Source organism: Vibrio rotiferianus CAIM 577 = LMG 21460 (assembly GCF_002741985.1).
In the GTDB taxonomy this organism is placed as follows: Bacteria; Pseudomonadota; Gammaproteobacteria; order Enterobacterales; family Vibrionaceae; genus Vibrio; species Vibrio rotiferianus.
Genome location: NZ_APHW01000110.1, coordinates 1 through 57671, shown reverse-complemented (window position 1 = coordinate 57671; position 57671 = coordinate 1). Strand labels below are relative to the sequence as shown.

Genomic DNA, 57671 nt, shown 5'->3' with positions numbered 1-57671 from the left:
TTTTATTAGATAACCAGACGTATCAGAGCGAAGTGGGTTACCTTGCGTTTCAAATCGTGTCGATGTCTCATGATCCTGCGACTCTGACGTTGCTTGAACTTGGGTTTGTGAAGGGAGAACGCTCCAGAGCCGTGTTACCGAAGGTTGAACATCTGACAGCGCCATATGGCATCACCGGGCGTTTGTATCGTAAATCAACTAATCCGCTAAGTTCAGACCTAATGGCTGAAATGGACGATACGATCAGAGTGCAAAACCTCAACATCAATCAACTTAGCCAACTACTTAACGTTGAGTTAATGCCAACGGTCATTCAACCCGACAATCTAACGCGATGGCCGTATTCATTTCCTTGGAACCCTTTACCTTTAACCAGTGCAAAGCACTTTGGTTATGCTTTTCAATGGTTCGCTATGGCTGGCGTATTTTTGCTTATCACAATCCTGATTTTTATTCGTTGGATTCGACAACCACGCTCACAAGGAGGTGAGAAATGACAAATGCAGTCACGAAAGGACGAATTGTATTGGTGTCTCTGATTTGTCTATTTGCCCTCCCCGCCATTATTGCCAAGGTTGTATTGAGTCAAGGTTGGTACGAAACGGGAGTAACCAATCGAGGTGAATTGGTTGAGCCATATATCACGCTCGAACAATTAGGTCAGCCATCGCCGTTAGACGAAAAAGGTTGGCAATTAGCGTATGTATTGCCCCCAGATTGCCAAAAAAAATGTCAGCAACAAATACACTTGATGCAGCAAAGCCATATTGCATTAGGTAAATATCAGGAGCGTGTTGTGCCTGTTATATGGACCTCGGAAGAGGCAAATGACGTTGACCAGAGCATTGTGGTGATGCAAATGAATGACGCGCTTTCATCGAGAGTGAAAGCAGGTCAGATGTTGATCGTCGATCCGCTCGGGCAGCTTGTGATGTCCTATACGCCTGAAGCCAATGAGGATTTGGTACGGTTAAGTAAGGACGTATTGGCGGACTTACGAAAACTATTGAAGTTGTCACGCGTAGGCTAGGGAGGGGGCAATATGACGTTAAGTGGTTTGGTTAGGTTCAGCCTGTGTCTTACTCTTGTGGTCATCATGTTAGGCGCATATACGCGACTGGCTGATGCAGGTTTGGGGTGTCCAGATTGGCCGGGTTGCTACGGTCAGTTATTCGTTCCTCAAACCGAAGCCGAAGTCACGAAGGCAAATGCGTTGTTTCCGGAGCGCGCAGTGGAGCAAGAGAAAGCATGGTTAGAGATGATTCATCGTTACTTCGCTGGAACTTTAGGCATAGTCATTCTGATGATGGCAATCATGGCGGTGAGATCCGAGCGAGTCGATCCGACGATTCCGGTTTTGCTGTGCATTCTTGTCCTTGGGCAAGCGGTATTGGGAATGTGGACTGTGACGTTAAAGTTGATGCCAGTGATTGTGATGCTGCATCTACTGGGTGGTTTTACGCTACTGGCACTTCAAGCGGTATTCTATTGTCAATTACAATCTCAGCGTAGCCTCTATTTCTCTCCCTCTTCGAAGAGCGTGAGAATCTTCTCATTTATCGCTTTTGGCGTGGTGTTATTGCAGGTACTGCTTGGTGGTTGGACATCATCTAACTACGCCGCCCTTATGTGCACCGCTTTACCGATTTGTGAGGGGAACTGGACCAGTTACTTATCTTGGAAAGAGGCGTTTTCGTTCTGGCAGGCAGGGGTTGATAACTATGAATTTGGTGTATTAGATTATCCAGCTCGAATGACGATCCATGTCAGTCACCGCATTGGTGCGATTGTTACTGCGTTCGTTGTGTTGGCATATTGCATTCTACTACTAAAACAAGATTCACATCATTCTCAACGTCTCGGTATCTGGATTGGCTGTGCTTTGACTTGCCAGATTTTACTGGGTGTCAGTAATGTTGTGTTCCAACTGCCTATCTATGTTGCGGTTGCGCACAATCTCGGTGCAGCCATCATGCTTACACTTATCTGCGTTAGTCAGTTCTATCTATGGCAAGGTAAGGCTCATTGGAGTCATCAAGCGAAAGGAGTTCGCTATGAGTAAAGAAATCGCGTTACCTCTAGCAAGTGGTAAGAAAAAGATTGGTTCAACCTATTTAAAACTGACAAAGCCTAAAGTGGTCGCCCTAATGCTTATCACAGCTGTCGTTGGTATGAGCTTGGCTCCGGTTGTTGACTTCCCATGGCTACAAGCTGCGATAGGTCTCATTGGCATTGGTTTGATGGCGGGGTCGGCGGCAGCGTTTAATCATCTCATCGATCGCCGTATTGATGCGCGTATGGCTCGAACGCACAAACGACCATTGCCTTCGGGTGATACCAATCCTATGTCTGTCGCGATTTTTGCTACTGCTTTGGGTGTGATTGGTTTTGTGTTGCTTTATGCCTTGGTTAATCCACTAACAGCATGGATGACTTTCTTAAGTTTGCTAGGCTATGCGGTGGTTTATACCATGTACCTAAAGCGCGCAACGCCACAAAACATCGTGATTGCGGGAATTGCAGGTGCAATGCCACCACTACTTGGTTGGACGGCGGTAACTGGAGAACTGCACGCCCATGCTTGGTTACTGGTGATGATTATCTTTATTTGGACACCACCACATTTTTGGGCGCTCGCGATTCATCGAGTTGAAGATTATCGCAAAGTGGATATTCCGATGCTCCCCGTGACTCATGGCATTGAATACACCAAAACTTCGATTCTTCTTTACACGATACTACTCACACTTGTTTGTATTCTTCCTGTGTTGGTGGGTATGGTTGGTTCGGTTTATCTTTTCTCTTCGCTGCTTCTCAATGCAGGTTTTATGTATCATGCTTGGAAGCTGAAGTTTTCCCCAGAGCAAAACAGCGCAATGGAAACCTTTAAATTCTCCATTTATCACTTACTCGCTCTGTTTGTAGCCTTGTTAGCTGATCACTATATTAGCTTGTTCTTTGCGCAATAAATGCGCTTTGTCAACGCCATTAAACCGTGCTTAAGAGGCGCGGTTTTTATTTGTATCCCACATTGATTGCCATACTTTATGGAATCCACACCGTTTTGAAACTGCTTACCTAAGCTTATTCGCTAGCTATTGGTAACCTTTGAAGTGTTCTCTGGTTGGCTATGGGAGTATCAGGTTATGCATTGCTGTTTACGAAGAAGAGCTTGAAGCAAGAGTGTGTGAGAGCGAACAACTATATTGTGTTAAGCCATGTGCTAGTTCGGGAGGTTCGAGTGGTAAATACAAATAGGAGGTAAACAAAAAGGGATGCTGAAGCACCCCTTTGACTAGGAATTAGAGCACAAACTCTTATTCTGGTTGTACAAGTTCTTCATATTGGAACTCAGGAACGAGTACTTCAACACGACGGTTCTTCTCTCGACCTTCATGTGTGCTGTTGTCGGCAACAGGGTTTTCTTCGCCCAAACCTTTCACTGTAAAGCGGTCTGCGTCAATACCTGCTGCGATTAGGTAATCAGCAACAGATTGAGCACGACGTTCAGACAGTTCTTGGTTGTAAACAGCTGAACCAGAGCTATCTGTGTAACCAGTGATTTCAACTTGAGCTTGAGGGTACTCATTCAAGAAGTTTACGAAGTTGTCTAGACGCTCAGATACTGAATCGGTTAGCTTAGCACTGTCGAATTCAAACGTACCTGTACCGTACTCTTCTTTGTGCATCTTTGTCATCATAACAGCTTCTTCGACAACAGTTTCTTCTACCACTTCCTCTACGATAATAGGAGCTGCGATAGGAGCTGCTCCGAATTTGTAGTTGAACCCTATACCGAAGAAGTTTGCATCCATATCATCGATGATATCGTCAGACATATCTTGATATCGTTGATATTCAGCCCTTAAGCTGAAGTTATAGTTCAATGTGTACTCAACACCTAATGAGCCAGTTGGTACGAAGTCTTTACCATTGTCATACATCATGTATGCAGCACCTACTTTAGCGAATAGTTGCCAAGAGTCATTGAGAGGCAAGTTAAACTTAGGAGCTAGGGTAAGAGCCCAAAGGTCGTCATCTATCACTCCGCTGTATCCCGCAGGCACTTTAAAATTACTATCAAAGTTGCCTAGGTAATCAGCGCCAAATTCAGCATCAATATAATCATTAAAGCTGTACCCGATGTGTAAACCTGCAGCGAACGATTCTTCGTCACATGGGCTGCTTGCATAACATGAGTCATCTAAGGTACCAAGTCCAATCTTGCCGCCAATATACGGTTCAGCGTTAACTGAGCCGATAAAGGCACCACCACTTGCTACCACTGCTGCTATTGCAATTGCTACTTTATTCATAGTATTTCCTTGTATTGATTGCATATTAACTCTTACTTTCCTGACAAATCAGAGCGATTATTGGTCATAGGATATTAGTTTAATATTTACGCCATTTAACATTGCGCTACATAATCTTATATCCTGATACATCTTTTTTCCTATAAACCGCGACAAACTTCTGATATTTCTTACATTGTAGACGCTTTTTTGTACTTGATTAAAAAGTAGGAACAATCTGATGAGAGTGTGTAAGTAATAATTTACGCCGTGTTTTAAAGTTAACGCTCTTTCATGAATTGCATTTTATATAAAAAAGTGTTTGCAACTATTCTCCTGAGCCGATAAGTTAACTGTATCGATAAGATCAAATGAGCCCACAGCCTTTGTGTTTGCTTACATTCTGAGCAGGTATACCCTGAGCAAAATTGAAAGAAATTGTGGGACAGGGATAGCAACTAGGAAGTAGAAGTAATGTTTCAAACTGATGATGTAAGAATTAATAGAGTAAAAGAGTTATTGCCACCTGTAGCAGTATTAGAGAAGTTTCCGGCAACTGAAACAGCTTCCACAACAACATTTGAATGCCGCAATGCGATTCATAATATCCTTGAAGGAAAAGATGACCGTCTTCTGGTGATTGTTGGTCCGTGTTCAATTCATGATCCAGACGCAGCGGTGGAATACGGAAAAAAACTCAAAATACTTCGTGATGAACTCGGCGAGCAGCTGGAAGTTGTAATGCGTGTTTACTTTGAAAAACCGCGTACCACAGTAGGTTGGAAAGGACTCATTAATGACCCTTATCTAAACGACACTTACAAGCTGAATGACGGTCTTCGAATTGGTCGTAAGCTGTTACTTGATCTAACAGATATGGGGCTTCCTACAGCAAGTGAGTTTTTAGATATGATCACGCCACAGTACGTAGCGGACCTTATTAGCTGGGGTGCTATCGGTGCACGTACGACTGAATCTCAGGTACACCGTGAGCTAGCGTCAGGTTTGTCTTGCCCAGTTGGCTTCAAAAACGGTACAGACGGCAACATCAAGATCGCGAGTGATGCAATTCGCTCTGCAAGCGCATCTCACCACTTCTTATCAGTTACTAAGTACGGTCACTCTGCGATTGTCGAAACGGCAGGTAACCCTGACTGTCATATTATTCTGCGTGGTGGTAAAGAGCCGAACTACAGTGCATCTCATGTAGCGCAAATCAAAGATGAACTAGGCGCTGCAGGTCTACCGAAGAAAGTGATGATCGACTTTAGCCACGCGAACAGCTCTAAGCAGTTCAAGCGTCAAATGCTGGTTTCTGATGACGTATCGGAGCAGATTACTGGTGGTGAAGAGGCAATCTTCGGTGTGATGATTGAATCTCACCTGATTGAAGGTCGCCAAGATTTGGTTGATGGAAAAACTGCAACATACGGTCAATCGATTACTGATGCATGTATCGGCTGGGAAGATACAGAAACAGTTCTACGTCAGCTATCCGATGCAGTAAAAGCGCGTCGCGCCAAGTAAACGTAAGCGTTTCAAATCCTTGAAAAGCCAGCACTCAGCTGGCTTTTTTAGTGCTCGAAATCGTTTTATCCCATTGATAGCCGAAATGACTCGATTATATAGGCCAATCTGTTGCACATATCCGATGTGTTTTAATCTCAAATCCGTTATGGTGTCTGAATAGATTAAAATATACTCAAGGATTGAGATGAATAAAAACGTCTGGCTACTCTCACTTTGCCAAGCTTTATTAATGACTGGGAACATACTTCTTATTTCCGTCATTGCTCTTATCGGCAAACAAATCGCGCCTTCTCCAAGTATGATTACGCTCCCTGTCGCATTTCAGTTTTTAGGATTGATGTCTGCGACTATTCCTGCTTCTTTAATTATGGGCAAACTTGGCCGCCGTTTAGGGTTCAGCTTGGGTAACGTTATTGGCATCCTTGGCGCATCATTGGCAACGTATGCGTTGTCGTTAGAGAACTTCACCTTGTTTTGTACTTCTACTTTTTTATTGGGAGTAGGGATTGGCTTCGGCACACTCTATCGATTTGCAGCGATTGAAGTTTGTGATGAATCTGCGAGGCACCGCGCAATTTCTATTTCAATGGCAGGTGGAGTATTAGCGGCAGTATTAGGGCCAAACCTTGCAGTCTACTCACAAAAGTGGTCAAGTGATGGACTCTATATTAGTGCTTTTGCGGTACTCATAGTTTTGTACATCACGGCATTAGTATTACTGCAAACGATACGATTTCCGCCGGCGCATGCTCAAAATGTCCATGCAAAGCCCGACACTCTCAAAGAAATAATCTATCGCCCTAACTTTATGATTGCAGTGTTAGCAGCGATGGTTGCTTATGCCGTAATGAATATACTAATGACGGCAACACCGCTAGCAATGATTGGTTGTGGCTTTGATTTTACAAGAGCTGCTGGGGTTATTGAATGGCATGTATTGGGGATGTTTGTTCCCGCTTTCTTTACTGGCAGCTTGATCGAGAAGTTTGGTGCAAAGAAGATGATATTGGCTGGCGGTGTACTGTTTATTGCTTGTATTGCGATTAATATGCATGGGCTTTCTATTTGGCATTTCAGTGCGGCGTTGATCTTACTGGGGGTTGGATGGAATTTTATGTTCATTGCAGCAACCAGCTTGTTTAGTCAGAGTTATAAAGCAAAGAATAAGAGTAAAGCACAGGCGTTCAACGAGTTTTTCGTGTTCAGTTGCGTCACCGTTACCGCACTTTTATCTGGTTGGTTGGAGTCGACGGTAGGGTGGCAGAAATTGAACTTGTATGTATTGCCCTTTGTTTTACTGGTGATGGCAATATTCTTAGTGAAGGAAAGAAACACAGCCCAACAAGGGACGATTAACGAATAATGCTACTTGTTGAGTAAGTTATATTTTTGTTATTTGGCTCATATGCTTATCTTTGGCGAAAGATTGTAATAAAAGTCACCAGTTTGGGGCAAAAAGTGTCGTTTGGTTAAGACTTTTTCTCTAATATTTTGTAATAAGTTTGATATTTGTGTATATATCTCGCCACAAAAATAGAAATTTCAAAGAAAATTATATATGTCAGCCACTCTTTCCAATAAAGCTCAAGAAACCCTCGTAGGAGATTCTGACGAACTGGTCTCCACTACGGATCTCAAAGGCGTTATCACTTACTGTAATGACGCGTTTTGCAGAATTGCGGAATACAGTCACGATGAATTGCTCGGACAAAACCACAATATCGTTCGTCACGGAGATATGCCAAAAGCTGCATTTGGTGATATGTGGGCGCGCCTAAAACAAGGAAAAGCGTGGCGAGGAATTGTAAAAAATAGCACCAAATCAGGTGGTTACTACTGGGTCGATGCTTATGTAACGCCCATTTATGAAGGCCACCAAGTAGTGGGCTATCAATCGGTTCGTGTTAAGCCCAAGCGAGAGTGGGTAGATATTGCCTCTAAAGCGTACCAAGGGCTTCTAAAAGCAGAGAAATCTGGTCGAGCGTGGGCGTTGAAGCTAAATGACACCTTGCGCTATGCGATTCTTCTTGGGGCGTTAGCTGCACCCGTAACGAGCTTCGCTCTGTCATTAGAAGGACCACTAGCTTGGCTTGCGACATTGCTTCCTGCTAGCGTTTTGGCTGTACTGTTTCGCCAAGAGCTTATCGATACACCCCAACAGTTTAAAAAGCTGCAAGCTCAATACGATAGTGTTAGCCGCCTCGTGTATTCCGGTAATAATCAATTCTCGATTGCCGACTTTCACATCAAGATGCTTTCAGCTCGCATCCGTACCGTTCTAGGGCGTATGACCGATTCCGCTCTACCATTGCAAAGCTGTGCGGAAGAGCTTAACAGTACCACAGCAGAAGTATCAGCGGCGTTAACTCAGCAGAACAAAGACATAAGGCAAGTTCGAGACGCGACAGAGTCGATGGAAGCTTCTGCAAACTCGGTTTCATCCAGCACGAACGATGCGCATCTATTGATAGATGATACGTTGCAGTCATGCCTGATGGCGAAAGAGACCATCGACCAAACCCATACCAACTTAGCTCAACTTAGCTTACAAGCTGAGAAAGCGACCGAAACGACATACCAATTGAGCGATCAAGCACAAAAGGTAAGTCAATTAATGGAAGAGATTGGGGGGGGATAGCCGATCAAACTAACCTGTTAGCGCTTAATGCTGCAATCGAAGCAGCGCGAGCGGGTGAACAAGGTCGTGGCTTTGCTGTTGTTGCTGATGAAGTAAGAGCGCTTTCTGGGCGTACTTCAAATGCGACTGAGCAAATTAAAGCATCCATCGACACCATGTTGACAACGATTCAGGGCTGGCAGAAAGATATTATTGCCAACAAAGAACAAACTGACACGTGCTCAAATGTCGCTGAGCAAAGCGCATTGCGTTTGTCTGAGGTAGAGCAGATGATGCAAACCATGAGTGGTTTGATGGTTAATGTCGCGGACTCTGCCAATAAACAGTTGCAGTTATCTAGTGACGTGAATCAGCACATTCATTCTATTGCCTCGACAGCGGAGCAGAATCTAGCGGCGACGCATTCTGTAGAGCAAAACAGTAAGCAGTTGAAAGAGCAAGTTCAAGACTTCTATCGACTTGCGAATCAGTTTGAAGAAAAGTGAATCCAATTTGGTTTTGCGAATCATTGTTGAAAATGGATAGATAAAATAAAGCCCCGCCTAAGCGGGGCTTTGCAGTTTTCAATTTCGCAATAGAGAAAACTGATAATACTAAGCGGTTAAGCTAGAACTTCTTTTGCTGTATTCACTACATTTTCTACAGTGAAACCAAACATTTCGAACAATTGGTCTGCTGGCGCAGATTCACCGAATGTTGTCATACCGATGATACGACCGTCGAAGCCAACGTACTTGTACCAGAAGTCTGCAATACCTGCTTCTACAGCAACACGTGCAGTCACGTCTGAAGGCAGTACAGATTCACGGTAAGCCGCGTCTTGCTTGTCGAAAGTATCAGTAGCTGGCATTGAAACCACGCGTACTTTCTTACCTTCAGCGGTTAGTTGTTCTGCCGCTTTCACAGCTAGCTCAACTTCTGAACCAGTCGCGATGAGGATTAGCTCAGGCTTACCATCGCTGTCTTTCAGGATGTAGCCACCTTTTGCGATGTCTGCAACTTGCTCAGCAGTACGCTCTTGTTGTGCTAGGTTTTGACGAGAGAAGATAAGTGCTGATGGACCATCTTTACGTTCAATTGCTAGTTTCCAAGCTACCGCAGACTCAACTTGGTCACATGGACGCCATGTGCTCATGTTTGGAGTCAGGCGTAGAGACGCGATTTGCTCAACTGGTTGGTGAGTTGGACCATCTTCGCCAAGACCGATAGAGTCGTGCGTGTAAACTTGGATGTTCTGAACTTTCATCAGAGCAGCCATACGCATTGCGTTACGTGCGTATTCCATGAACATTAGGAACGTCGCACCGTAAGGAACGAAACCACCGTGTAGTGCGATACCGTTCATGATTGCAGTCATACCGAATTCACGTACACCGTAGTGGATGTAGTTACCAGAGAAGTCGTTCGCTTCTAGAGACTTAGAACCAGACCACATAGTTAGGTTAGAAGGCGCTAGGTCAGCAGAGCCGCCCATGAATTCTGGAAGCATTTGACCAAACGCTTCTAGTGCGTTTTGAGATGCTTTACGTGATGCGATGTTCGCTGGGTTTGCTTGAAGGTCAGCAATGATTTGGTTTGCTTTCTCTTCCCACTGTGCAGGTAGGTCACCGTTTACGCGGCGTTTGAATTCAGCTGCCAGCTCAGGGTGCGCTGCTTCATAAGCTGCAAATTTCTCGTCCCACGCTGCTTCCTTAGCTGCGCCTGCTTCTTTCGCTGACCATTCTGCGTAGACTTCCTGCGGAATTTCAAAAGGACCGTGCTCCCAACCTAGTTCTTTACGTGTTGCTGCAATTTCTTCAGCACCTAGTGGCGCACCGTGACAGTCGTGTGAACCAGATTTGTTTGGAGAACCAAAACCGATGATAGTCTTAGTACAAATAAGAGTAGGGCGTGGATCTGCTTTTGCCGCTTCGATTGCGGCGTTGATTGCTTCTGCATCGTGACCATCTACAGCAGGGATTACGTGCCAACCGTACGATTCAAAACGCTTAGGTGTATCGTCAGAGAACCAACCTTCAACGTGACCGTCGATAGAGATGCCGTTGTCATCCCAGAATGCAATCAGTTTACCAAGACCTAGTGTACCAGCAAGAGAGCATGCCTCGTGCGAGATGCCTTCCATCAGACAGCCGTCACCCATGAACACGTAAGTGAAGTGGTCAACGATGTCGTGGCCTTCTTTGTTGAACTGAGCCGCTAGTGCTTTCTCAGCCATTGCCATACCAACAGCGTTAGTGATGCCTTGACCTAGAGGGCCTGTTGTTGTCTCGATGCCAGGTGCGTAACCGTACTCTGGGTGACCAGGAGTCTTAGAGTGAAGCTGACGGAAGTTCTTCAGATCGTCGATAGATAGCTCGTAGCCTGCAAGGTGCAGTAGAGAGTAGATAAGCATAGAGCCGTGGCCGTTAGACAGTACGAAACGGTCGCGGTCAGCCCACTCTGGGTTTGATGGGTTGTGGTTTAGGTGAGAACGCCAAAGAACTTCAGCGATATCAGCCATACCCATAGGTGCACCTGGGTGGCCAGAGTTAGCTTGTTGAACACCGTCCATGCTTAGTGCACGGATTGCATTAGCTAGATATTTACGATCCATAGTAGTTACTTCTCGATATTTGATTTAAACAGAGGGAACTCGTCGGAACAAGTTCAAATAGAATTTTTTGAATAAAGCGCTGATGCTAAAAGCGAGTAGGCTGACTACTCGCTTTTGGTAAGCAATTAAAGCTTAGCTGCGATCATGTCTTCTAGTTTGCCTTGGTCAACCGCGAAGTTACGGATACCTTCAGCTACTTTCTCAACAGCCATTGCGTCTAGGTTGTGCTCCCATAGGAACTCAGCGTGAGACATTGGAGCTGGACGCTCTTTAGAACCTTTAGAATCAACCAGTTTCTCTACAACTTCGCCTTCAGCAGCTTCTAGCTCAGCAAGAAGAGCAGGAGCGATAGTTAGACGGTCACAGCCAGCAAGTTCTAGGATCTCGCCGATATTACGGAAGCTTGCGCCCATAACAACAGTGTTGTAACCGTAGTCTTTGTAGTAGTTGTAGATGTCTGTTACTGAGATTACACCTGGATCTTCTGAAGCTTCAAAGTCACGACCTTCTTTCGCTTTGTACCAGTCCATGATGCGGCCAACGAATGGCGAGATTAGGAATACGCCTGCTTCAGCACATGCACGAGCTTGCGCGAAAGAGAATAGAAGCGTTAGGTTACAGTTGATGCCTTCTTTCTCTAGGATCTCTGCAGCGCGAATACCTTCCCAAGTAGAAGCCAGTTTGATTAGGATGCGGTCGTTAGTGATGCCTGCGTCGTTGTACATTTTTACAAGCTGGCGAGCTTTCGCTACGCTGCCTTCCATGTCGTAAGATAGACGAGCATCTACTTCAGTAGAGATACGACCTGGGATTGTTTTTAGGATTTCTTTACCGATGTTTACAGCAAGCATGTCACAAGTGTCTTGAACTTGCTGTGCTTTGTCGCTGCTTTGCGCTTTTGCGTATTCGATAGAAGCGTCGATTAGAGGTGCATACTCTTCGATTTGAGCTGCTTTTAGGATAAGAGATGGGTTCGTTGTTGCATCTTCTGGTTGGTATTTTTTGATAGCGTCAATTTCACCAGTGTCTGCTACTACTGTTGTTAGTTTACGAAGTTGCTCTAACTTGTTGCTCATAATCGATCATCCTATATAAATGGGCTTAAGTGTGGTTTTGATAACCACGACTTGTGCATTTGCAAGCGTGTCGGCTAATCGTCTCATCATAATTAACGAGACATCTTCTCAGCCAACTACGGAAAATTTCGGCACCGAACATTTGCTATGAGCATTTGATCGGTAGCTGAGTAAATGATGAGTCCATATTTATCTTATCTAGTGCGAATGTCAATCGTCGAAACTGACTTTAAGTGAACTTCATCAACGTTTTTTTACTGTTCGTTCAGACTGTAATCCAAATAAACGTTTGCCATTATTGCTCAAGGCTTGAGCGCTCACAAAAAACATCAAAACATAGTGTGAGAAATTGTCATTGCGCTGAGCAAATGTAGCAGTTAAATTGAAAAGGAACATATGCTAAGTCAATGAGCGGATGCTCACTAATGCATACAATGTCGATCCTCTAAAAGGGCGAGAAAAACCATGAGCAGTTCAAACCAAGATATTTCTATTGAAAGCACGGACTTATTAACGGAGATTTCCGTTGCCTACTATCAAGACGGTGCTACACAGGAAGAGATATCAAGAAAGTTTTCCATATCACGTGCCAAAGTTGGGCGAATGCTTAAACAAGCTCGTGATGAAGGCATTGTTGAAATTACCGTAAAATATCACCCGGTATTCAGTGCCAAGATCGAGCAACGTCTCATTGAGCGCTTTGGCGTGAAACGTGCGCTGGTGGCATTAGATCAACCCAACGAGGAAGCACAACGCTTACAAGTTTCTGGGTTGGTTTCTAACTACCTCACTAGCACCCTAAAAAACGGCATGGTGGTAACGGTTGGGCAAGGGCGTAACGTGTCTTCTGTAGCTCACCACATTGGTGTTATTACGCCGCGCGATTGTAAGTTTGTATGCGGTATCGGCGGGATTCACCCTCGTGGCGGTATGTTCAACGCGGACCACATTTGCCGACAATTCGCCAAGAAATACGGCGGCACATCAGAAACCCTATACGCGCCTGCCTATGCTGAAAACCGAGAGCAGAAGGTCGCCTTTATGCAAAACGCTACCGTTAAGCAAACTCTGGACTTGGCGCGCAAAGCGGATGTCGCTCTTGTTGGTATCGGCGACATGAGTGAAAACAGCTACATGGTTGACCTCGGTTGGTTCACTCCAGACGAAGTGGTTCAATCTCGTTTGATGCAAGGCGTTGTGGGCGATTTTGCTGGTTACGACTTCTTTGATATCCACGGTAGCGTAGCGAACACAGTGATGAGTGACCGAGTAATCGGCTTAGGTATTGAAGAGTTCAGGCCTATTGCAGAAGTGATTGCGATTGCGGCCGAAAACAGTAAGCCATTGGCGTTATTAGGCGCTTTAAGAACCGGTGCCATCGACGTAATTGCAACCAGCGTAAGTAACGCTCTAACGGTCTTGAACTTGGACGAGCAAATGCATGACAACAGTACATCAGAGATTTAGCACAAATAATATGCAACTTATGCAATCCGGCTGCGAGGATTTATAAATGACTCGCAGCCTGATTTCGTTTCCAAGTTAAAAATAATCCTCAGGAGTAGTTTGTAGTTAATTACTCTGGAGGAAATTATGAAAAAGACACTTCTCGCAGCTGCGCTATTTACGGGGTTAACAGGCATGGCGCAAGCCGAGCAAAAAGTCGTGGCAGGCTATTTTGCTGACTGGCAGTACGCTAACGCAGATAACCCATATACGGTAAAAGACATTCCAGCTGACAACCTGACTCATATTATCTACGCGTTTTTGAGCATGTGTGGTCCTCATACTGGCGCGTCAGAAACCATACAAAAACTGGTCGCAAAACAGTGTGAAGGTAAAGAACCGTATAGCGCGATTCTGGTTGATACCGAGGCGGCACTAGAAAAAGACTTTGGTCCTGTTTCTGTTGATGTGCCATATAAAGGGCACTTCGCTCAACTCGCCGAGCTTAAGAAGCAACATCCTGATCTAAAAATTCTCCCTTCTTTTGGTGGCTGGACCATGTCAGAGCCTTTCCACGCGATGGCTAAAAACCAGCAAGCAATGGATCAGTTCTCTAAAACGGCTGTCGAGTTGATTGCAAAGTACGATTTCTTTGATGGTATAGATTTGGATTGGGAATACCCAGGTGGCGGCGGCCTAACGACTTCGCCTTGGAATCCAGATACTAAGCTTACGGATGAGCAGAAAGCTTTAGAGCGCGACGCTTTCACTTATCTCGTTAAAACCATGCGTGGTGATCTAGATACGCTAGCGAAACAGACCAAGCGTGAGTACGAGCTTTCAACAGCAGTGGGTGTCGGTCCAAAAGCCGCGGGCATTGACTGGAAAGCCGCCCAGCCTTACTTGACCAATATGTTTGCCATGACGTATGACTTCCTTGGCGGCTGGGGACAACAAACAGGGCACACAACAAACTTGCATGCCACGGACCGCAGTTGGTGGGGCATGGGCGCTGACGTGTTCATTAATCAAATGATTGAGCTGGGTATTCCGAGCGAAAAATTGGTGATTGGCGCTGCGTTTTATGGTCGCGGTTGGCAAGGAACTAAAGATTTCTCTGGTGACCTACCAACGCAAGACCTAGTTTCTGAACAAGGCGCACAGTTTGGTACTGGTGAGAATGGCTACTTCATGTTCTGGGACCTTATGAAGAACTACAGCGCAAAACAAGGTTACCAATATAAGTACGATGAACAGTCTCAAGCCCCTTACTTATGGAACCCAGACAACAAAGTGTTCATCTCATTTGAAGATAAACGTTCTATCAAAGCCAAAGCAGATTGGGCGAAGCAAACTAATCTTGGCGGTATCTTTACGTGGGAGTTATCAGGTGACCCGAAAGGCGAGCTTGTTGAAGTAATGTATAAGGAAATGCAAAACTAGAACAGTACTTCAAACAGAGCAGAAGCCGCCTATATGGCGGCTTCTTCTGTTTTTTGGTTTTGCATTACATAGCTCTCTAACTCATCAATTGGTATTGGTTTTGAAAAAAGATACCCTTGATACAAATCGCACCCACATTGGGTTAGTTTTTCTTGCTGTTTTATGGTTTCGACGCCTTCGGCGAGTACAGTCATACCAAAGTTTTTGCCAATATCGATGATGTTTTTTGCCATGTTGAGGGCTTTCTCATCAGTTTCAATGTTGTCGATGAAGCTTTTGTCAATTTTCAGCTCATCAATTGGCAAGGCTTTAAGCATACTCAAAGAGGAGTAACCTGTACCAAAGTCGTCAAGCGATATTTGGAAACCCATCAGGTGTAATTGCTGACAGATTGGTGAAAACTTATCTAGATCTTCAATAAATAAGTTTTCTGTAATCTCAAGCGTTATAACGTGACTAGATACATTGTGAGCATTAAGTGTTGATATTAGGTGTTCAATAAAGTCTCTTTGTAGAAATTGTTTGACCGATATATTTACCGATATGCGGATTGGTTGCTCTACATTTGTGTATAAGCTGGCGATATCTTCGATGCTTTTTTCTAGAATCAGTCTGCCTAATCTAACCATTAACCCAGAACTTTCGGCAACTGGGATAAACTCATTTGGTGGTACAAAGCCTAATTCATGGTCAATCCAGCGCACCAACGCTTCTGCTCCATACACTTTACCTTGTTTACACAGTTGCGGTTGGTAAACCATAAAGATATCTCGATGCTCAACCGCAATACGTAGGCGCTGCTCAATTCTCATTTTTCTTAGGTGTTGAGCCTGCATCTCTTCATTAAAAAGGCAGTATGCGTTTCTTTCTTGCTTCGCTTTGTACATGGCAATATCGGAAGAAAGCAATAGAGCGTCTAAATCTTTTCCGTGCTCAGGATAGTGAGAAACCCCGATGCTGCAACTCAACAAGAATTGGTTGTCTGTAATGGCATAAGGTTGCGATAAAGCCATAATTAATTCGCGAGCAAATTGTTTCAATTGCTCTTCATCTATCGCTTTGGTCAAAATAATGAACTCGTCACTGGCCTCTCGAACGATTAGCCGCCTGTGAGAGTCAAAATGTTTGAGTCGTCTGGCTATTTGCTTCAAAACAAGATCGCCAAACTCATGGCCATGCGTATCGTTGACTGATTTGAAGTTATCCATATCAACAAATAAGAGAGCAAATGGCTCGGCTTTGCCGTCTGTCCATTTATGAATATTGTCCCTCAAGTACTCTCTATTAGGCAGGGCTGTTAATGTGTCGTGAGTCGCCTGAAAATAGAGTTGTTGTCTAGTTGCCAATTCATTGCTCGCAATGGACTTAACCAGCGCATAGAAGCCAGCTTGAATAAAGATGAAAACTAAGAAATATAGCGAAAATTGCTCTAGAAATGTGCTTTGAATATAACTCAGTCTAGTAGACGAAATTGCCCATAAAGAGTAGTCCGGGAGATATTTTAGTGTGATGAGTTTGTCTACTTTTGGATCGGAGCTAACGATATTGTATGTCTTATTAGATGTTCTTACTTGCTCCGGGGTTAAGCCTAGCTCCTCTTCAAATAAAGATTTTAGAATTTTTTGGTTCGAGGTCGTTACTGGTTGTTGATAATTTCTGTAAGAAGCTCCTGCTGAAGAAGTAAACATGAGGTAGCTGTCCTCACGTATTAGGCTCACTTGATTATGCTGATGGGCATGAACATCACTTCGAAAAACCAGTGTGGAGTTCATTTTTAATCCTGCCGTCATGACGGCAAGTGTATTACCTCTGCTATCTCGAATGGCTTTTCTTATTGGAATAACCATAGAGTCAAGTGCTGGCATAAAGTAGGTTCTGCCAAGAATCATTCTATCGGAGCCTAAAGCTTCAATAAATGTATCTCTTGTAACAGGATCTTGCTTAAGGTTATGTAGTTTGGATAGGTTTAAGTTTGAACTAACCGCAAGAAAGTCACCATTGGGGTTTGCCAAGCCGAACCCTGCGATTACAGGGTGAATATTCAATAAGTTGTCTAATATTGGGCGAATTTGCAGTGCCGCTGTGCGAGTAAAATCATTTTGGCTAACAAGCTGGTACCCAACAACTTCAAGTAATGATTCCTGCCCTTTTAAAAGCGATTCAACAGAGTTGGAAAAAAGTTCAAGCTGAAGCAGTTGCTTGTCTTTGTACTTGTTTAAATTTGATTCGTAATGATAATGGCCAAATAGAAGGAATAATCCGATACTGGCTGCTAGCAGTATTAGGTAAAGAGTCCAAATATTTTTCTTAATTCCAGCCATACATTACTTCTTAGTTATCTTATTCGCATTTAATTGGCAGTGAGGTGTCTGCGCCCCATTCTGTCCATGACCCATCGTATATGGAGAGGCTACGAAACCCTATTTCGTGAGCAGCAAGCAATAGAATGCATGCAGTTACGCCAGACCCACAACTGAACACCAGTGGCTTATCAGCATCTAAATCTAAATCCGCATATGCATCTCTAAGATCTTCAAGCGGTTTAAAAGCCCCATTATTGAGTAGGCGACCAAACGGCAAATTTATTGAATGTGGTATGTGACCACTACGTAAACCTTCTCTTGGTTCAGGCACTTTCCCAAAAAAACGAGCTTTAGATCGAGCGTCTAGAATATTGGCAGATTGCTCTGTTGAAAATTTGAGTACCTCTGCAGCGGAGATAAATGCAGATGCGTTGTTTTTGGCCAGAAAACTTCCACCGCCTTGCGGTTCATTAAGTTCTTCAACGGTTTCAAACCCTGCTTCAATCCAAGCGGGTAAACCTCCGTTCAACACTAATACATTTGTTGCCCCCATCGCGGATAACATCCACCATGCTCGAGGTGACGCGAGTGTTCCTGAGTTATCATAAACAACGATACAATCACTGTTATTTAGTCCTAGCGCTCGAGCTTTTTGTTGAAATAGCGTTGCGCTGGGCATCATATGAGGTAGGTCTGAATCGAGTGCACAAAAGTCATGGTCGTAATCAAATCGTATTGAGCCAGCAATCCATTGGTTGGTTATTTTTGGTGCTTCTGAAGGTATCTGGAATGTGATGCTCGCATCTAGGAGTTTTACCGATCTGGTTTCCATTAACTCTTTAAGTTGTATCGCTGAAATCAGATTACTCATTTTGTGAACCTATCTTTTTTACGGGGCAGTGAGATTATATGAATGTATTCGTAACTATTCGTATCGGCAGCTTAGAAACTTGAAATGCGTAGCAGAAATTAGTGTAGACGTTACTTCGAATGAGGCATTGGCACCTACAGGGCAATCTGAGGATGGTGGTACAGATACTCTTTGCTGACCATATTGTTCGGATCGCACAACTAAGTATCGCCTGTGACCGTCGAGAGATTGCGTCAAAGTATTACTTTCTACCGTCATCGTTACTATATTTTGCTCACTTTCTGACTTGCTAAGCAGTAAAAACACTAGCAATACAACGGTTAATCCCAGAAACGAATAAGTGTATATCTTTGCGTTATCCATTTACGTCCTTGCTTTTTTAACACCTATTTGTTTTACAATAAAAAAAGCACACTATCAAAGAGATAATGCGCTCCAGTTCAATATTTGAACAATTTAAAGTACCCAGTTTGTTTCTTCTTTAGTAATGACTTTCTGTAGTGGTTGAGTTTGGTCGAGCAACCAAATTTCTACTAATAACGGTCCTTGGCTATCTGATGTTGAATACCTAAGTTTGGTGGCTCCTTGGTTGAGTGAAGCAGATGCAATAACACTGTTGTAGTCTGCTATATAGCGGTCTGAACCATCACTCTTAAAGTTTGTGTAGATAGTTAAATGAGCTCTTTTAGTCGAATAGTTGCTAATGTCTACGCTTAACGCCCCCTTAACCACTGGGCTATAGTCAAATCCATCAGGCACTTCAAGTTCGTGCATTGTAGGTGCCTTCACAGGAGTTGGCGTAGTCGGTGGTGTTGAGCTACCACCACTGTCACCGCCGCCACATGCCGCAAGTAATAGGATAGTATTTAGAGCAAAATAACGTTTCATATTACGGCCTCCTATGGCGTATAACATTTGCTTGCTTGAGGGAGTTGATGCCAACTTGTTGATTGGGTTCCTCCTGATTCTGCATAACCTGCAAATGAGGGGTAGGCTTCAACAAGATCGACGGTTTCTAGAGGCCATTGCCAGTTTTCTACAATGAGTAGTGCCCAGGGGAGGTTGTTGGCTGTTTTAAAGTAGGTACCTGTAGAAGGGTTGCTAGCATCTACGCCAATGCCGAACAAGTTGTTTCCATCAAACTTTTCTGTAGGACTTTGATCGGCGAGGTGCACTTCCCACTTACGGCCTGGCTGAAAAGTAATTCCATCACCATGGTATGTGTTTGGTGTTGCGAATATGAACGGGTCATACGGCATAGCCTGCAGGCTACTGGTATCCACATCGTCATTTAGGTAGATATCTAAAGTGAAAGAGAATGTTGTATTATCGTTGCATCCTTCTTGTGTTCGGAAGAACTTACAACTGGATGAAGCATAGTCACTCAAGTTTTCGTGAATAATGAAAATTGCTTCACTGGCGTCATTTTCTAAACCGTTACTGTCTTGAATAATGTCATTGTAAGAGAGTGTTGAGATGGATGAGTTAATATCACTTCTAGATATTCCTGGCAGTCGGAACGCAAAACCGTTGCTATAACTTGCGCCATACGCAGCCATATCCCCTACAATCTTAATGTTTTTTACATCGCCGCTTAAACTGGTTTCCTTGATATTAAATTTCATAACGAGATCATTCATATCGTAGTCTGCGGTATATGGCCAGTTATCTTCATAAGCAACAGTCGCGTAGCCACTTGCACTTGGAAAATGCTGGATTGAGTAACCGTTATTGGTAATCGTAATGGGATGATCTTCTACCTCGCCAGATGTCGAACCTCCATCGTAGTTGAGCCCAGTTTGTTGGCTAAAGCGGAAACGGCTCCAACTGTTACCAGCAGTGGCGGTCATGGATACAGTAAATGGCAAGACATTGTTGCCTGGTGATAGAAGCTGGTCAGTGAATACATGTTCGTTTTCATCATCAAAATCACCATCACGATTCCAATCGAACCAAGCGTTCAAATAACCGGAAGTTGACGCGTTCACTGTCACTACAGATCCGACGCCTGGATCAAGAGCGAAGACAAAACCCACACCATCTTCATCTGCAATGCCGACCTTGTTATCGCCTGAAGGTGCGACTTGACCATCAGCGTCGCCGTCTGGCGCTAAAGGGCCCAACCAAGTTACGCCGTCTACTTCGTGGCGGGGGCCATTCGAAGCAAGCGTTGTACTGTAACTATCGGGAGCATCGCCAAAATCAATGGGGTCATCTTCATCAATAATAGGGGCATTCGCGCAACGCGCACCATCATTTTTGTTTGAGCTTGGACCGTTAGAGACAAACTCAACAGCAGGGACAATACCTGCAGCAATGTTGGCTGAGTTATCTGAAGATAAGTCGATGCGGTAGATCTTACCGTCTTGGTTGCGTGAAACATAGTAGTTGCCGTTCACATCGAAGTAACCAGCGCCAAATGTGCCTGTTTCGCCGGTATCACCAATAGCTGTTGCGTTACCGTTGCTAGGATTGAACTCATACAGGACACCTGAATTATTATCAATGCCGTAAAGTGAGCCATCGCCTGGGTGAAAAGCAAAGTCTGTTAGGGTAACACTAGCCGTTGATGTGATTTTTTCGACGCTTAGCGTTGCGTTTGGATCCGAGTCAAGCGGGGAGAGATCGATAGAGAATAAGCCTTTACCTTTGCGATACAAGTAGTAAACGTGATTGTAGACGTCTCCGACAAAGAAGGTATGGTCTGTAGGCAGACCCGAAACGTTCAGTGTTTCAGCTTGAAAGTCTTTACCCAGTCGAATGATTTTCTTATTTGTCGTATCGTAGCCATAAATGTAACGGTCAGTAAAGTCAAAACCCACACCGTTAATGCCCGAAGCTAACCCCGTGTCGTCCTCTAAAAGAGTCGTTGAGCCTGTAACTAAGTTGACGCCATAGATTTGAACTGGAGCTGATTGGAAAAGATACGCTTTGCTTGGACATGTATCAAACGGAGCGGCTTGTGCGTATGCACTCGCCAGTAGCGGCCCGAGTAATAGTGACATCTTTTTCATAATTCACCCTCTCATTGGTTTGTGATATATGCAATGAAAGGAATGTGCCATGTTTTAAAGCTTTGATTTTTAAAGAATTGATTTTGAAGTGAGAAGGGGTTTTATTTATGATTGTCAAAATGAGAAAAAGCCCAACTCGGTGTTGGGCTTTTTGGGAGTGATTTGAAGTGTATACCCAAGTATCTTGGGGTGACTTGGGTATAGAACTAACCACAAACCGGACAGGTTGGCATTTTCATCAGATTCATTTCTCGCCAAGACATGCTGAGCGCATCCAAAATCAGGATTTTACCTTTCTTTGGTTGCCCGTAGTTAGCAATCACTTTAATCGCTTCCATCGCTTGGACTGCACCGACAATACCGACAACAGGCGCCATTACTCCAGCTTCAACGCAACTTAGTGCACCGCTGCCAAACAAGGCACTCAGGCACTGATAACATGGTTGCGCTGGGTCATCGTAAGTAAACACGCTTACTTGTCCCTCCATGCGAATGGCCGCACCTGAAATTAGCGGTGTTTTGGTCTCAAAACACAAGCGGTTAAGTTGATTACGCGTATCTACGTTATCTGATGCATCAACAACAATTGTGTGCTGTTCGATCAAGCCTTTTAGCTCTGTATCATCAAGACGCTTTGCGATGGTATCTACAATGATGTGCGGGTTAAGTTCGCGTAGTGCATCTGCCGCCGATTCTACCTTCTTACGGCCAACATCCGCATCGTGATGCAGCACTTGGCGCTGAAGGTTAGACAACTCGACGATATCATCATCAATCAGCGTTATTTTACCGACACCGGCAGTGGCCAAATATTGGCTTGATGCGCAGCCTAAACCGCCAGCACCTAGCATCAACACTGACGCTTGTTTGAGTGCTTCTTGCCCATCAAAGTCAAATTGACGAAGAATGATTTGGCGGTTGTAACGCAGCATTTCCTGATCGGAAAGAATATCCACAACGATTTCCTAGTAAAGGGTTGAGTTGAATAGTTGAATCTGAACCGTTTCGCCCACTTCAACTCGGCCGCGTTCGCGTTCCAATACAACAAAACAGTTCGCTAGGCTCATTGAGCGGAATGCGCCAGAGCTTTGGTTGCCCGTTGTTTCAACCACAAACTTGCCATCTTCTAATGTGTAGATACCACGTTGGTAATCGGTACGCCCCGGTGCTTTCTTAAAGGCGGTTTTGGTTGTTGCAGGAATAGACTCAGGTGCTTTCCATTCAGTGTGACCTGCAAGTTTTGCCAGCATCGGTTGAACAAGCACGTACATGGTGAGCACGGCAGAAACAGGGTTACCCGGCAGACCACAGAACCAAGCTGTACTTAGCTTACCAAATGCGAAAGGTTTACCCGGCTTGATTGCTAGCTTCCAGAAGCCAATTTCACCAAGCTCTTCAAGAATGTCTTTAGTGTAATCCGCTTCGCCTACACTGACACCGCCTGAGGTCACGACCACATCTGCCAATGTTTGCGCTTGTTCAAAGGTTGCTTTTAGAGTTTCTGGGCAATCTGGAATGATGCCAAGATCAAAGGCTTCACAACCGAAGTTCTCAATAAGCGGTTTAATACCGTAACGGTTGCTGTCGTAGATTTGGCCTTCGTCTAGTGATTCGCCCAGTGGTTTAAGCTCATCACCTGTAGAGAAGAAAGCAACTTTTGGCTTACGTACTACAGTCACATGGCTTACACCAAGAGACGCAATCATCGGAATATCGCGAGGTGTTAAACGTGCGCCTTTTGCCAGTACGATGTCACCTTGTTTGATGTCGTCACCTGTTGGGCGGATGTTGTTTTGCGGTTTCACGTCAGTTTGGTTGAACTGAATGCCAGCATCCGTTACTTCTGTGTTTTCTTGCATGATAACGGCATCACAACCCTGTGGGATTTTTGCGCCAGTCATGATGCGAACACAGGTACCTTGAGGCCATTCACCTTCAAAAGGTTGTCCTGCAAATGATTTACCTGCCAGAGGCAAAACAGAAGATGACTCAAGATCTTGAATGCGAATAGCGTAGCCATCCATTGCTGAGTTATCGAATGGCGGTACGTGAATAGGAGACAAGATGTCTTCTGCCAGTACAAAGCCAAGAGCATCAGCAAGTGGAAGAGAAAGCGTAGTTTGGATAGGTTTGATTCGCGATAGCATTTTATCCATCGCTTCTTCAATTGGCATCAAGCCAGGTGCGTCGCAGCAGCCCATTGAGAAAATCCTGTGTTCTTTTGTTTTGTGGCAACTTTACCATAAAAAGGGGACTGAGTAAGAATGTCCACCTATAAAATATGGGTGTAATTATTCAAAAATCCGAGTATCCTTGTCAGCCATCCGAAAGGGGTAAAAAACCTGCGGAGCTCAAGAAAATCAGCTCAGTACCTACATTTGATGTGCCTTGGTGTGAAGACACGAACTGAGCAGCGCAAAGCGAAAAGTATGAATGCAATTTTGATTGGGTTCGTATCAAAGCGGAAGTAACAAAAGAGGAAGTGGAATGTCAGGTCTTAGCGAGTCAGCGAAGTTAGTAAAAGAAGCGCTAGAGCAACGCGGTTTGGAAACGCCAATGCGTCCAAACAACGTAAGTCGTGAAGAGAAGAAAGAGAAGATCGAACACCACATGCGTGAGATCTTAGGTCTACTTCAACTTGACCTTACTGACGATAGTTTAGAGGAAACCCCTCACCGCATCGCTAAGATGTACGTGGACGAAATCTTCTCTGGTCTGGATTACTCCAACTTCCCTAAAATTACTGTGATCGAAAACAAGATGAACGTAAGTGAGATGGTTCGTGTGAAAGACATCACGGTGACCAGTACCTGTGAGCACCACCTTGTGACGATCGATGGCAAAGCTGCCGTAGCGTACATCCCGCGTGGTAAAATCATTGGTTTATCGAAGATCAACCGTATTGTTCGCTTCTTCGCGCAGCGTCCACAAGTGCAAGAGCGTATGACTCAGCAAATTCTTGTAGCACTTCAAACGCTGCTTGAGTCCGATGATGTGGCAGTGACGATTGACGCAACACACTACTGTGTGAAATCTCGCGGTGTGATGGATGCAACTAGCGAAACGACAACAACAGCATTGGGCGGTATTTTCAAAAGCAACCCAGCGACACGTGCCGAGTTTCTCCACGGTTTACGTTAAGTAACTAAGCAAGTTTCTAAGAGGATGGCAAACGCCATCCTTTTTTGTATCTATCTGAAAGTCATAGATAAGACGGGCTGGAGACGACAAAAATCATTTATCGAACTTCGTATTGACAGTTATCTGAGTTACCCTTAATATCCGCGCCCAGCAAACGGTTGCGAGGGCTTTCTCTCTTATTTGATTTGCTTATCTGAATCTTCAAGTTCAGCTGATCTCGGTCAGTTGTCTTTCTTTTTTCTAATAATAGAAAGGCAACAATATTGAGATTTGGCATGACCACACAAACTACCATTCAATCTTCTATTCCGACCTCTATCCAATCCTCGGAAAATAGCTGGCAAAAGAAAGCAATTCTTAGCGTAGCGTTCCTAATGGCGACAACCTCTGTTGGTCCTGGCTTTTTAACTCAGACAGCGGTCTTCACCAACATCTACAAAATCGATATGGCATTCCCTGTATTTGCATCCATGTTTATCACGTTTGGTATCGTGATGAACTTGTGGCGCATCGTGGGTGTGTCTGGTATGCGCATTCAAGACATTGCCAACAAAGTCGCTCCGGGGATGGGCTATGTGGTGGGCATTCTGCTGGCACTTGGTGCGGTTGCATTTAACTTCGGTAACGTCAGTGCTTCTGCGCTCGGTATTGATGTGCTAACGGGTGTGGATACGACTTGGGGAGCTCTCTTCACAGGCGTGGTCGGTTGTTTGTTGTTTGTGGTGCACAACGCTTCTAAGCGAATGGACGAAATGGCACGCTACCTCGGCTTGTTTATGATCATCTTAATTGCGTATGTCGCGATGACCAGTTTACCGCCAATGGGGGAGACCTTGAGCGCAGCGGTGATGCCGACAGATATTGGTAGCTTACTGCTGCCAACTTTAACCATTGTGGGTGGCGCAGTTGGTGGCTACTACACGGGTGCACAACGCTTGGTTGATATCGGCTTACAAGGTAAAGAAAACGTACCCGCTATCAAAACCGCAGCTTGGGCAGGAATTTCTATTGCCGTGGTGATTCGCATCCTGTTGTTTATGGCAGTATTCGGTGTGATAGCGACAGGCGTCACGTTGGATTCTACAAACCCAGCCGCAGACGCGTTCCGTCAAGGAGTTGGTGAAGTAGGTTACTTTATCTTTGGTTTGGTATTGTTTGTTGCTTCGATTACCTCGGTTGTGGGTAACTCGTACATGGCGATTTCCCTTATCAAAACACTCTTCCCAATCGTGGCTCGCAACGAGAAAGCGTGGTGTGTTGGCTTCATTATCATCACGTCTCTTGGCACAGTGACCATGAACATGCCGATTCTACTGCTTATGCTGGCTGGCCTAGTTAACAGTATCATTCTGCCAATCGTTTTAGGTATGATGCTGGTGGCGACACGCAGAAAAGACATCGTTGGCGACTACAAACACCCGGCCTATTTAACGCTGACAGGCATTGCGATTGTGGTGGTAATGGCAGCGTCAAGCGTGACCAACACCAGCAACTTTATGGCAAAGTTCATCGGGTAACGTTGCTCGCTTAAGACAAAAGAAAACGACCTCGCAGTGAGGTCGTTTTTTTATGTTTGTTTTGAAGGCGTTCTTACCAGTTCTGGCCAGTACATTTTGACATAACCAGCAGACACCCAGACTACGAGCACAGTGGCAATGCTTAATTCAAGAAATCCAAAATCGTGCAACCAATGCCAATGGGGATGAGATTCGGCAAAAAAAGTGGTGAGACGATGCATAGCAATAGCACTAATTACGGAAGGGAAGGTCACGGCCGCAATAGACGGCTGGAACTTCAAACGCATTAACCGGAAGTAACACAGGTAAATCAGCAACGTCATGGTGATTGCGATGCCTGCCAATGCGCCTGTCAGAATCGGGTCGGGTTGAGCAAAGTTGACTAGGTAGGCTGCCAGAGAAAGGTTCACAGGAGCTGCCATGATCGCCAATGTTGGGCGAGCACGGCGCGGTAGGGAACCAAAGAACACCAAGCGATATAACACCAATGGCAACATGAAGAAGTAAATACCGATACACATCATAGCCAAAGTTTCTGAAAACACATTGTGTCCAAATTGAGAGCCTGCAAGAGAAGAGCTGATCAAGCCTACTGGGTACAAAAACCAACTTGGCACGATGTTCGACATCTTGAAGTTCATGATCTGAAACCCAAAGAACAACACCATCATAGTGAAGTGCAGTAACACCGCGATAAACCACAACGGGTATGCGATGATTGGTGTAACTACCGCAAGATAGTCACACAGCATGAGTAAAGCCATACTCATTGGAGCCATTAAGCTACCGCTCAGTGGGTGTTTGATGTCCGCCATAAACAGGCGAGGGCTAGTGGCGTATTTGAGCAGAACCGGAGTAAGAAGCACTGCTCCGAGTGCAGCAAGGAATGGTCTTATTGGTTCTCCAATCTCTGGAATGTACAAAGCCCAAGCTTGTCCAAGCCCTATCATGCCAAGTGCCAAAGCCGCTTGTGATGGCGGAACACTATAAAACTGCACAAGTCTTTTCCAGTTCAAAATGACTCCAGAAATGGGTTAACTACTCTAATTTGACGCGCGAATACTAACAAGTTTAACGTCTTCTTACCTTTAATTATGATAAGTAAAGTTCAGAGATTGGGAGTTTTGTGAGTTTGGTAGGGGATTTATGTAGAGAGTTGCAAAAAAGTAGAATTTCCGGCTCCAAACTTATCTTCGTGGTGAAAGATAAGTTGGAGCCGATGTTAACTTAAGCTTGGTTTTCAGGTAGGTCTTGTTGACGTAGTTTGTCATTTTTAAGCGTACGATGTAGCAGCTGGCTGTAAATCGGTTGCCCACCAAGTAACTGCGCCACAATTACCGCGCCTAAGCTGGTAATAATGAGTGGTAGGATCAAGTAGTAGTTATTGGTCATTTCGATAACTAGCAAGATACCCGTAATCGGTGCGCGTACCGTTGCCGCGAACAATGCCCCCATGCCTGCAATCGCGAAGACGCCAGGTTCGATGGTCAACGATGGTAGCAGCATGTCAGCACTGGCTCCGAATGCATAACCAAACAATGTGCCCAAAGCTAGCATTGGAGCGAAGATACCGCCTGGCGCACCAGAGCCGAAACAAAGCAGGGTGGTAATAACACGGCCAACAAACAGCATCACTAAAATTGATACAGAGTAATTGCCGTTAGTAATGTCCGGGATAAGACCGATGCCACCACCTGTTAGCTGAGGCACATACAGAAGAAGCAAACCAAACACGCCACCCAAAATCGTACCTGTGATTAAGTAACGTTTACGGTCGTTCTTGTGCAAAGCGACAAAGCTGTCTTGGGCGATAGTGATCAGTTTATTGAACAGTACACCAAATACACCAAACAAAGAGCCCAACAGAAGAAACAACCACAGTGACTGCAATTCTGGAGACTGGTATTGCGGCATGGTGATAACGGCTTCTTGACCATTGATCGCGCGGAATACAATGTTTGCCATAATAGCCGAGATGATCACTGCACGGATTGAAATCAAAGAGTAGCGAAATTGGGGACGCATCTCCTCAACCACAAACATGATACCTGCTAACGGCGCATTAAATGCAGCGGCCAAGCCTCCGGCAGCACCAGATGCCAATAGAGAGTGTCGAGTATCATCGTCCTTAACGCGGAAAATGTCGGTAACCATTCGACCAACGGCACCGCCCATTTGTACTGTCGGCCCCTCACGACCTAAAACCATACCCGAGCCTAGTGCTCCCATACCGCCAAAAAACTTTACGGGTATTACTCGCCACCAGCGAACCGGACGAATATTGTCCATTGCCCCTTCGATTTCTGGAATGCCTGAACCTGATGCTTCTGGAGCGAAACGGTGTACAAGGTAGTAACCGATGAAAGCTAATGCGCCACTGATCAAGATTGCGGCTAACCAAAGTGGAAGCACACTACCGATTTCGCTTTTAAGCCACTCAGTACGAGTTTCAGATACAAAGTGAACAGCAATTTCAAAGTAAGTACCGACGAGACCAGCTAAAGTACCAACGATGGCTGCCATGAAGAGAACGGAAAATGAAGTGGGTGTGGACCCTCGAGAGACAAACTGGTTAATCGCATCTTTCGGTACGTGCGCTAACACAGATTTCACAATTCTCTCGCGTTTGGTCATTAACAGATTCTCCTGATAGCATGATTTGGAAGGACGAAAGAAATTATACGCTCACGAGAGTCTAGACCTAATCAGTAAAGATGCAATTTAGCTTTCCACTATTGAGCAGTTCCAGTAACACCTATTCAAATATTGGTAAATATTGTGCTATCGATCCCATATATTTCGATATTTATTTATTTGGAAACTTGTTTTCTGAGAAAAATGAACCATGCTTTAAGTGTAAAGCAACATGACTGCTTCAAAGGAGGGATGTGAGGTTTTACACACAATTTGGATGGATTCAAACCCTACAGAAATTCCTCGTATTATGGTCGGGAAGCATCAGTAGAATTCCCAACTCGCATACTCACGATTGAGTCACGAGGCAGAGGCGCACGCACAAGTGCGCCTTTTTAATGTCCGCTCACAATAGCGGTAACAATGCAGTACGTTATGTTGAATAATGCAGAGCTCGTGATATTCTTACTTTTGTAATGGTTCTTACGTAATGGATTACGAGTTTAAGACTTACTAGGGTCTGCTGATTTTAGCCGAACCCTTTGGGCAGCGTTTGTTGGTCATTTCTACTGCGTTATCGACTTCTCATGTAGGCTCGCTACACAGCAAAGTCTCTTCCTTGTATAAATACCCAACAATTCGCTGCAAAAGTCAGCTCGAAAGGTCAACAGGCCCTAAACGATTCGTGCGGACTAGATGGTCCGCTTTTTTTGTATTAAAAACTCGACCTCTTTTCTTGCATCTTGAGCGATGCGCATTAACTATGGGGTTTTTAAGTTATCATTAAGGCCGTTAATGCCACGTATTCCTCTTTTAATACTTCTCTCTTTTGGCCTATTCGCCAAGATCGTACATGGTCAAGATTTATGGTGGCAAACCATCCTATCTGAAGCTCCAATTTCTCAAGTTAAGCAAGTTATAGAGGATGGCGGTATTTGGTATGACTGTGAAGTGCATCAGCAAGGCGTGGTGTTCTGTTTGGATGATTTTCACTATTACCATCAACCTCTCTATGGTGAGGCGATTTTAACAGGAGAAGAAATTCGCTTTTCCTTTTTGACAGACTATCAGGCACAGAATTTAAATGAATTGATTCTCAATTTGAGAAAAGATGGGCTGGTACTAACACGAGTTGAGATTCAAGGTGAGCGATATGATGTCAAAGAGCGTTTGAAGGACAATTTATCTCGTACGGTAGACAAAGAGCTTATTCTCTTTATCAACCGTTATTCGCAGAAAGCGCCACGCAGCATGAGTTGGGTTTTAGCTGACGAGTTTGATGCGCCAAAGCCAAGATTAACAGTTACATTGAACAGCGATGGCGAGATGATTGAGCTAAAGGTTATTCGTTTCTAAACCGAAGAAACTGCAGTTTTGTTTTCGTGGTGTAGAGCGAGAAACGTTGCCATCGCAGATTCATCCAAAAAACCATCTGACTTTTTATGTGCGCGCAGATACTGATAACCCGCAACCAATTTACGGTGTTGCGCTTCTTCTACCTCAGAAATCATTCCGTTCATCACATGTTGGTAGGCCAGTTTGTAAGCCTCCATATCTACGACTTCTGCTTGGCGGTATAAGTAACCACAGCCAGTCGCTAGCCACTCTAGTGAACAGTTTGCGCGCATCGCGATTTGGTTAGCTTTGGTTAAGCTGGGTTCGCTTCCTTTAAGGTACTTTCGGATTAAAGCTTCGGATACCTCGACGCGTCGAGCGAAACCGCTGACACTTTCTTCACCAATCAGGGTGGCTAGTCGTTGGGCAAAAGACATATTTCGTACTCCAGTTCGAATTGCGAAAGTTTACCCGTTGAGTGAACGGTTAAACAAGTCTAGGATGAAATCAGATTAAGAAAAGGAGAGAAACCCATGGTTGCAAAAGTAGTGACTGCACCAAACGGTCCAGAGTTTTCTGAGCTGGTTCAAGGATATTGGCGTGCAGTAGATTGGGGTATGACGGCGCAAGAACGTTTGTCATTCCTAAAGCAACACATTGAGTTAGGTATTACGACGGTCGATCACGCTGACATCTACGGTAACTATGAATGTGAAGCGCTGTTTGGTGAAGCATTAGCACTGGACAAAAGCGTCCGTGAGCAAATTCAGATCGTGACCAAATGCGACATCAACTTGTGTGGCGATAAAACGCCAGAGCGTAAGATAAACCATTACGACACCAGTGCAGCGCATATCTACCAATCAGTAAATAACTCGCTTGAGCGTTTGAATGTTGATGAAATTGATGTGCTCTTGATTCACCGCCCTGACGTCCTGATGGATGCAGACGAAGTCGCAGAAGCATTTTCAGAGTTACATAAAGTCGGTAAGGTGAAACACTTTGGTGTATCTAACTTCACACCTCGTCAATTTGAACTTTTGCAATCGCGCTTGGGCAAACCACTTGTTACTAATCAAGTGGAAATCAATCCTCTGAACTTCGAAGTTGCGCATGACGGTACACTAGACCTGATGCAAACTTTACGTGTGCGCCCTATGGCTTGGTCATGCTTAGGTGGTGGTTCAATTTTTACGGGGGACACAGAGCAAGCCGTTCGTGTTCGTAATGAGTTAGAAACCATTCGTGAAGAAGTCGGTGCGAATAGTATTGATGAAGTGATTTACGCGTGGGTACGCCGATTACCCTCGAAGCCTATGCCTATTATCGGTTCTGGTAAGATCGAACGAGTTCACTCGGCAGTCAATGCGCTCAATATCGAATTGACGCGTGAACAGTGGTACCGCGTTTGGGTCGCTTCAAAAGGACATGGTGTGCCATAGGCTTCCCACTATCAAAAGCAGCGTTACGCTGGCTTTTTGATATACACTTACTCATCCGGGCGGATAGAATATAAGTCGCTATTGTGCTTCCCGCAATCCAAATAGTATTCATGCGCAGCTTTTTTGTTGTCCGCTACCACTCTCATACTATGTATCTTTCCTTGTTCGAAGTAACGAATCTCATACTCAACACTGGTGTCCAGTTGCTCAGCAGCAGCCATGGTACTCCTCCATAAACTAACCTAATGTATTTTAAGCAATATATATGCCAAGTAAGTGCGTCATTTTCTGAAGCATTTCACTTAATTTTTGTATTTATATCTGATGATTATCGTACAACTGTGAACGAAACGTTAATTTTAAACTCTATACTTATATGTTGCGGCAAACAAATTTGCCGCTTTGCCGATTAATTGCCACTTAATCGTCAGTATAGAAGTTAAATTGGTAAAGAGAGAACATGGATGGTTTATAAGTATGCTAAGTACTAACAAAACACAGCTCAGGGTTATATTCGTTATTACTATCTGCACTTTGTTATTTGGATGCGCAAAAACCTTGTTTTATAAAAATATTGATTGGTTCGTAATCGACTACATTGATGATTATGTATCGCTAGACAGAGAGCAAGAGGCAATACTCGAGGATAGGATTAACCGCTTGGCTGCGTGGCACAAAAGTGAAGAATTACCCCGTTATATAGCGCACCTTAAAGAGTTAGAGTCTTGGAATAAGGACACTCTGTCTATTGATAAGCTCAAAACTAATAGAGATGCTTTGAAAGAACATTACTCAAGAGTCGTAAACAAAGCGGCCCCAGACTTGTTTTCCCTCAGCTTATTGCTGACAGAAGACCAGCAACAGGAGTTTCTTAAAAATGTTAAGAAAAAATACGATGAAAAAGACGAAAAATACGCAGATAAAACGGAACAAGAAATCCGGAATATAATTTATGAATCAGCATTGGGTGCGCTAGAAAACTGGATTGGAACCACGACGAATAAACAGAAACAAATAGCGAAAGTATTAGCCCAAAATGTTGAGCTTAACACCACGGATTGGAGAACATACCGAGCATCAATTTATACTGAGTTAGAGTTATTATTTCAAAGCCAACAAGATAGTTCTACTTATCAAAGAATGTTCATGAATCTTTTGTTTCAGCCAGAAAGCTATTACGGCGTAGAGATGAATAAGAAAATTGAGCGAAATATAGACAAGACTGATGATTTTGCTCTAGCTATCGCTCAGTCTATGACAGGCAAGCAATGGAAGCATTTCCAAAACGAAATCAGAGAGTGGAGAGAGCTAGCAGAAGAGTTAATGCAATAGCGGTCTAGGTTTGTCTTAAGATGCTATTCAATGAAAAACTGATTCAAAGCAATTTCTTATTGTGGCAGGGGCGTAACATGGCTCATCTAACTATATTGGATAGGACTCTCGCACAACCTAATGTGTGCAGTGCAGTGTTCTTTTCCTAAAACGATGAGAATAATTATGAAGCATTTAGTTGATAGATTTCTTCGCTACGTCACGTTTGATACTCAATCTAATCCCCATGAAACAGCTTGCCCAAGTAGCAGCGGGCAACTGGTGTTTGCGCAGCAACTTAAAAAAGAAATGGTTGAGCTTGGCTTAAGCAATGTGACGCTCAGTGACAACGGTTACCTAATGGCAACGCTCCCTTCTAACGTCGATTACGAAGTGCCGGCTATCGGTTTTATTGCGCACATGGATACCGCTCCAGATGCTTCTGGTAAAAACGTGAACCCTCAATTTATCGAAGATTACCAAGGTGGTGATATCGCGCTTGGCTTGGGTGATGAAGTGCTTTCTCCAGTACAGTACCCGGATTTGCACGAGCTTCATGGTCACAACCTAATAACAACAGATGGCACGACACTGCTTGGCGCGGACAACAAAGCTGGCATTGCTGAGATCCTGTCTGCAGTTGCTGTGTTGATTGAGAACCCAGAAATTCCTCATGGCGATATCTGTATCGGTTTCACGCCTGACGAGGAAATCGGTCGTGGTGCAGACTTGTTTGATGTTGAGAAATTCGGTGCTAAATGGGCTTACACCATCGATGGTGGTCCTCAAGGTGAGTTAGAATACGAAAACTTCAATGCAACCAGTGCGGATGTTGTTTTTCATGGCGTAAGCGTGCACCCAGGCACTGCGAAAGGCAAATTGGTTAACGCGATGAACTTGGCGGCTAAATTCCAAGTACAAATGCCAGAAGATCAAACGCCAGAAACCACAGAAGGCTACGAAGGTTTCTTCCACCTAAAATCTGGTGAACTTGGTGTGGCTCGCAGTGAGCTAGGCTACATCATTCGTGACTTTGACCGCGAAGGTCTTGAAAATCGTAAAGCCTTCATGCAGAAGTTAGTCGATGATATGAATGCCGAGCTGAAGCACGGTTCAGTTGAACTGAAGCTAACCGACAGCTACTACAACATGCGTGAAATGGTTGAGCCATACCCACATATCATCGACTTGGCGAAACAAGCGATGGAAGAATGTGATGTAGAGCCTCTGATTAAACCAATCCGTGGTGGTACTGATGGTGCTCGTTTGTCGTTTATGGGCCTACCTTGTCCGAACATCTTTACTGGCGGTTACAATTTCCACGGTATTCATGAGTTTATCTCTGTCGAAATGATGGAGAAATCGGTGCAAGTGATCGTTAAAATAGCGGAACTCACAGCGAAGAAGCACGGCTAGTTCTGAGTTAGATGAACAAAAGCCCAGACGTTATGTCTGGGCTTATTTATTTGGTTTGGCGGAATCTAGCAAACCTGACTAAGAAATTTATCAACTCCAAAAACGGATTAACGAACGCTTTTTTCTTCGATTTCATTGATAGGCAGCCAGTTCACTTCTACACCTGCTTGGTTGAACATGTCTTGGCTCACTTGAATCTTGTCGCCCCAGCGAGATAAGAAATCTTCCGATTGCTCAGGGCAGCTTACGCGAGAAATACCAGTTTGAATGATCTTTGCGGCACAGTTTGGACAAGGGAAGTGCGTTACCCAAATCTCACAACCATCCAAATCACGTTTTGAGAATAAAATCGCATTTTCTTCCGCATGGAGTGTTTTCAGATATTTTAATTCTCTCTCATCTGTATCCACACTGTCAGAAACACCATGTGGATAGCCATTAAAGCCAACAGATACAATGCGGTTCTGCTTCGTAATTACCGCGCCAACTTGCGTAGATGGATCTTTACTCCAAGATGCCACTAACTCAGCCATTTGGTAAAAACGTTTCTCCCATTTAGAAATCATGCTTGTCCTCTTAGGTAGCAGGCGTTGAATTACTCGCATAATAACTCATTCATTTAAAAAAAGTAGTCAAAACGCCAATACAACAACTTGCTGCGTAAAGGCCAACTGAAAATGGCAGTAAATTAACCACATAATCTTCGTTTTGCAGTTGTTGCTGAAAAACAACGGGTCTTTACATGGTTGTAATATTTGTGGGCCTATTATCACTCTGATTGCGAGTCGTTTCATACCCTTACACTTTGCAACACTTTAGATTTTTCTTCTTAAAGTTTTCGGACAAAGTCACCTGTAAGGTTAGGGTATTTTCAAATGAATCCTGTTCTATAAAGACGGTATATACATGCAAAAGAAACCACTCGTCGCACTAATGGCGGCAACAGCTATCCTCGCGGGATGCGGAGAAGCAACCAACGCCCAGAAGGGGGGGGACAAGCTCCTCTTGTTGTGACTCAAGATGTCGCAATTATCGACTACCAACCGAGCAAGTCTTACATCGGTCGCATTGAAGCAGTAGAAGATACGAATATCACGGCACAAGTTTCCGGCTATCTTGAAGCGCGCCATTTTGATGAAGGTCAGATGGTTGAAAAAGGACAGTTGTTGTACTCCATCGAGCCTTCTTCTTTCGAAGCGCAAGTGGCGAGTGCAAAAGCAGCGCTAGCGCAGGCAAAAGCGGCGCTTAAGAAAGCAGAGCTCGACCATCAACGTGGTAAAAACTTGTTGCCACGTGGCAGTATTTCCCAATCTGAGTTCGATGCGTTGACGGCGACGTTACTTGGCGCGCGAGCTGAGCTTGAAGCGGCAAACGCTCAGCTTAAGCTTGCGGAAGTAAACCTTTCTTACACTCAAATTCGTGCCCCATTTAGTGGCCGAATCAGTGATAGTAAAGTGAGTACAGGTGATCTGCTTTCACCGTCTTCTGGCATTCTGACTACATTAGTGAGCCTAGACCCAGTGCATACCTCATTCAGCGTGAGTGAGCGTGAACGCTTAAATCTTGGTATGGATGGTATCAAGGGTGACGGAAGTGCAGAGTCGAGTGGTGTTGAGGTTCAACTTGAACTGGAAAACGGCGAGTACTTCGAACATCTAGGTCAATTGGACTTTTTAGGTAACCGAATTAATACGCAAACCGGTACGATCGCGATGCGCGCATTGGTACCAAACCCAGATCAAAAGCTGCTTCCCGGTCAGCACATTAAAGTAAACCTTCGTGACAAGGACGCGAAAGACGTGATTGTCATTCCTCGTCGCGCAGTGCAAACGGATCTTGAAGGTGACTTCGCCATGGTGATGACGGAAGGCAACGTAGCAGAACGTCGTAACGTAGAGCTTGGATCACAAGTCGAGCAGGGCATCATCATCAAAGAAGGTTTAAATAAGGGCGACACAGTGATTACCCAAGGTCTGCAACGTGTGCGTAACGGTGTAGAAGTACGTATTCAATCACCTGCTGAAAACAAACAGTAGGAGGCGGTATGTTAAGTCGTTTCTTTATTCAAAGACCCAAATTCGCGCTGGTTATTTCGATCATATTGACGTTGGCAGGTGCCATCTCATTAGCGATCTTGCCTGTTGCTGAATACCCTAAAATCAGTCCACCATCGGTGAGCGTGACCGCATTCTATACGGGTGCAAGTGCTGAGGTTGTGGAGCAGGCGATAGCGACCCAATAGAAACCTCAGTGAACGGCGTTGAAAACATGATTTACATGTCTTCAAAGAGCGCGAATGATGGTTCTTACAGCCTAAACGTAACCTTCGATGTGGGTACTGACCCAGATATGGCGCAGGTTAACGTGCAAAACCGTGTATCACAGATTGAGTCTAAACTGCCTCAAGAAGTGCGCATGGTCGGTGTAACGGTGAAAAAGCGTTCTCCTGACTTGTTGATGGTTTTGAACTTCTACTCACCTGATGGTAAGTACGATGACAAGTTCCTTATCAACTACATCAACCTGAACGTAAAAGACCAGCTGGCGCGTGTTAAAGGTATCAGTGAAGTAAACGTAATCGGCGGTGGTGAATACGCAATGCGTGTTTGGTTAGATCCTGAAAAAATGGCTAACCTGAATCTCACAACAACCGATGTTTATGCGGCACTGGCTGAGCAGAACGTGCAGGTGGCAGCTGGTCGTATCGGTGCTGCGCCATACAATAATCCTCAAGAAGTTCAGTTTAACTTGGTGACCAAAGGTCGTCTTGAGAGCGTGAGCGAGTTTGAGGATGTGGTACTTCGTGCAAATCCAGATGGCTCTACGGTATACCTAAAAGACGTCGCTCGTGTTGAGCTTGGCAAGAAGTTCTATGACGGTAACGGTAAGTTCCGTGGTCAAGATGCGTCTATCGTTGCTCTGTCACTTCAATCGGATGCAAACGCATTGGAAAGCGGTCAAGCGGTCATGGACTTGCTTGAGCGCCTAAGCACTAACTTCCCTGAAGGCATGGCTTACGAGACCAGTTACGATACCACTGTGTTCGTTGCTGAGTCGATCAAGGGCGTAGTGAAGACGTTGATTGAAGCGATCTTATTGGTAATCGCAGTAACTTACCTGTTCCTAGGTAGTGCGCGCGCAACCTTGATTCCTGTTGTTGCAATTCCGGTATCGCTTATCGGTACATTCGCCATCATGCAGGCAACAGGCTTTACTATAAACACAGTAACTCTGTTTGGTTTGATCCTTGCTATCGGTATCGTGGTAGATGACGCGATTCTGGTTATCGAAAACGTCGATACCACCATGGCGAAAGACCCAACCATTTCACCACGCAAAGCCACTTTGCTGGCGATGAAAGAAGTAACGGGTCCAATCATTACCTCGACCTTGGTTCTATTGGCGGTATTCCTACCAGTAGCCATGCTTCCGGGGATTACCGGCATCATGTACCGTCAGTTCGCATTGACGATCTGTATCTCGGTAGTTATCTCGTCTATTAACGCATTAACGCTGTCTCCAGCACTATGTTCGTTGGTGTTGAAGCAGGGTGGTGGTAACACGGCAAACTGGTTCCAAGCGTTCAACCGCGGTCTAGAGCGCGTAACAGCGCGCTACGGTCAGATCGCTGGCTTCTTGGTCAAGAAGTCTATGTTGCTGATTGCTTTCTTCGTCGTCGCGGTTGCCGCAGTAACTTTCTTCGCGAAAACAACGTCTACGGCGTTTGTACCTCAAGAAGATAAAGGCATTTTGTTGGTGAACGTGCAACTTCCGGACTCTGCGTCTCTTTCCCGTACTGAGGAAGTGACTAATGAACTGATGAAGATGGTTGAGCAAGAACCGGGTGTTGATGGTGTGACGGTTGCGAATGGTTACTCATTCATGACGGGTGCCGCAGCATCAAACGGTGCGTCTCTGTTTATCAAACTGCATGATTGGGATACGCGTAACTCCCTTGACGGTGAACATGCTGCTAACGCAATTGCAAACCGCATCAACGGTCGTGCTGCGATGGAACTGCCGCAAGCGATAGTATTTGCGATGGGACCTCCTGCCGTTCCGGGTATGGGCGCAGCCTCAGGCTTTGAATTTGTACTTGAGGACACGTTAGGTCGTAGCCGTACTGATTTGTCGATGGTAATGGGTGAAATGATTCAGGCGGCTAACCAAGCGCCAGAAATCGCATATACCTTCAGTACCTTCCGTGCAAATGTACCGCATTACTATGTCGATATTGACCGTGAGAAAGCGCAACAATTAGGTATTCCACTGTCGTCAATCTTCCAAACATTGCAAGGTAACCTTGGTTCGCTATACGTGAACGACTTCACCATGTTTGGTAAGAACTTCCGTGTGACCATGCAAGCAGACAGCGAACACCGCAGCAGTATGGAAGATCTTGAGCGTTTCCACGTGCGTTCTTCAAGTGGCGATATGGTACCACTGAGTACATTAGTGAGCTACGAACAGGTGTTTGAGCCAGATGTTGCATGGCGTTATAACATGTACCGCAGTGCCATTATTCAAGGTCAGCCTGCACCGGGTTATTCAAGTGGTGACGCGATTGCAGCAATGGAACGTGTCGCGGCTGAAGTTCTGCCACAAGGTTACACTTACGAGTGGACGGGTATGGCTTACCAAGAAGTATTGGCAGGTAACCAAGCGATTTACGCGTTCGCATTGGCATTGATCTTTATCTACTTGTTCATGGTGGCGCAGTATGAGAGTTGGAGTATTCCTTTGGCGATCATTCTGGTGGTGCCAGTGGCGACGTTAGGTTCCTTCCTCGCATTGAACTTAACCGGAACGCCGCTTAACTTGTACGCTCAGATCGGTCTCGTCCTGCTCATAGCGCTCGCGGCGAAGAACGCAATCCTAATTGTGGAATTCGCCAAGCAAGAGCGTGAAGAGAAAGATGTGGATATCGACAGCGCCGCGGTACAAGGTGGTAAGCTTCGTTTCCGTGCGGTGAACATGACATCATGGTCGTTCATCTTGGGTATCTTCCCATTGATCTTCGCAGCCGGTGCGGGTCACGTAAGTCAGAACTCGTTAGGTATTTCCCTAATTGGCGGTCTGTTGTGTGTGCTTCTGGCGGGTACTTTCCTGATCCCAGGCTTCTACGCGCTGGTACAGAGAAAACGCGAGAAAATCCACGGTGGCAACACTAAGCTCGTCCCTTTAGATGATGAATAAGAACTGAGTTATCTCAGATAGAAAAAAGCCCGAAGCATTTGAGTGCTTCGGGCTTTTTGTTTTGCTTAAGATTACTTCAATATTGGAAAGGCTGAGTTAAGCATTGCGAGTTTTAAACTCAGCTACTGCGGCATCCATGTCATGGGCTTGTGCAGAGACACTGTCTACTTCTTGCAAGCACTCTTGGGCTGAACGCATATTATTGTCAGAGATAACATTCAGTTCAGTGATTGACTCACTTACTTGGTTCATCACAATCCCTTGCTCTTCAATTGCCGAAGCGATTCGCTCTGAATTCGCTTGAATCGAATGCATATCGGTGATGATTTGTTGCAGGCTTGAGTCTAGTTTCTCTGATGCATGCAAAGTTTGTTGCCCTTGGTCATTACATTGATCTATGTCTGCAACCACTGTCGACATCTGAGACTGAATATCAGAAACCACTCTTGTGATTTCTTCAGTCGATTGGTGTGTACGGCTTGCAAGCGCACGTACTTCATCAGCTACGACAGCGAATCCTCGTCCTTGTTCTCCAGCACGGGCAGCCTCGATAGCAGCGTTTAGAGCAAGTAGGTTAGTTTGTTCTGCAATTTCTTGAATGATATTTACGGCGCCACCAATTTTATCAACATGACTGTTCAGAGATGCAATTGACTGCTGGCTGTTGGATAGAATTCCGGTTAGCTGACCAACATTTGTTACGGTTGACTCAACGACTTCGCGTCCGCTTTCTGCATTGTTTGAAGCTTGGTGAACGCCTTCGACAGCAACAGATGTACTCTGAGAGATTTCACCGATCGTAGCGACCATTTGTTGTACAGCTGTCGCCATTGAAGACGTATGGTCAGCTTGATTGTGGAACTGTTCAATAACGCCTTCAAGCTCGCGATGCATGTTATCCGTGCTGGATGAAAGAACGCCCGATTTTTCTTGTGTTCCTTTAATCAAAACCTCTAACTTATCTAACAAGTCATTAAGGTGATGACTAATTGATACCAGCTCGTCCTTTCCTTCTAGCGTAGAACGAATACCCATGTCGTTAGTTTCACTGATAGACTTGATGGTGGTAAGTAAGGTTGCAACACGAGAGTTAATGGAGCGAGAAATTTGCAGTATGATCAATGCAATCATCGCTAAGATAACAACGCTTGTTCCTTGCTTTATTAGCGTCATCTGAGCTTCACGGTCTGAATAAGCTTTCGTTAAAGCACTAGAGAAATTCTTGAACTGCTCTTCAACTGCGTGAGAGGCTGAGCGAGTTTCACCGAGCAAGCCCTTGTTGTATGAAACCCCAATCAGTTGTCTTTGGCTAGCAACGGCTTGAGCGGCGCTAAGAAGCTCTACCTTATCGATACCCGATACTAATGATGTATTGACTTCACCAGCTTGAACCAATTGGTCAAATTTGAGAAGAGATAAAAGTTGCTCATTGGTTGCATATTTCTCTGCCTTTTCAAGGGCATGTGAATAGGAAGCCAATAAGCCTTGCTCGTTGTTTAGGCCAAGCTTCTTAAAAGCAGACACTAAGATTTGAAAATCTTTCTGATAGGTAAATAAGTCTTGCTTAAATTGTTGGCTAGAAGGGAGTTGATGAGATTGCAAAATATGAGCGAGCTCATTTTCCACAATGACAAACTGCTCGACGTTTTGGTCAAACTTGCCAAGATATTTGGCATTACTTCTTAATAGAAAGTCCTTTTCATTGCGACGTAAGTTTAAGAGTCTGATTTCTAAGTCGCCCACTAGCTTAATGGCGTGGTTAAGTTCTTTGCTTTGTTCAGCAAAATGTGACGAGGTGCCTAAGAGGGTAATGATACCTAAAATAGCGATGATGCCCAATGAATAGAGCTTTTGCCTAATAGTCATAATGTTAATCCTGAATAATTGACTAAAAATCGAGACCTATGCTGGTCTTTAAATGTAATGGCTCTAGCTTTTGACGTTTTAGAATGACACCTTTTTTCGGTGTTCTTTTTTGACCGCATGTTTGGTTTTATTATCTAAGCGGCGTCGTTGTGAAGCTCTTGTTGGCTTAGTCGATATTCGCTTCTTTTGTTGATGACTCGCAGATTGAATCAGGGCAGCTAATCTATTCAGTGCATCTTCTCGATTCTGCTCTTGTGTCCGGTACGTTTGCGCTTTAATTACCACCACTCCTTCCTTTGATATTCTACTGTCAGACATAGCTAGTAAGCGATCTTTGTAGAATTGGGGAAGCGTGGAATGATGTACGTCAAAGCGTAAATGTATCGCGGACGATACCTTATTAACGTTTTGACCGCCAGAACCTTGAGCTCTTATGGGAGCAAGTTGGATTTCCCAGTCTTGAATTGTGACAGAGTTCGAAATTTTGAGCATATTTGATAAATGCCAATAGGGGTTACAGCGATGACTGATAAATTACCATATTGAAATGTAAAAGTAGAAGAATAGCGATGAACACGATTGATTTAAGCCCCTACAAAGGCCTGATTTTTGATATGGACGGCACTTTAATTGATACCATGCCAGCGCATTTAGCGGCTTGGCAAGCAACGGCAGATCGTTTTAACTTTCCATTCCACCAAGATTGGCTTCACAGTTTAGGGGGAATGCCAAGTTTCAAAATTGTCGGTGAAGTGAACCGCCAGCATGGTTTATCTCTCGATCCTAAAGCTGTGTCGCGTTTTAAAATGGACACGTTTGCTGAAATGGAACAACACGGTGAAATCATTTCATGCACGAATATCGTTTTGGATGAGCATCTTGGCCATAAGAAAATTGCAGTAGGTACAGGTAGCCAACGTGAAAGTGCACTGCGTCTATTAGCTAAAGCAGGCATCTTGAAGAAGCTTAACGCCGTGGTAACCGCGACAGACGTAGAAAATCATAAGCCTTTCCCCGACACTTTTCTAATGGCCGCAGATCAGCTTGGTTTAGGAGCACAAGACTGTGTGGTGTTTGAAGATACCGAGTTAGGCAAGAAAGCCGCTCACGCTGCAGGTATGGATTGTGTGATGGTGGAAGGGGATAAGTTGGTCTTTTATCCAAAGGCTTAATTAACTACTGTTCAGAAGAGCTCGTCCAATAAAAAACGCCGCAATCGACGCGGCGTTTTTTGTTCTCACTGAGAATCATTGGATGTCCAATAGTTCCACATCAAAGATCAGGACACTTGCTGGTGGGATAGGGCCCGTACCGTTTTTACCGTAACCAAGTGTGCTTGGTACGAACAGGCGGATTTTCTCACCCACAACCATGTATTGCAGACCTTCTTGCCAGCCTTTAATCACTTGGTTTAGGCCGAATGTGATTGGCTCGCCGCGCTCTACAGAGCTATCGAAAACCGTGCCGTCGATCAGTGTGCCGTGGTAGTGCACCTTCACTTTGCTAGTCGCTGTTGGGTGAACATCACCAGTCCCTTTCTCAAGTACTATGTATTGCAGGCCACTTTCTGTGGTAATTACACCTTCTTTCTTGCTGTTCTCAAGCAGGAATTCTTGGCCTTTAGAAAAGTTCTCATCAGCCACTTTGTGGTTGGTCCAAGTGCGGTAAATAAAGAATGCCGCTAGGACGAAAATAATAAGAGGAAACAGAAATTTAGACACAGTAGCTCCTTGTCTTATTTTGGTTGTTTTAGCAGATAGTTGATTGTGTCAGCCATAGCTTCAACGGTTTCGTGACCGCCAGTGATCACTTGGTATTTACCGTTTACGATAAACGCTGGAACTGAGTTAATTTGACCACGAGTAGTGATCTCTTCTGCTTTGGTGATGTATTCAAACAGTTTTGCTTGTTGCGCGTCGTCTAGCTGGTATGGGCTTACTAGGTTGCGAGACTCAAAAGCTTTCTCAACTGCTGCTTGGCGCTCATCTGCTGTTGCATCTGCACCCATTTGAACTGCCGCAAACAGCTCTTCCATAAATGCTTTGTCTGGTGTGCCGTTAACTTGCATTGCTGCTGTGTAGAAGATGATCGCGCTGATCTGTGCACTCTCATTAAAGGTAACGTGCATCTTCTCAACTTTTTGTTCTGTCAACGATTCAATCTGAGGAACGAACTGTTCCATCGTACGACAGTGGCCGCAAGTTAGAGAGAAAACTTCAGTAACTGGCGCTAGGTTATATTCAGCAAGAGAAACAGGTAGCTCTTCATATTGCTTGCCTTGTTGTGGCTGACTATTGCCGTTGTCACAAGCCGAAAGAGCAAATACTGTCGCAAAAAGTGCAGCGCCTTTAGAAATAGTTTTAAACATAAAGTGGCTCTAAATTAAGTGGTTATACCTTAGTTTATAGGCTAAAAGGCCAGACGAAAACCGTTTAAATGTATTGTTACACTAATGGTTTTAAAGTGCTTCAACACTGAGCTAAATGGCATGGATTGTGCTTGGTTTTCACACAAGCAAAACAACGTTTTGGTTCCAATTGGCTAAAGCTTGATTCAAGCCCGCCGATTAATATCATAATCAACTACTGTATTGGGATTCGTATGAAGTATTGGTATTTGGTCATTTGCGGCATTTTGAGTGGGTGCGGTAGTCTTGATTCGGAGATGATTCCGGGAAACATGCTGGATGTTGCTCCAAGATCAAATGAGCAGTTAAGGCATCCAGAGTGGGGTTATAGCACGATACCTTATGTTTCGGCTAAGCAGCACGTTACAGCGGTGAAGTACGATGAAAAAAAGCCCCAAGGCGTGACTTCCCTAGAGATGTACCTTGATCGTAATCAGATTGCACATGAGGTACTAGCTGGTGAGAATGTCATGATACGCTTGAAAGAAAAAATAAACTTTCAGTTTGATTCCTCTCGCTTATCAGCGAACTCTCAAAATTGGATTCAAAATTTAGGCCAGTATCTGTCAAGTCGCCCTGATGTCGATGTTGTGATTGATGGGCATGCAGATAGCTCTGGTGCAGAGTCATACAACGAGGGATTATCCGAAAGAAGAGCGAAAGAAGTCGAAAGTCAGCTCCTTACAATGATTCCCCGACAGCGTTTGTTTTCTAGAGGTTTTGGTGAATTGGTTCCTAAGTGCAGCAACAATAGCTCTACAGGAAAAGCCTGTAATCGACGCGTAGAACTCATGTTGATCGTCAATCAATAAAAAGAGGCACTGACTAGGTGCCTCTTTTGCCTTTGTTCTAGGGGGAACTTAGGCAAATTCTTTTTCGATGTACGCGACGATGTCTGACGACTCGTATAACCACTGTGTTTCACCCTCTTTTTCAATGCGAAGGCAAGGTACTTTCACTCGACCGCCACCTTGTTCTAGTGCTTCACGGTGGGCTGGGTCGTTTTTCGCATCACGTACTTCAATATTCACTGATTGACGCTTCATCGCGCGACGAACTTTTACGCAGAAAGGACAAGCTTCAAATTGGTACAGTGCGTAGTTTTTCGCTTTGTCATCAACACTTTTCTGTTCTTCTGCTGAGCGTTTTACGCCGCGAGGTGAGAATACTGCGTTGAGAAGTAGAATGATTTTTCCCAAAATCCAACGGATAAACTTCATAATGATCCCTTGATGTTCAGTGGATAAGTGTCCTTGAGTTTCATGCAACGAACTTATTTCAGCGAAGAAAGTCGTTGCATGTGAGGGCGTAGTCTATCAGGTGTTTGGTTTTGACAAAACCATGTTTTTTATGAGGAAAATAAGCGCTTAACCCAACTAAACAGCCCTTGTTTTTTTGCTGGGTTTACTTCTTTACCCATGTAGAAGCTTTGCATCAAATCAGTACGAAAGGCATCTAAATCCATTCGTTTTATCACGAGCTCATGTTGCAAAGTATTCTGGGTTTGCTCCGCGTGATCGTGAGCGAGGCTAAAATCCATATTTAGGTAACCTTGGGTGTATAGCCACAAGTGTGTCACCAATACTAAGTCCTCGGCTGACTGATTAGTGAACTTCTCAGCGTGCTCTTCACCTAGCGTGTCATTTAGAACTTGTTGCATGTGATGTGCTGACGTTGAATGCTGTTCATACAGTGCACTCGCTTCTATGTGAGATTTAGTCAACAATCCAAGTAGATGTAGCGCAGGTGCCGTATCAGGCTTGTTTTCACATACTTTTATGAACAGGGGCGCTTGTTCTTTCGTCCAACGTCGTCTAGCTGCTTTATGCTGACATACAAAGGGAATATTCTTGACACCTATCTCTTCAATAAATTCTTTAAGAGGCGTCATTCGTCTGCAATTCCCTTACTGTTACTTCAATATGTTGTTCGTTGATATCAACAAAAATAGAGGTGCCAGTGATCATCACAGACAGACTAGTACCACGATCAAGATGTTGTGCGATCATGTCAATTGCGTCGTAATCTAGGCTTGCGACATCCACAGGGAGCATACCAAACTTACCTGCCATCTTATCCCACCATACCGACGCTTTTGTGTTGTAGGTATAAACCTTCACATGCTTTGCAAGGCGAGTCGCTTTTTTTATGCGGTCTGGCTCAGGCTCTCCAATCTCAATCCAGTGGGTAATGGATTGGTCGTCTTCCACATGCCATAGATCGGGTTCTTCTGTTGTAGAAAGGCCTTGGTGAACTCAAGTTCGTCCTGTGCATTTAGGCAGAAAGCAAAAATGCGCGCTAGCATTCGTTGCGGTTTCTCTGAAGGGTGAAGAGCGATCGTCAGGTTTTTCGAATCGTAGTAGTCGTTGTTCATATCAGAGATAGCGATACGAAATTTATAAATAGTGGGTTTCAGAGCCATGTTCTTAGTCAGTCTCAATGTGTGAGGAGGTTGTTATCCCTATCAAAGTCTAAGTCGTACAAAATAACATTAGATATGATGCCAAATACCTTAGGGTTGTTGAGGTATAGCAAGGTCGTGGCACTAGGATACATCAACTCTAAAGCTGAGTTTGCATTTTATTGAGTAAAGTTAGTGTTTTACCTATATGCAGATAGTAATCTTGTAAAAATTAGGCAAAAAAATAGCCAGCTAAAAGCTGGCTACTATATCAAAATCTATAAGTCTTAAACTAGAGTGATTTTCTCAGCTTGTGGACCTTTTTGACCTTGAGTGATTTCGAATTCTACTTTCTGGCCTTCAACAAGAGTACGGAAGCCGTCACCTTGGATTGCAGAAAAGTGAGCGAAAACGTCAGGACCGTTTTCTTGTTGGATGAAACCGAAGCCTTTAGTTTCGTTGAACCACTTAACTGTACCAGTAGCTTTGTTAGACATGTCTATTTCCTAAATATCTAAATTTTGTGTAAATCTTCGCCTTTCAGGCGCTTATAGCGTGGAAAAATAAATTGCTATTGCGTACCACAGGACGGCGGACTTACTAATCATCCAACGAAATGTGAGAACAAAGAACTTTCTTTCTAGCCGTCGTTGAGTCTAGGTTAAATTCAGAGAGAGTCAACATATATCGGAAGGATACATGGAAATATTTGTATTTAGTCACTTTTTAACCACTGTTTTTTTGATGGAGTTGCAAATAAATGAAACAAGCATGAAGTTTTACAAGAGATTTATGAATTTAATTCTACAAAATTGACTAGTTTGCGAAATTATTGTTCAATCTGGTTTGACCAATAAGGAGTATGTATGAGTAGTTCAAAACATAATCCCTGCCCAGATGAATTGATTTTAGATACAGAATTTGGACGCGGGATAATCAAAGATAATGCACTTAAAGCGGCAGTCACGAGCAAGTTATTCAGGACGAGAGTAGTAAAAGCGAAGAAAGGTAAAGGTAGCTTCAACAGGAAAGCGAAGCATAGAGGCAAAGAGCCCTATTCAAAGTCTTCACTAAAGTGGATTTTGAATAGGGCTCTTTTCTTATCTGAGGGTGACTTCGGAGCTGTGTTTTAACGTTCTATTTTGGGTGAGTAAATGGAGTATGCGGTGATTTGCCCAGCAACGATTGCAGAGAACATAAACAGTGCAGAAAGTCCGATACTTGGGATTGGCAGAATTGACTGTTCAAACACCGATTGACTCGCACTGACCAAAACACGACTGCCTGGAACCAAAATAATGATCCCTTGTACGATATAAATAGATCCTGTCAGTTCCATTTTCTTTGCGATCCAAGTGCCGTATAAAGTGATCAATACAGTCGTTATCCAAGTTCCGACCACCCATCCACTGTCAAACCCTAGATAGAATGGCCCCCACATGCCGAGCATTGCTACTGGTAAACCTAGTAAAATATCGAGCGGACGAGCATTAAAGATAACGCCAAGGCAGCTTGAAATGAGAAACAGGCCACTGATATGCATCCAAGTTGGAATTTCATTAGTGTAAGCGATAGATTGTGCTTGCCCCCAAATGGCCTCGCCAATGTTAAGTCCCATTGTAATGCCCACAAACAGTTTGATCAGCGTGAGAGCGCATTGTCCTAATAAACTGGTGCCAGATACCAAGTCATTAAATGCTAAGCACTCTAAAGAGTTTGAAATGGAGAGGCCGGGAACAAACAGCACAATAGTGGCTATGCATAAAGCCCATACCGGAATAGGCAAGCCTGTACTAGAAAGATATGCGACGATGATGCCAGTAAAAAGCGCAGCGATAAATTCGACAGCAATAGCGCGGCGTGCTCGGCATACCATTTGGCATCCCCAAACCATTAAGCCGAGTAAGAAAGCAAAGCCAACCGCTTCTAAAGTACTACCGACCAGCATCAAATAAGCTGGTGGAATCCCCATGTTTGCCAATGCGATGACCCACAAAGGATAGCCAGCTGGTTCGGGTACCGGTTCACTGCTTGGTTGGTTAATACGTATGATGGTATTTGCTAACAAGCTTAAGTTGATCGAAGCTGGCTTGAGGCGTTTTAGTACAACAGCATTGTTGTCGTCGGGGAATTGATAATTGATGGCCGTTGGCGTTGCCTGGATCATTACATCAACCCCGTGCTTTTGAGCGTAGTGTTGAGTGTACTTTTCTACTTTGTAAGGCGCGCAACCACTGCGATGGAGAGTATCGCCAATCTCAACAATTTTGTTTATTCGATATTGTGAAGGCATGATGAATTATACTGCAAAAATTTTGCATTAAAGTTAACAAAGCTTATCGCTTTCTTGAAGCTAAGAATATGAGGGAAAAGCAGGACTGTGCTCTAGGTCTGATGGCATGCGGTATTTCGTAGATTATTTAAGCAGAGCCAGAATCTTTGAAATTGGGATTTGCGAAGAAGCACTTTAGTGCTAGCGGCAGTGTACATCAGTAGTACAAATTTATAGAATTCTCAATATTGATATCGTGAATTAGATATGCGTCACATTTGGTACTCAATTACACTCACATTATTTGCTATACCTAAGGTTGTAGCCCATCAGTATTTACGTAGAGAAAAGGTATGATGTTGTACGTGCATAAAGTATTAACACGGCTTAAGATCGGACGGTTCTACCTTGTTCTTCTTCTGGCGATCTTCCTTCCTTGCTTTAGTTATGCTCACGTAACGGAGTCTAACGCTTTAGTTGTTGCCAACTCTAAAGCATGGAAACCATTTTCTTACCTAACAGAAGATGGCGAACCTGCTGGAATCTTAATCGACTATTGGAAAGCCTATTCGGAAAAGAACCATGTTCGAGTCGAGTTTTTGTTGCTTGACTGGGATGAATCGTTGCGTGCTGTGGAAGAGGGTAAAGCGCATATTCATGCTGGACTCATTTACTCCAAGCCAAGAGATGAATATCTAGAGTTTGGTGCAGTCATTATGCCCATTGATACACAATTGTATCTCGCGACTGAACTGGTCGGTTTGAATGTCCAAGAGGCACTAAGAGGCAATTCAGATACGAAAATTGGAGTCGTGAAAGGGGGATATGAAGAGTACTTTATTACTAATAAGTACCCTGATATAGAGGTAAATACTTACGAAAATAATGAATTGCTATTAAATGCAGCGGCGCGGCAAGAGATAAAAATGTTTATTGCGGATGAGCAAGTGGTCAACTTTCATTCAGCGACATCGAATGTGATATTTAGCTTTGTGCCAGTTATGCATTTGTACAGTCGAGATCTCCGAATTGCAGCATCAGAGAGCAGCCCTATTTCTATAGGAGCTTTGTCCCGTCAATTTGAAAACATACCCCATTCAGAAAAAGATCGCATTATTAACCGTTGGACCAATATTCAGAGAGTCTATCCGATGTATTTGCTTCCTCTGGCCATTGTGCTGTTTTCGGCGGCTGCGATGTTTCATATTTTTAGTTTGCGAAAAACCGTTCGTCAAAAAACGAAAGAGTTAACGTCAGCCAATAAAAAACTCTTAGAGCTGACGCTGACCGACCCATTAACGACGCTACAGAACCGACGCCATTTTATTGATCAGTTATCACGTTATAGTGCGGGGGGCAGTAACCTGACGTTAATGATTTTCGACATTGACGACTTTAAATCCGTCAATGATCGGTTTGGCCACATTTGTGGAGACGAAGTCATTCTCTCTGTCGCCAATACTGCGAAGAAGAAAATGCCAGCCGAGGTGTCGCTAGCAAGGATAGGAGGAGAAGAGTTTGCCATTATTTCTTCTCGTCTGACAGAAGCTCGTGCTCGACAACTTGCAGAAGAGCTATGTATTGCTATTGCAGCAAATGCAGTGATGATTGACGACCATGTGGTTAAAGTCAGTGTCAGTCTAGGGTGTGCGTTCTATCCAGAGTTTGATTCACCACTGTCGCTGGCGGATGCTGACGCTCTGATGTATCAGGCCAAATCTGCGGGTAAGAACTGTGCTGTCTTCCAATGTGTACGTAGAGATAACGTGGCGCCTTTACTCCGGAAAGCTGAATAAACTTTGAGCGATCTCTCGCCGACCTTCCACCCCTTCTTGCTATACTGATTTGAACTCCCTGTTTTTATTGTTATTTCTGACGTGAATAGCGTTGGATTTCAGTGTCGAGGACGGTTATGCGTACTGCTTGGTTATCTCTACTGTGTTGGTCCATTTCATTTACTGCTGTGGCTGAAAGTGCTTTTGATATCGTGCAAAAGTCAGATCAAGCAATGCGCGGTGATTCCAGTTATACCGAATCCACTATGGAGATCATTCGTCCTGATTGGACTCGGTCGATGACCATGAAGAGTTGGACCAAAGGGACGGATTTGTCTTTGGTGTTGGTCACGGCGCCAGCCAAGGATAAGGGCAGTGCTTCTTTAAAACGACAAAGAGAAATGTGGAATTGGGTGCCGAGTATTGAACGCGTCATCAAAATTGCGCCATCTATGTTGAGCCAATCGTGGATGGGCTCTGACTTCACCAACGATGATTTGATCAATCAGTCTTCTATCGTGGTCGATTATCAGCACCAATTGAAAGGCGAGGATGTGTTTGATGGTGACAAGGTTTGGGTGATCGATGCTGTTGCGAAGCCCGATGCTCCTGTGGTTTGGAGCAAAGTAACGTTGTGGATTTCCAAATCGACCTACCTACAGCGAAAAGTAGAATTCTACGATGAGTTTGATGAGCGAGTGAACGTGATGACGACTTATGACGTGAAAGAGCTCGGCGAGAGAAAATTAGCGACCAGAATGGAAATGCAGCCGCTTGATAAGCCAGACAACAAAACCGTACTTATCACCCACCAAGCGCAGTTTGATTTCGATATCGATGACAGCTTTTTCTCTCAGCAGCAGATGAAATCGCTGCGCGACTAAGTTTGGATAAATGAACGGCTAGAAGAAGAAACGGATAATCAAACATCAACGGAAGGAAGCGAATCAATGCTCGTGAAACTGGCTTGGCGAAACCTCTGGCGACAAAAGCGCAGGACACTACTGACGGCGTCTGCGTTGGCATTGGTGCTGTTTCTTTCGCTTATTACGCGAGCGTTTCAAGAAGGGAGTTATACGTCCAATATCAAAAATGCCGCCAAGTTTTATACAGGTCTGATTCAACTGCAAAACCCCGAGTTTGGTGACTCTTCCAGTATTGATGATGTCTTGCCGCAATCCAACACCTTCATTTCGGCGGCGAAAAACAATCCCAATATTGATGTGGTATTACCTCGGGTAGAATCTTTTGCTTTAGCCGCAAAAGACGAACGCTCAAAAGGCGTGATGGTACTAGGCGTTGAGCCTGAAGCTGAAGATCAGTACTCCAATATCAGCGACAAATTGATTGAGGGAAGCTACATCCAATCAGGGCAAAAATCAGTGCTAGTCGGTGGTGGTTTAGCGAATTATTTGCAACTCAAGGTTGGCGATGAACTGGTGCTATATGGTGTCGGTTATCGGGGACAGACTGCGGCAGGTTTATATCAAATCTCGGGCATTCTTCATTTTCCTTTGCAGCAGCTTGATTCTCAGTTGGTATATATGCCGCTCGAAACCGCGCAAAACCTGTACTCATTGGGTGACCAAGTCACCGCATGGGTTTTAAATACGGAGAGTCTAAGAGACTTACCTGATACCGTTGAACAGCTTAAAGCCGAGTATGGCAAAAATGTCGCCGTGAAAGATTGGAAAGAACTGTCGCCAGAAATGGCACAGCAAATCGCCTTAGATAAAGCGGGCGGCATTTTCTTGATTTACATTCTCTACGGCATTGTTGGTTTTGGCTTGTTCGCGACTATCTTGATGACAACATTGGAACGCCAACGTGAGTTCGCTGTCATGTTGGCAACAGGAATGCTGCGCTCCAAGCTCGTCCTTCTGCTCACGATAGAGTCTCTGTTTATGTCCGTCATTGGCATCCTTATTGGGCTTATCGTGAGTGCCCCTGTGTTGGGGTATTTCTACTTTAATCCAATCGAAATTACCGGCGATGCTGCCAAGCTCATGCGCGAAAGTGGTTTTGAGCCTATTGTGCCCGTTTCGCTCGATCCACATTTACTGCTCAATCAAATCGCCGTCGTGCTGTTCATTCTTTTGCTGTGTTTGCTTTACCCAATGATTCGTATGCTTCGAATACCCATTGCGGTAGGGTTAAAAGGAGGTGCTCATGCTGGTTAAGTTGGCTTGGCGTAACTTGTGGCGCAACAAGTTGAGAACCTCAATCATGCTCGGAGCTATGGTATTTGGCTTGATGGGCGTGGTTGCCATGATGGGATTTATGAATGGCTTGGTCGATAGCATGATCAAGAACGCCATCTCTTGGCAAACCAGTCATTTTCAGATTCAGCAAAAGTCCTACTTGGTCAATCCTGAGCTAAAAGATGTGATTCCCGATGCGAAAAAGATAAGCAAAGTGTTGGCGAGTAACCGAGAAGTGAAAGCCATCTCTGAGCGATTTCTAGCAGATGGCATGATAGCGTCGGCGCGCAGCACACGTGGTATTCGCATCAACGGCGTGAATATAGTGCAAGAGCAAAACATCACGCCACTCTCGAAACATATTGTCGACGGAGAATGGCTGAGCGAGGAAGGCAGAAATCCGATTTTAGTATCGAGCAAGATAGCTGAGCGATTAAAGCTACGCGTTGGCTCCAAAGTTGTACTTACTCTGTCTGATGTCAATGGGGAGGTCGCCGGTGCGGGGTTTCGTGTTCGAGGTATATTCAAAACACCATCGACAGGATTTGATGACGGGAATGTTTACGTCCGAAAAGCGGATCTTGAAAAGTTAGCGGGGCTGAGTGGCACGCACGAAATCGCGATACTCCTTACTTCTAATGACGATGCTGAGCTCAAGCAGTTACTGGCGTTCACTCACTCTATTTTTCCGCCGGAAAGTAAAGACTTGCTCAGTGTGAGACCTTGGCAGGAGATCCAACCTTTGCTCTCCACCATGATGAGCACAATGGATGTTTCCAACCAAGTGATGTTGGTGGTATTTGTGCTGGCGATGACCCTTGGCATCGTCAATATCATGTTGATGTCGGTGTTTGAACGCACGCGAGAGTTCGGTGTGTTAATGGCGGTCGGGATGCAAAAACACAAGATACGCTTGTTGATCGTTTTCGAAACCTTGTTCCTCGGATTAAGCGGTTGTGCGCTTGGGTTACTCGGAAGTGCAATTATGCTCAAGGTGCTGAGTACTACTGGATTATCGCTGGCTGGCATGGCTGAAGGGCTAGGGGCTTATGGCGTGGATACCTTGCTTTATCCACGGGTATCGATAGCGGAATATCAAATGATCATTGTCGCAATTTTTGTTGCCAGCCTTATCGCAGCCCTGTATCCCGCACGACAAATTTTGAAGCATCGACCTGTGGACGCCATGGCGGAGAAAAGCTAATGACCATCAAACTAGAAAACCTAACTAAGATTTACAACGCCGATGGTGATTACCCTGTGCACGCAGTGCAGTCGGTAGACTTAGAGATTAAGCAGGGTGAATTTGTTGCGATCATGGGACCATCCGGTTCGGGTAAAACGACGTTGCTGAACATGATTGGAGGTATTGATGCCCCAAGCTCTGGCAAAGTGGAAATCGACGGTTGCATGATTTCATCGATGTCAGAAAAAGAACTGATTGCCTATCGTCGCGATAATATAGGCTTCATCTTCCAAGACTACAGTTTGTTACCTGTATTAACCGCGCTTGAGAATGTGGAATTCGTCATGCAGCTGCAAGGTAAAACCGAGCGAGAGTGCCGTGAACGCGCGACGTCCTTGCTTGAACAAGTGGGCTTAGCGGAACAAATGAATAAGGTGCCAGGTAAAATGTCCGGCGGGCAGCAACAGCGTGTTGCGGTTGCTCGTGCTTTAGCGCCAAAGCCTCGTTTTGTCATGGCGGACGAACCTACTGCCAATCTAGACGCTAAAAGTACTGCGGAGCTGCTCGACATTATGGAGCAGCTTAGCGAACAAGAGGGGACTACGTTTATCTTCTCGACTCACGATCCGCGAGTGATAAAACGTGCACACCGAATTATCGTGTTTGAAGACGGTCGCTTAGCGCGTGATTTCAGTAACATTGATAATCGTGCAGAGAGATCACATGCATAGAGCTGTTTCCCATTTTTCTGCGACTTGCACTAAAGCTCTCCGATCAATTACTTGCTCACCAAGATCAAATACAAACGTAGTGTTTATTAGGGCGTTAAGTTTTTCATTGCTTAGTCTTCAGGTCGGTTCTGCCTTGTCTGCTGTTCCGGGATTAGAGCCACAAAAGTCATGGGATTTGGATGGTTACATCAAATACATGGCAACCTATAGTATTCCTGATGGAACTGATAATACGTTCGATAATCTGATACACAATCGACTTAACTTTGAATACCGTTTTTCTTCTAGGTGGGGCGTGAATGTTGGATTGCGAAATCGAGCACTTTGGGGCGATTCTACCGAATTTCCTGGCTATGCCGATTTGGTTGCGTTGGATTCTGGTTACATGGATTTAAGCAAAAACTGGCATGAAGATGATGTGGTCATTAACAGTCAGCTTGATCGCTTGTATCTCACTTGGCAGCAAGATGACTGGGGAGCGCAACTAGGGCGCTTTCGTATTAATTGGTCAATGAATACCATTTGGAATCCAAACGACATCTACAACGCGTATTCGATCTACGATTTTGATTATGAAGAACGGGCAGGCACGGATGCCGTCATGTTGAGCAGAAAGCTGGGCTTTGCCGATGGGGTAGATTTGGTGTTTTCTCCAGCTCGTCAATCAGGGCAAGACAGTGCCTCACTGCGTTACTTCGCCAATCAATCGGGATGGGATTATCAGTTTATTGCAGGGCGAGTTCGGATGGATTACGTACTCGGCGCTGGTTTTGCGACGGATGTGTTTGATGCGGGTTTTCGTGGAGAGCTCACGTGGTTTGATCCCATTGATCCAGAATTTGAAGGTGAACCGACCAAAAAGACCACGGTTGCCAGTATTGAATCGGATTACAGCTTTGGCGGAGAACGCAGCTGGATTGGGCGTGCAGCGTGGTTGCTTATCTCCGAACCGCAAGATATATCGAGCGCATTGGCATATTTGAACCTTCCTCTCGACGCAAAAACGTTGAGCTTTACACGAAATACATGGTACGCCGATGTGAGCTTTGATTTAACCCCGTTAAACCGCGTCACACTCTCGACCAGTTACTATGATGATCACTCTTATTTCATAGGAGCATCGAGCAACTACTCCCTCGCAAATGACTGGCAGTTACTTACCGTGATCCAAAGTTTTAATGGTAATCACGATAGTTTATTTGGAGCCACTCCAGCAACATTGTTATTCGCTAATATAAAATACTCTTTTTGATTACATGTCTTTAACATTTTAATGGTTAAAGTTATATTTAGGGCTCATCGTTGTCAGGAGTTTATGGATGAACCTTACGATATCAGGGAAGTTGCAGCTCAGTTTTGTGCTGCTAGCCGTACTTTTTATGGCATCAGCGGTATTTACTTATCGCAACGTCACCACCGTTGAGCAATATGCCTCTTCATTACTTAAATCCGATTTACCGACCGTAGACATCAGTCGCGGTATCCAACAATCCGTTCAAGCCTCGCTTTCCTCTATTCGAGCCTACATGTTGTTAGGTGGTGATGAGCAAGAGAGCATGCGCTTGAGTGAAGATATGCGCAATATCATGGCGTCAACTGACGAATCTCTTCCTACTTTACAAGCTTTGATCTCACAACAGGACTTTCTAGCGGTTCAAAGCCAATGGGACACAGTAAAAGAGTCTCTAAATAAGCTGCTGGAGCTTAGCCACAGCGACGAGAACTTACCTGCTCACAACCTCTTCATTAACGAGGCTGCACCTATAGCGGAAGTGGCGCTTGACCAGCTTCAAAGCCTAATTAATGAAGAGTCTGGGAACCCATTTGGTGGAGACAGAAAACGCCTGTTTAAAGTCTACGCCGACAGTTACACATCGTTAGCCAATGCACTTTCTGCTTTGCGAGATTTTCTGTTATACGGGAAGCAAAGCTACTTGGATAAATACCAAGACTTGATTAAGTACCACAATCAGTCTGTAGCGGAAATCGACAGCAAACTGGATAGACTCACCGATAACGACCAATCACTGTGGTCACTGTTTAAGGAAATGCAGCAACTGTACTTTCCTCTGGCAGAGCAGGTGATTGCATTGCGTCAGTCTCCAGAATGGAACGAATCAAACTTGCTGATGGCTAACGAACTGTTACCAGCTGCGGATGCTCTAGACCAAAGCTTAGAGACGATTGTATTGGCTCAGCAAAATCGTGCCGATCAGAGCGGGCAGGGTATCAATCAGTCGATCAAAAACGTACTTACCACCATGTTGATTGCAGCGGCGTTGGTTTTGTTTGCCGCAATAGCGATTTCAAAATACATGGGCAGCACCATTGGTCGCCGAGTGAAGAACTTGTCGGAGCGAGCAAAGACGATCGCTTCAGGAGATGTTTCTCAGCCTCCATTGGTTGTTGTAGGTAAAGATGAATTGGCTGATCTCACCGATTCGATTAACCGCATGAACGAATCTTTGGCAGGTATCGTTTCCGGAGTTAATGGTAAAGCTAGTCAGGTTGATATCAGCATGGAAGCACTGTTGGAGTCAGCTCAGGTCACATCATTGAATATAGAACAGCAACAAACCAACATTGTTGAAATGGGGCGTCAACTGGATGAAATTGCTCTCGCAGCAAGAAACACTTTGGATCAAGCCAACCAATCGGTGCAGAAGCTTTCTGATTCAAAAGGCGAGATTGAACAAGGTCGTGATGCTCTAGAGCAAAATAAAGTCACCATGGAAAGCTTACACGGCAGTATTGAAACCGCCAGTACGCAAGTGACACAGTTAAGCAAAGAGAGTGAAGCCATTGGGCGTGTTACTGAAGTGATTGAAGGCTTGGCAGAGCAAACTAACTTACTGGCATTGAATGCGGCGATAGAAGCGGCGCGTGCAGGTGAACAAGGGCGAGGCTTTGCGGTGGTTGCTGACGAGGTTCGTATGTTGGCGACACGCACGACTGAATCGACAACAGAAATCAACGGTATCATCAATGCCATTCAACGCTCGACTAATTCTGTGGTTGAGGAGATTGAACACAGCCAATCACTTGCGGAGCAGGGCGCTGAACACATTGATAAAGCAGTAACTCGTTTGCTTGTTACTACTGAGCAAATTGGCTCTTTGAATGAACAAATGGCAGAACTTGCGGCAGCGGCAGAGCAGCAATCTCATGCAACCAATTCGATCACTGGATTGATGTCAGATGTCACTCATTCAGTGGAGGAAGTTTCGAATAACAGTCAGCGAGCATCAGAAACTTCGATTGAAGTAAAAGAGCAAGTTACCGAGTTGAATCAGCAAATGGCGGCCTTCAAGACCACTTAGAAGCGGCACCTTGAACTCTTAACCTAATGTGAAAAAGCCCCAACCATTGTTACATGAAAATGGTTGGGGCTAATTATATGGTCCGCCTCACTCTCAAGCCCTACGCTTAGAGTAGGCTCTCAGAACGAGGTGAACCATATGTCTACCATTCACATCTTAGGTATCGATTTAGGCAAGCACTGCTTTCATGCGGTTGGCAACAATCACACTGGCAAAGACGTTATTCGCCGTAAGTTTAGTCGAAGCCAACTACTCCGTTTCTTATCTGTACTTGAACCTACCATCATCGCTTTTGAAGCCTGTGGTGGTGC

46 protein-coding genes and 4 pseudogenes (1 of these 50 running past the window's edge) are annotated in these 57671 nt (G+C 44.6%); 27 read left to right on the top strand and 23 right to left on the bottom strand.

The genetic code is table 11. The annotated features are described in order from the left end of the window. The 4 genes in view from B853_RS24615 to cyoE are tightly spaced (at most 12 nt apart) and all read left to right on the top strand, a layout consistent with a single transcriptional unit that may run on beyond the window. On the top strand, positions 1 to 497 hold the 3' portion of the coding sequence (locus B853_RS24615; RefSeq protein ID WP_038882932.1) for an SURF1 family protein. Its footprint begins 271 nt before the window's first position; only the last 497 of its 768 coding nucleotides appear in the window; its start codon lies beyond the left edge, outside the window; its stop codon occupies positions 495 to 497. Next, positions 494 to 1030, top strand: a complete 537-nt coding sequence (locus B853_RS24610) for a hypothetical protein (RefSeq protein ID WP_038882933.1) — start codon at positions 494 to 496, stop codon at positions 1028 to 1030. Before B853_RS24615 ends, B853_RS24610 begins: the two co-directional genes overlap by 4 nt. 12 nt (positions 1031 to 1042) lie before the next feature. Further along, positions 1043 to 2062: a COX15/CtaA family protein gene (locus B853_RS24605; protein WP_038882934.1), complete on the top strand. Its 1020-nt coding sequence runs from the start codon at positions 1043 to 1045 to the stop codon at positions 2060 to 2062. Continuing rightward, positions 2055 to 2969: a heme o synthase gene (cyoE, locus tag B853_RS24600; RefSeq protein ID WP_038882935.1), complete on the top strand. Its 915-nt coding sequence runs from the start codon at positions 2055 to 2057 to the stop codon at positions 2967 to 2969. Before B853_RS24605 ends, cyoE begins: the two co-directional genes overlap by 8 nt. Before the next feature lie 348 nt (positions 2970 to 3317). Here the strand turns inward: cyoE and B853_RS24595 are convergent, their stop codons facing one another. Beyond that, a complete protein-coding gene (locus tag B853_RS24595; RefSeq protein WP_038882936.1) occupies positions 3318 to 4316 on the bottom strand; it encodes an OmpA family protein in 999 nt (332 codons plus the stop codon). A gap of 453 nt (positions 4317 to 4769) precedes the next feature. On the opposite strand from B853_RS24595, the gene aroG reads away from it, so the two are divergent. The 3 genes and pseudogenes from aroG to B853_RS24580 all read left to right on the top strand — a co-directional run bounded on the left by aroG (position 4770) and on the right by B853_RS24580 (position 8948). Further along, positions 4770 to 5822: a 3-deoxy-7-phosphoheptulonate synthase AroG gene (gene aroG, locus B853_RS24590; protein WP_038882937.1), complete on the top strand. Its 1053-nt coding sequence runs from the start codon at positions 4770 to 4772 to the stop codon at positions 5820 to 5822. Positions 5823 to 6009: 187 nt separating this feature from the next. Beyond that, positions 6010 to 7188, top strand: a complete 1179-nt coding sequence (locus tag B853_RS24585) for an MFS transporter (RefSeq protein WP_038882938.1) — start codon at positions 6010 to 6012, stop codon at positions 7186 to 7188. 195 nt (positions 7189 to 7383) lie between these two features. Beyond that, positions 7384 to 8948: pseudogene (locus B853_RS24580) on the top strand (methyl-accepting chemotaxis protein). A 116-nt stretch (positions 8949 to 9064) separates the two neighbouring features. Here B853_RS24580 and tkt read toward each other — a convergent pair. Together tkt and tal are read right to left on the bottom strand one after the other, a co-directional pair. Continuing rightward, a complete protein-coding gene (gene tkt / locus B853_RS24575) occupies positions 9065 to 11056 on the bottom strand; it encodes a transketolase (protein WP_038882940.1) in 1992 nt (663 codons plus the stop codon). Between the two features lie 125 nt (positions 11057 to 11181). Continuing rightward, complete coding sequence (gene tal, locus B853_RS24570) at positions 11182 to 12132, bottom strand: transaldolase (protein WP_038882941.1); 951 nt, start codon at positions 12130 to 12132, stop codon at positions 11182 to 11184. 465 nt (positions 12133 to 12597) lie between these two features. On the opposite strand from tal, the gene B853_RS24560 reads away from it, so the two are divergent. Both B853_RS24560 and B853_RS24555 read left to right on the top strand, forming a co-directional pair. Beyond that, positions 12598 to 13599 carry a sugar-binding transcriptional regulator gene (locus B853_RS24560; protein WP_010452549.1) on the top strand — a complete coding sequence of 334 codons (1002 nt, stop codon included), beginning with the start codon at positions 12598 to 12600 and terminating at the stop codon, positions 13597 to 13599. Between the two features lie 126 nt (positions 13600 to 13725). Continuing rightward, positions 13726 to 15021 carry a glycoside hydrolase family 18 protein gene (locus B853_RS24555; RefSeq protein WP_038882942.1) on the top strand — a complete coding sequence of 432 codons (1296 nt, stop codon included), beginning with the start codon at positions 13726 to 13728 and terminating at the stop codon, positions 15019 to 15021. A 29-nt stretch (positions 15022 to 15050) separates the two neighbouring features. Here the strand turns inward: B853_RS24555 and B853_RS24550 are convergent, their stop codons facing one another. The 6 genes from B853_RS24550 to moeA form a co-directional block, all read right to left on the bottom strand. Next, positions 15051 to 17342, bottom strand: a complete 2292-nt coding sequence (locus B853_RS24550; protein ID WP_038882943.1) for a bifunctional diguanylate cyclase/phosphodiesterase — start codon at positions 17340 to 17342, stop codon at positions 15051 to 15053. Between the two features lie 19 nt (positions 17343 to 17361). Beyond that, positions 17362 to 18195: a sulfurtransferase gene (locus tag B853_RS24545; RefSeq protein WP_038882944.1), complete on the bottom strand. Its 834-nt coding sequence runs from the start codon at positions 18193 to 18195 to the stop codon at positions 17362 to 17364. Positions 18196 to 18651: 456 nt separating this feature from the next. Next, positions 18652 to 19083: a hypothetical protein gene (locus B853_RS24535; protein WP_038882945.1), complete on the bottom strand. Its 432-nt coding sequence runs from the start codon at positions 19081 to 19083 to the stop codon at positions 18652 to 18654. Between the two features lie 11 nt (positions 19084 to 19094). Further along, positions 19095 to 21209 carry an LruC domain-containing protein gene (locus tag B853_RS24530; RefSeq protein WP_038882946.1) on the bottom strand — a complete coding sequence of 705 codons (2115 nt, stop codon included), beginning with the start codon at positions 21207 to 21209 and terminating at the stop codon, positions 19095 to 19097. Between the two features lie 206 nt (positions 21210 to 21415). Then, complete coding sequence (moeB, locus tag B853_RS24525; protein WP_038882947.1) at positions 21416 to 22165, bottom strand: molybdopterin-synthase adenylyltransferase MoeB; 750 nt, start codon at positions 22163 to 22165, stop codon at positions 21416 to 21418. 9 nt (positions 22166 to 22174) lie between these two features. Further along, positions 22175 to 23410, bottom strand: coding sequence for a molybdopterin molybdotransferase MoeA (gene moeA, locus B853_RS24520; protein ID WP_038882948.1), 1236 nt, complete (start codon positions 23408 to 23410; stop codon positions 22175 to 22177). Between the two features lie 286 nt (positions 23411 to 23696). Here moeA and folE point away from each other — a divergent pair, with 286 nt between their 5' ends. Together folE and B853_RS24505 are read left to right on the top strand one after the other, a co-directional pair. Next, positions 23697 to 24350 carry a GTP cyclohydrolase I FolE gene (gene folE, locus B853_RS24515; protein WP_005373478.1) on the top strand — a complete coding sequence of 218 codons (654 nt, stop codon included), beginning with the start codon at positions 23697 to 23699 and terminating at the stop codon, positions 24348 to 24350. Positions 24351 to 24625: 275 nt separating this feature from the next. Further along, positions 24626 to 25867, top strand: coding sequence for an NRAMP family divalent metal transporter (locus tag B853_RS24505; RefSeq protein ID WP_038882950.1), 1242 nt, complete (start codon positions 24626 to 24628; stop codon positions 25865 to 25867). 50 nt (positions 25868 to 25917) lie between these two features. Here B853_RS24505 and B853_RS24500 read toward each other — a convergent pair whose 3' ends face one another. Both B853_RS24500 and clcA read right to left on the bottom strand, forming a co-directional pair. Next, positions 25918 to 26883, bottom strand: a complete 966-nt coding sequence (locus tag B853_RS24500) for a TDT family transporter (protein WP_086026610.1) — start codon at positions 26881 to 26883, stop codon at positions 25918 to 25920. Positions 26884 to 27094: 211 nt separating this feature from the next. Beyond that, on the bottom strand, positions 27095 to 28501 hold the full coding sequence (clcA, locus tag B853_RS24495; RefSeq protein WP_010452523.1) for a H(+)/Cl(-) exchange transporter ClcA: 1407 nt from the start codon (positions 28499 to 28501) through the stop codon (positions 27095 to 27097). Positions 28502 to 29296: 795 nt separating this feature from the next. Here clcA and B853_RS24490 point away from each other — a divergent pair. Then, positions 29297 to 29857, top strand: a complete 561-nt coding sequence (locus B853_RS24490) for a hypothetical protein (protein WP_038882951.1) — start codon at positions 29297 to 29299, stop codon at positions 29855 to 29857. On the opposite strand, the gene B853_RS24485 is transcribed toward B853_RS24490, so the two are convergent. Continuing rightward, the gene (locus B853_RS24485; RefSeq protein WP_038882952.1) at positions 29854 to 30273 is read right to left on the bottom strand and encodes a hypothetical protein; all 420 of its coding nucleotides are present in this window, start codon (positions 30271 to 30273) and stop codon (positions 29854 to 29856) included. The genes B853_RS24490 and B853_RS24485 overlap by 4 nt on opposite strands. 96 nt (positions 30274 to 30369) lie before the next feature. Between B853_RS24485 and B853_RS24480 the strand changes: the two genes are divergently transcribed. Continuing rightward, the gene (locus B853_RS24480; protein WP_038882953.1) at positions 30370 to 31278 is read left to right on the top strand and encodes an aldo/keto reductase; all 909 of its coding nucleotides are present in this window, start codon (positions 30370 to 30372) and stop codon (positions 31276 to 31278) included. A gap of 47 nt (positions 31279 to 31325) precedes the next feature. On the opposite strand, the gene B853_RS24475 is transcribed toward B853_RS24480, so the two are convergent. Further along, the gene (locus tag B853_RS24475; protein WP_010452514.1) at positions 31326 to 31499 is read right to left on the bottom strand and encodes a hypothetical protein; all 174 of its coding nucleotides are present in this window, start codon (positions 31497 to 31499) and stop codon (positions 31326 to 31328) included. A gap of 256 nt (positions 31500 to 31755) precedes the next feature. Here B853_RS24475 and B853_RS24470 point away from each other — a divergent pair, with 256 nt between their 5' ends. Both B853_RS24470 and pepT read left to right on the top strand, forming a co-directional pair. Then, complete coding sequence (locus tag B853_RS24470; RefSeq protein WP_038882954.1) at positions 31756 to 32610, top strand: DUF6279 family lipoprotein; 855 nt, start codon at positions 31756 to 31758, stop codon at positions 32608 to 32610. Between the two features lie 165 nt (positions 32611 to 32775). Then, positions 32776 to 34005 (top strand): peptidase T, encoded by a 1230-nt coding sequence (gene pepT / locus B853_RS24465; RefSeq protein WP_038882955.1) that lies wholly within the window; start codon positions 32776 to 32778, stop codon positions 34003 to 34005. Between the two features lie 107 nt (positions 34006 to 34112). Here pepT and B853_RS24460 read toward each other — a convergent pair whose 3' ends face one another. Next, on the bottom strand, positions 34113 to 34571 hold the full coding sequence (locus B853_RS24460; protein ID WP_010452507.1) for a dCMP deaminase family protein: 459 nt from the start codon (positions 34569 to 34571) through the stop codon (positions 34113 to 34115). Positions 34572 to 34911: 340 nt separating this feature from the next. Here B853_RS24460 and vmeY point away from each other — a divergent pair. Together vmeY and vmeZ are read left to right on the top strand one after the other, a co-directional pair. Next, positions 34912 to 36041, top strand: a pseudogene (gene vmeY / locus B853_RS24455) (multidrug efflux RND transporter periplasmic adaptor subunit VmeY). An 8-nt stretch (positions 36042 to 36049) separates the two neighbouring features. Continuing rightward, a pseudogene (gene vmeZ / locus B853_RS24450) lies at positions 36050 to 39201 on the top strand (multidrug efflux RND transporter permease subunit VmeZ). 96 nt (positions 39202 to 39297) lie between these two features. Here vmeZ and B853_RS24445 read toward each other — a convergent pair. Both B853_RS24445 and arfB read right to left on the bottom strand, forming a co-directional pair. Next, on the bottom strand, positions 39298 to 41067 hold the full coding sequence (locus B853_RS24445; protein WP_038882958.1) for a methyl-accepting chemotaxis protein: 1770 nt from the start codon (positions 41065 to 41067) through the stop codon (positions 39298 to 39300). A 78-nt stretch (positions 41068 to 41145) separates the two neighbouring features. Next, a complete protein-coding gene (gene arfB / locus B853_RS24440; protein ID WP_038882959.1) occupies positions 41146 to 41559 on the bottom strand; it encodes an alternative ribosome rescue aminoacyl-tRNA hydrolase ArfB in 414 nt (137 codons plus the stop codon). A 77-nt stretch (positions 41560 to 41636) separates the two neighbouring features. Here arfB and B853_RS24435 point away from each other — a divergent pair, with 77 nt between their 5' ends. Next, on the top strand, positions 41637 to 42239 hold the full coding sequence (locus B853_RS24435) for a beta-phosphoglucomutase family hydrolase (protein WP_038882960.1): 603 nt from the start codon (positions 41637 to 41639) through the stop codon (positions 42237 to 42239). Between the two features lie 75 nt (positions 42240 to 42314). On the opposite strand, the gene bamJ is transcribed toward B853_RS24435, so the two are convergent. Together bamJ and B853_RS24425 are read right to left on the bottom strand one after the other, a co-directional pair. After that, on the bottom strand, positions 42315 to 42788 hold the full coding sequence (bamJ, locus tag B853_RS24430) for a BamJ family beta-barrel-assembly machinery protein (protein ID WP_038882961.1): 474 nt from the start codon (positions 42786 to 42788) through the stop codon (positions 42315 to 42317). 14 nt (positions 42789 to 42802) lie between these two features. After that, complete coding sequence (locus B853_RS24425; RefSeq protein ID WP_038882962.1) at positions 42803 to 43435, bottom strand: thiol:disulfide interchange protein DsbA/DsbL; 633 nt, start codon at positions 43433 to 43435, stop codon at positions 42803 to 42805. A gap of 233 nt (positions 43436 to 43668) precedes the next feature. On the opposite strand from B853_RS24425, the gene B853_RS24420 reads away from it, so the two are divergent. Continuing rightward, positions 43669 to 44286, top strand: coding sequence for an OmpA family protein (locus B853_RS24420; RefSeq protein ID WP_038882972.1), 618 nt, complete (start codon positions 43669 to 43671; stop codon positions 44284 to 44286). A 48-nt stretch (positions 44287 to 44334) separates the two neighbouring features. On the opposite strand, the gene B853_RS24415 is transcribed toward B853_RS24420, so the two are convergent. The 4 genes and pseudogenes from B853_RS24415 to B853_RS24400 form a co-directional block, all read right to left on the bottom strand. After that, positions 44335 to 44694: a glutaredoxin family protein gene (locus tag B853_RS24415; RefSeq protein ID WP_010452490.1), complete on the bottom strand. Its 360-nt coding sequence runs from the start codon at positions 44692 to 44694 to the stop codon at positions 44335 to 44337. A gap of 128 nt (positions 44695 to 44822) precedes the next feature. After that, positions 44823 to 45365 (bottom strand): hypothetical protein, encoded by a 543-nt coding sequence (locus B853_RS24410; RefSeq protein WP_038882963.1) that lies wholly within the window; start codon positions 45363 to 45365, stop codon positions 44823 to 44825. Beyond that, positions 45352 to 45896, bottom strand: a pseudogene (locus B853_RS24405) (YaeQ family protein). Before B853_RS24405 ends, B853_RS24410 begins: the two are co-directional and overlap by 14 nt. A gap of 266 nt (positions 45897 to 46162) precedes the next feature. Continuing rightward, positions 46163 to 46372 (bottom strand): cold-shock protein, encoded by a 210-nt coding sequence (locus B853_RS24400; protein WP_005433440.1) that lies wholly within the window; start codon positions 46370 to 46372, stop codon positions 46163 to 46165. Between the two features lie 369 nt (positions 46373 to 46741). Between B853_RS24400 and B853_RS24395 the strand changes: the two genes are divergently transcribed. Then, entirely contained in the window at positions 46742 to 47008 is a 267-nt protein-coding gene (locus B853_RS24395) for an alternative ribosome-rescue factor A (protein ID WP_038882965.1), read from the top strand. On the opposite strand, the gene B853_RS24390 is transcribed toward B853_RS24395, so the two are convergent. Further along, a complete protein-coding gene (locus tag B853_RS24390; RefSeq protein ID WP_010452481.1) occupies positions 47005 to 48168 on the bottom strand; it encodes a threonine/serine exporter family protein in 1164 nt (387 codons plus the stop codon). The two genes, B853_RS24395 and B853_RS24390, sit on opposite strands and share 4 nt — an antisense overlap. Before the next feature lie 335 nt (positions 48169 to 48503). On the opposite strand from B853_RS24390, the gene B853_RS24385 reads away from it, so the two are divergent. From B853_RS24385 to B853_RS24355, 7 genes are all read left to right on the top strand, one after another. After that, positions 48504 to 49943: a sensor domain-containing diguanylate cyclase gene (locus B853_RS24385; RefSeq protein ID WP_227741872.1), complete on the top strand. Its 1440-nt coding sequence runs from the start codon at positions 48504 to 48506 to the stop codon at positions 49941 to 49943. 116 nt (positions 49944 to 50059) lie between these two features. Beyond that, on the top strand, positions 50060 to 50806 hold the full coding sequence (locus B853_RS24380) for an outer membrane lipoprotein-sorting protein (protein ID WP_038882967.1): 747 nt from the start codon (positions 50060 to 50062) through the stop codon (positions 50804 to 50806). 66 nt (positions 50807 to 50872) lie between these two features. Then, positions 50873 to 52102, top strand: a complete 1230-nt coding sequence (locus B853_RS24375) for an ABC transporter permease (RefSeq protein ID WP_010452475.1) — start codon at positions 50873 to 50875, stop codon at positions 52100 to 52102. After that, a complete protein-coding gene (locus tag B853_RS24370; RefSeq protein ID WP_038882968.1) occupies positions 52092 to 53327 on the top strand; it encodes an ABC transporter permease in 1236 nt (411 codons plus the stop codon). Before B853_RS24375 ends, B853_RS24370 begins: the two co-directional genes overlap by 11 nt. Next, on the top strand, positions 53327 to 54040 hold the full coding sequence (locus B853_RS24365; RefSeq protein WP_009704729.1) for an ABC transporter ATP-binding protein: 714 nt from the start codon (positions 53327 to 53329) through the stop codon (positions 54038 to 54040). The genes B853_RS24370 and B853_RS24365 overlap by 1 nt, the downstream gene beginning before the upstream one ends. Further along, entirely contained in the window at positions 54033 to 55292 is a 1260-nt protein-coding gene (locus tag B853_RS24360) for a hypothetical protein (RefSeq protein ID WP_038882969.1), read from the top strand. Before B853_RS24365 ends, B853_RS24360 begins: the two co-directional genes overlap by 8 nt. A 67-nt stretch (positions 55293 to 55359) precedes the next feature. Beyond that, a complete protein-coding gene (locus tag B853_RS24355) occupies positions 55360 to 57360 on the top strand; it encodes a HAMP domain-containing methyl-accepting chemotaxis protein (protein ID WP_038882970.1) in 2001 nt (666 codons plus the stop codon). Positions 57361 to 57671: the final 311 nt, after the last annotated feature.

Excerpts from the sequence above, each read along its gene's own strand:
- B853_RS24460 (WP_010452507.1), bottom strand. The coding sequence starts at position 34,571 with ATGATTTCTAAATGGGAGAAACGTTTTTACCAAATGGCTGAGTTAGTG.
- tkt (WP_038882940.1), bottom strand. The coding sequence starts at position 11,056 with ATGGATCGTAAATATCTAGCTAATGCAATCCGTGCACTAAGCATGGAC.
- tal (WP_038882941.1), bottom strand. The coding sequence starts at position 12,132 with ATGAGCAACAAGTTAGAGCAACTTCGTAAACTAACAACAGTAGTAGCA.
- B853_RS24480 (WP_038882953.1), top strand. The coding sequence starts at position 30,370 with ATGGTTGCAAAAGTAGTGACTGCACCAAACGGTCCAGAGTTTTCTGAG.
- arfB (WP_038882959.1), bottom strand. The coding sequence starts at position 41,559 with ATGCTCAAAATTTCGAACTCTGTCACAATTCAAGACTGGGAAATCCAA.
- B853_RS24535 (WP_038882945.1), bottom strand. The coding sequence starts at position 19,083 with ATGAAACGTTATTTTGCTCTAAATACTATCCTATTACTTGCGGCATGT.
- B853_RS24550 (WP_038882943.1), bottom strand. The coding sequence starts at position 17,342 with ATGGCTGGAATTAAGAAAAATATTTGGACTCTTTACCTAATACTGCTA.
- B853_RS24445 (WP_038882958.1), bottom strand. The coding sequence starts at position 41,067 with ATGACTATTAGGCAAAAGCTCTATTCATTGGGCATCATCGCTATTTTA.
- B853_RS24385 (WP_227741872.1), top strand. The coding sequence starts at position 48,504 with ATGTTGTACGTGCATAAAGTATTAACACGGCTTAAGATCGGACGGTTC.
- B853_RS24400 (WP_005433440.1), bottom strand. The coding sequence starts at position 46,372 with ATGTCTAACAAAGCTACTGGTACAGTTAAGTGGTTCAACGAAACTAAA.
- B853_RS24555 (WP_038882942.1), top strand. The coding sequence starts at position 13,726 with ATGAAAAAGACACTTCTCGCAGCTGCGCTATTTACGGGGTTAACAGGC.
- cyoE (WP_038882935.1), top strand. The coding sequence starts at position 2,055 with ATGAGTAAAGAAATCGCGTTACCTCTAGCAAGTGGTAAGAAAAAGATT.
- B853_RS24610 (WP_038882933.1), top strand. The coding sequence starts at position 494 with ATGACAAATGCAGTCACGAAAGGACGAATTGTATTGGTGTCTCTGATT.
- clcA (WP_010452523.1), bottom strand. The coding sequence starts at position 28,501 with ATGACCAAACGCGAGAGAATTGTGAAATCTGTGTTAGCGCACGTACCG.
- B853_RS24585 (WP_038882938.1), top strand. The coding sequence starts at position 6,010 with ATGAATAAAAACGTCTGGCTACTCTCACTTTGCCAAGCTTTATTAATG.
- B853_RS24410 (WP_038882963.1), bottom strand. The coding sequence starts at position 45,365 with ATGACGCCTCTTAAAGAATTTATTGAAGAGATAGGTGTCAAGAATATT.
- B853_RS24435 (WP_038882960.1), top strand. The coding sequence starts at position 41,637 with ATGAACACGATTGATTTAAGCCCCTACAAAGGCCTGATTTTTGATATG.
- B853_RS24595 (WP_038882936.1), bottom strand. The coding sequence starts at position 4,316 with ATGAATAAAGTAGCAATTGCAATAGCAGCAGTGGTAGCAAGTGGTGGT.
- B853_RS24390 (WP_010452481.1), bottom strand. The coding sequence starts at position 48,168 with ATGCCTTCACAATATCGAATAAACAAAATTGTTGAGATTGGCGATACT.
- B853_RS24360 (WP_038882969.1), top strand. The coding sequence starts at position 54,033 with ATGCATAGAGCTGTTTCCCATTTTTCTGCGACTTGCACTAAAGCTCTC.
- B853_RS24370 (WP_038882968.1), top strand. The coding sequence starts at position 52,092 with ATGCTGGTTAAGTTGGCTTGGCGTAACTTGTGGCGCAACAAGTTGAGA.
- B853_RS24605 (WP_038882934.1), top strand. The coding sequence starts at position 1,043 with ATGACGTTAAGTGGTTTGGTTAGGTTCAGCCTGTGTCTTACTCTTGTG.
- B853_RS24425 (WP_038882962.1), bottom strand. The coding sequence starts at position 43,435 with ATGTTTAAAACTATTTCTAAAGGCGCTGCACTTTTTGCGACAGTATTT.
- B853_RS24530 (WP_038882946.1), bottom strand. The coding sequence starts at position 21,209 with ATGAAAAAGATGTCACTATTACTCGGGCCGCTACTGGCGAGTGCATAC.
- B853_RS24560 (WP_010452549.1), top strand. The coding sequence starts at position 12,598 with ATGAGCAGTTCAAACCAAGATATTTCTATTGAAAGCACGGACTTATTA.
- B853_RS24395 (WP_038882965.1), top strand. The coding sequence starts at position 46,742 with ATGAGTAGTTCAAAACATAATCCCTGCCCAGATGAATTGATTTTAGAT.
- B853_RS24475 (WP_010452514.1), bottom strand. The coding sequence starts at position 31,499 with ATGGCTGCTGCTGAGCAACTGGACACCAGTGTTGAGTATGAGATTCGT.
- B853_RS24355 (WP_038882970.1), top strand. The coding sequence starts at position 55,360 with ATGAACCTTACGATATCAGGGAAGTTGCAGCTCAGTTTTGTGCTGCTA.
- B853_RS24470 (WP_038882954.1), top strand. The coding sequence starts at position 31,756 with ATGCTAAGTACTAACAAAACACAGCTCAGGGTTATATTCGTTATTACT.
- pepT (WP_038882955.1), top strand. The coding sequence starts at position 32,776 with ATGAAGCATTTAGTTGATAGATTTCTTCGCTACGTCACGTTTGATACT.
- B853_RS24490 (WP_038882951.1), top strand. The coding sequence starts at position 29,297 with ATGCCACGTATTCCTCTTTTAATACTTCTCTCTTTTGGCCTATTCGCC.
- B853_RS24375 (WP_010452475.1), top strand. The coding sequence starts at position 50,873 with ATGCTCGTGAAACTGGCTTGGCGAAACCTCTGGCGACAAAAGCGCAGG.
- folE (WP_005373478.1), top strand. The coding sequence starts at position 23,697 with ATGTCAGGTCTTAGCGAGTCAGCGAAGTTAGTAAAAGAAGCGCTAGAG.
- B853_RS24485 (WP_038882952.1), bottom strand. The coding sequence starts at position 30,273 with ATGTCTTTTGCCCAACGACTAGCCACCCTGATTGGTGAAGAAAGTGTC.
- B853_RS24380 (WP_038882967.1), top strand. The coding sequence starts at position 50,060 with ATGCGTACTGCTTGGTTATCTCTACTGTGTTGGTCCATTTCATTTACT.
- B853_RS24365 (WP_009704729.1), top strand. The coding sequence starts at position 53,327 with ATGACCATCAAACTAGAAAACCTAACTAAGATTTACAACGCCGATGGT.
- moeA (WP_038882948.1), bottom strand. The coding sequence starts at position 23,410 with ATGGGCTGCTGCGACGCACCTGGCTTGATGCCAATTGAAGAAGCGATG.
- aroG (WP_038882937.1), top strand. The coding sequence starts at position 4,770 with ATGTTTCAAACTGATGATGTAAGAATTAATAGAGTAAAAGAGTTATTG.
- B853_RS24415 (WP_010452490.1), bottom strand. The coding sequence starts at position 44,694 with ATGAAGTTTATCCGTTGGATTTTGGGAAAAATCATTCTACTTCTCAAC.
- B853_RS24545 (WP_038882944.1), bottom strand. The coding sequence starts at position 18,195 with ATGAGTAATCTGATTTCAGCGATACAACTTAAAGAGTTAATGGAAACC.
- B853_RS24420 (WP_038882972.1), top strand. The coding sequence starts at position 43,669 with ATGAAGTATTGGTATTTGGTCATTTGCGGCATTTTGAGTGGGTGCGGT.
- B853_RS24505 (WP_038882950.1), top strand. The coding sequence starts at position 24,626 with ATGACCACACAAACTACCATTCAATCTTCTATTCCGACCTCTATCCAA.